Annotated in this window: 58 protein-coding genes (1 of these 58 running past the window's edge); 27 read left to right on the top strand and 31 right to left on the bottom strand. The window is 60.7% G+C overall.

The annotated features are described in order from the left end of the window. From QRN46_RS08900 to relB (QRN46_RS08840), 13 genes are all read left to right on the top strand, one after another. Positions 1-174 carry the 3' end of a hypothetical protein gene (locus QRN46_RS08900; protein ID WP_285354548.1) on the top strand. 630 nt of this gene lie to the left of the window's left edge, so the window shows 174 of its 804 coding nt (coding positions 631-804); its start codon lies off the left edge, out of view; the stop codon is at positions 172-174. Between the two features lies 1 nt (position 175). Beyond that, positions 176-721: a PilN domain-containing protein gene (locus QRN46_RS08895; protein ID WP_007956129.1), complete on the top strand. Its 546-nt coding sequence runs from the start codon at positions 176-178 to the stop codon at positions 719-721. Then, positions 708-1,256 carry a GspMb/PilO family protein gene (locus tag QRN46_RS08890; RefSeq protein WP_011333432.1) on the top strand — a complete coding sequence of 183 codons (549 nt, stop codon included), beginning with the start codon at positions 708-710 and terminating at the stop codon, positions 1,254-1,256. Before QRN46_RS08895 ends, QRN46_RS08890 begins: the two co-directional genes overlap by 14 nt. Then, positions 1,256-1,774, top strand: coding sequence for a hypothetical protein (locus QRN46_RS08885; RefSeq protein ID WP_007956134.1), 519 nt, complete (start codon positions 1,256-1,258; stop codon positions 1,772-1,774). The genes QRN46_RS08890 and QRN46_RS08885 overlap by 1 nt, the downstream gene beginning before the upstream one ends. Beyond that, positions 1,771-3,618: a secretin GspD/PilQ domain-containing protein gene (locus QRN46_RS08880; RefSeq protein WP_221615683.1), complete on the top strand. Its 1,848-nt coding sequence runs from the start codon at positions 1,771-1,773 to the stop codon at positions 3,616-3,618. Before QRN46_RS08885 ends, QRN46_RS08880 begins: the two co-directional genes overlap by 4 nt. Positions 3,619-3,620: 2 nt before the next feature. Next, positions 3,621-4,094 carry a type II secretion system protein gene (locus tag QRN46_RS08875; RefSeq protein WP_064378909.1) on the top strand — a complete coding sequence of 158 codons (474 nt, stop codon included), beginning with the start codon at positions 3,621-3,623 and terminating at the stop codon, positions 4,092-4,094. 5 nt (positions 4,095-4,099) lie between these two features. Beyond that, on the top strand, positions 4,100-4,474 hold the full coding sequence (locus QRN46_RS08870) for a type II secretion system protein (RefSeq protein ID WP_011333435.1): 375 nt from the start codon (positions 4,100-4,102) through the stop codon (positions 4,472-4,474). Next, complete coding sequence (locus QRN46_RS08865; protein WP_201817625.1) at positions 4,449-4,988, top strand: type II secretion system protein; 540 nt, start codon at positions 4,449-4,451, stop codon at positions 4,986-4,988. The genes QRN46_RS08870 and QRN46_RS08865 overlap by 26 nt, the downstream gene beginning before the upstream one ends. Further along, on the top strand, positions 4,985-5,377 hold the full coding sequence (gene csgE, locus QRN46_RS08860; RefSeq protein WP_039769043.1) for a curli production assembly/transport protein CsgE: 393 nt from the start codon (positions 4,985-4,987) through the stop codon (positions 5,375-5,377). Before QRN46_RS08865 ends, csgE begins: the two co-directional genes overlap by 4 nt. Continuing rightward, complete coding sequence (locus QRN46_RS08855) at positions 5,374-5,805, top strand: curli assembly protein CsgF (protein ID WP_007956141.1); 432 nt, start codon at positions 5,374-5,376, stop codon at positions 5,803-5,805. Before csgE ends, QRN46_RS08855 begins: the two co-directional genes overlap by 4 nt. A gap of 29 nt (positions 5,806-5,834) precedes the next feature. Further along, the gene (locus QRN46_RS08850; protein WP_221615685.1) at positions 5,835-6,695 is read left to right on the top strand and encodes a CsgG/HfaB family protein; all 861 of its coding nucleotides are present in this window, start codon (positions 5,835-5,837) and stop codon (positions 6,693-6,695) included. A gap of 883 nt (positions 6,696-7,578) precedes the next feature. Next, the gene (locus tag QRN46_RS08845) at positions 7,579-7,959 is read left to right on the top strand and encodes a DUF6124 family protein (protein ID WP_108560862.1); all 381 of its coding nucleotides are present in this window, start codon (positions 7,579-7,581) and stop codon (positions 7,957-7,959) included. Positions 7,960-8,031: 72 nt separating this feature from the next. Then, positions 8,032-8,223 carry a type II toxin-antitoxin system RelB family antitoxin gene (gene relB / locus QRN46_RS08840; RefSeq protein WP_085748461.1) on the top strand — a complete coding sequence of 64 codons (192 nt, stop codon included), beginning with the start codon at positions 8,032-8,034 and terminating at the stop codon, positions 8,221-8,223. Between the two features lie 80 nt (positions 8,224-8,303). Here relB (QRN46_RS08840) and QRN46_RS08835 read toward each other — a convergent pair whose 3' ends face one another. The 6 genes from QRN46_RS08835 to QRN46_RS08810 all read right to left on the bottom strand — a co-directional run bounded on the left by QRN46_RS08835 (position 8,304) and on the right by QRN46_RS08810 (position 14,681). After that, positions 8,304-8,549 carry a type II toxin-antitoxin system RelE/ParE family toxin gene (locus tag QRN46_RS08835; protein ID WP_442962196.1) on the bottom strand — a complete coding sequence of 82 codons (246 nt, stop codon included), beginning with the start codon at positions 8,547-8,549 and terminating at the stop codon, positions 8,304-8,306. A gap of 28 nt (positions 8,550-8,577) precedes the next feature. Continuing rightward, positions 8,578-8,784, bottom strand: coding sequence for a type II toxin-antitoxin system RelB family antitoxin (gene relB, locus QRN46_RS08830; protein ID WP_085712084.1), 207 nt, complete (start codon positions 8,782-8,784; stop codon positions 8,578-8,580). A gap of 267 nt (positions 8,785-9,051) precedes the next feature. Continuing rightward, positions 9,052-10,503 carry a curlin gene (locus QRN46_RS08825; RefSeq protein ID WP_011333441.1) on the bottom strand — a complete coding sequence of 484 codons (1,452 nt, stop codon included), beginning with the start codon at positions 10,501-10,503 and terminating at the stop codon, positions 9,052-9,054. Positions 10,504-10,529: 26 nt separating this feature from the next. Then, entirely contained in the window at positions 10,530-10,994 is a 465-nt protein-coding gene (locus tag QRN46_RS08820) for a curlin (protein ID WP_011333442.1), read from the bottom strand. Between the two features lie 70 nt (positions 10,995-11,064). Continuing rightward, on the bottom strand, positions 11,065-13,299 hold the full coding sequence (locus QRN46_RS08815) for an Ig-like domain-containing protein (RefSeq protein ID WP_201817620.1): 2,235 nt from the start codon (positions 13,297-13,299) through the stop codon (positions 11,065-11,067). A gap of 35 nt (positions 13,300-13,334) precedes the next feature. Next, positions 13,335-14,681 carry a hypothetical protein gene (locus tag QRN46_RS08810; RefSeq protein WP_011333444.1) on the bottom strand — a complete coding sequence of 449 codons (1,347 nt, stop codon included), beginning with the start codon at positions 14,679-14,681 and terminating at the stop codon, positions 13,335-13,337. A 318-nt stretch (positions 14,682-14,999) separates the two neighbouring features. Between QRN46_RS08810 and QRN46_RS08805 the strand changes: the two genes are divergently transcribed. The 5 genes from QRN46_RS08805 to QRN46_RS08785 all read left to right on the top strand — a co-directional run bounded on the left by QRN46_RS08805 (position 15,000) and on the right by QRN46_RS08785 (position 23,508). Next, positions 15,000-16,448: a sensor histidine kinase gene (locus QRN46_RS08805; protein ID WP_285354547.1), complete on the top strand. Its 1,449-nt coding sequence runs from the start codon at positions 15,000-15,002 to the stop codon at positions 16,446-16,448. 159 nt (positions 16,449-16,607) lie between these two features. After that, positions 16,608-19,415: a multicopper oxidase domain-containing protein gene (locus tag QRN46_RS08800; protein WP_285354571.1), complete on the top strand. Its 2,808-nt coding sequence runs from the start codon at positions 16,608-16,610 to the stop codon at positions 19,413-19,415. 17 nt (positions 19,416-19,432) lie between these two features. Further along, complete coding sequence (locus tag QRN46_RS08795; protein WP_285354546.1) at positions 19,433-20,503, top strand: SCO family protein; 1,071 nt, start codon at positions 19,433-19,435, stop codon at positions 20,501-20,503. Positions 20,504-20,609: 106 nt separating this feature from the next. Next, entirely contained in the window at positions 20,610-22,103 is a 1,494-nt protein-coding gene (locus tag QRN46_RS08790; protein ID WP_285354545.1) for a sensor histidine kinase, read from the top strand. Further along, positions 22,072-23,508: a sigma-54-dependent transcriptional regulator gene (locus tag QRN46_RS08785; protein ID WP_285354544.1), complete on the top strand. Its 1,437-nt coding sequence runs from the start codon at positions 22,072-22,074 to the stop codon at positions 23,506-23,508. Before QRN46_RS08790 ends, QRN46_RS08785 begins: the two co-directional genes overlap by 32 nt. On the opposite strand, the gene QRN46_RS08780 is transcribed toward QRN46_RS08785, so the two are convergent. After that, positions 23,499-23,867 (bottom strand): hypothetical protein, encoded by a 369-nt coding sequence (locus tag QRN46_RS08780; RefSeq protein WP_221615693.1) that lies wholly within the window; start codon positions 23,865-23,867, stop codon positions 23,499-23,501. The genes QRN46_RS08785 and QRN46_RS08780 overlap by 10 nt on opposite strands. Before the next feature lie 163 nt (positions 23,868-24,030). Here QRN46_RS08780 and QRN46_RS08775 point away from each other — a divergent pair, with 163 nt between their 5' ends. Continuing rightward, complete coding sequence (locus tag QRN46_RS08775) at positions 24,031-24,837, top strand: class I SAM-dependent methyltransferase (RefSeq protein WP_285354543.1); 807 nt, start codon at positions 24,031-24,033, stop codon at positions 24,835-24,837. A 12-nt stretch (positions 24,838-24,849) separates the two neighbouring features. Here QRN46_RS08775 and QRN46_RS08770 read toward each other — a convergent pair whose 3' ends face one another. The 18 genes from QRN46_RS08770 to QRN46_RS08685 all read right to left on the bottom strand — a co-directional run bounded on the left by QRN46_RS08770 (position 24,850) and on the right by QRN46_RS08685 (position 43,386). Continuing rightward, positions 24,850-25,158 carry an addiction module antidote protein gene (locus QRN46_RS08770; protein ID WP_011333452.1) on the bottom strand — a complete coding sequence of 103 codons (309 nt, stop codon included), beginning with the start codon at positions 25,156-25,158 and terminating at the stop codon, positions 24,850-24,852. A gap of 2 nt (positions 25,159-25,160) precedes the next feature. Then, entirely contained in the window at positions 25,161-25,454 is a 294-nt protein-coding gene (locus tag QRN46_RS08765; protein WP_011333453.1) for a type II toxin-antitoxin system RelE/ParE family toxin, read from the bottom strand. 148 nt (positions 25,455-25,602) lie between these two features. Next, positions 25,603-26,295, bottom strand: a complete 693-nt coding sequence (locus QRN46_RS08760; protein ID WP_085648957.1) for a GNAT family N-acetyltransferase — start codon at positions 26,293-26,295, stop codon at positions 25,603-25,605. A 117-nt stretch (positions 26,296-26,412) separates the two neighbouring features. After that, positions 26,413-27,201 (bottom strand): ChbG/HpnK family deacetylase, encoded by a 789-nt coding sequence (locus tag QRN46_RS08755; protein ID WP_041475200.1) that lies wholly within the window; start codon positions 27,199-27,201, stop codon positions 26,413-26,415. Next, positions 27,173-28,360, bottom strand: coding sequence for a GNAT family N-acetyltransferase (locus QRN46_RS08750; protein ID WP_201817610.1), 1,188 nt, complete (start codon positions 28,358-28,360; stop codon positions 27,173-27,175). The genes QRN46_RS08755 and QRN46_RS08750 overlap by 29 nt, the downstream gene beginning before the upstream one ends. A 4-nt stretch (positions 28,361-28,364) precedes the next feature. Then, entirely contained in the window at positions 28,365-29,054 is a 690-nt protein-coding gene (locus tag QRN46_RS08745; protein ID WP_011333457.1) for a GNAT family N-acetyltransferase, read from the bottom strand. 67 nt (positions 29,055-29,121) lie between these two features. Next, entirely contained in the window at positions 29,122-31,041 is a 1,920-nt protein-coding gene (locus QRN46_RS08740) for a hypothetical protein (RefSeq protein WP_285354542.1), read from the bottom strand. Then, on the bottom strand, positions 31,038-32,357 hold the full coding sequence (locus QRN46_RS08735) for a lipopolysaccharide biosynthesis protein (RefSeq protein WP_011333459.1): 1,320 nt from the start codon (positions 32,355-32,357) through the stop codon (positions 31,038-31,040). The genes QRN46_RS08740 and QRN46_RS08735 overlap by 4 nt, the downstream gene beginning before the upstream one ends. After that, positions 32,354-33,355 carry a polysaccharide deacetylase family protein gene (locus QRN46_RS08730; protein ID WP_011333460.1) on the bottom strand — a complete coding sequence of 334 codons (1,002 nt, stop codon included), beginning with the start codon at positions 33,353-33,355 and terminating at the stop codon, positions 32,354-32,356. Before QRN46_RS08730 ends, QRN46_RS08735 begins: the two co-directional genes overlap by 4 nt. Before the next feature lie 13 nt (positions 33,356-33,368). Continuing rightward, the gene (locus QRN46_RS08725; RefSeq protein ID WP_201817602.1) at positions 33,369-34,505 is read right to left on the bottom strand and encodes a glycosyltransferase; all 1,137 of its coding nucleotides are present in this window, start codon (positions 34,503-34,505) and stop codon (positions 33,369-33,371) included. Further along, positions 34,498-35,466 carry a glycosyltransferase gene (locus QRN46_RS08720; protein WP_011333462.1) on the bottom strand — a complete coding sequence of 323 codons (969 nt, stop codon included), beginning with the start codon at positions 35,464-35,466 and terminating at the stop codon, positions 34,498-34,500. Before QRN46_RS08720 ends, QRN46_RS08725 begins: the two co-directional genes overlap by 8 nt. Next, entirely contained in the window at positions 35,463-36,833 is a 1,371-nt protein-coding gene (locus tag QRN46_RS08715) for an O-antigen ligase family protein (RefSeq protein ID WP_011333463.1), read from the bottom strand. The genes QRN46_RS08720 and QRN46_RS08715 overlap by 4 nt, the downstream gene beginning before the upstream one ends. Then, positions 36,830-37,882 (bottom strand): glycosyltransferase family 4 protein, encoded by a 1,053-nt coding sequence (locus tag QRN46_RS08710; protein ID WP_373423143.1) that lies wholly within the window; start codon positions 37,880-37,882, stop codon positions 36,830-36,832. Before QRN46_RS08710 ends, QRN46_RS08715 begins: the two co-directional genes overlap by 4 nt. Positions 37,883-37,917: 35 nt before the next feature. Continuing rightward, positions 37,918-39,510, bottom strand: a complete 1,593-nt coding sequence (locus QRN46_RS08705) for a GumC family protein (RefSeq protein WP_011333465.1) — start codon at positions 39,508-39,510, stop codon at positions 37,918-37,920. Positions 39,511-39,527: 17 nt separating this feature from the next. Continuing rightward, positions 39,528-40,553 carry a polysaccharide biosynthesis/export family protein gene (locus QRN46_RS08700; protein WP_221615697.1) on the bottom strand — a complete coding sequence of 342 codons (1,026 nt, stop codon included), beginning with the start codon at positions 40,551-40,553 and terminating at the stop codon, positions 39,528-39,530. A 21-nt stretch (positions 40,554-40,574) separates the two neighbouring features. Beyond that, positions 40,575-41,222: a CpsD/CapB family tyrosine-protein kinase gene (locus QRN46_RS08695; RefSeq protein WP_011333467.1), complete on the bottom strand. Its 648-nt coding sequence runs from the start codon at positions 41,220-41,222 to the stop codon at positions 40,575-40,577. Further along, positions 41,222-41,968 (bottom strand): sugar transferase, encoded by a 747-nt coding sequence (locus QRN46_RS08690; protein ID WP_011333468.1) that lies wholly within the window; start codon positions 41,966-41,968, stop codon positions 41,222-41,224. Before QRN46_RS08690 ends, QRN46_RS08695 begins: the two co-directional genes overlap by 1 nt. 65 nt (positions 41,969-42,033) lie before the next feature. Next, complete coding sequence (locus QRN46_RS08685) at positions 42,034-43,386, bottom strand: UDP-glucose dehydrogenase family protein (protein ID WP_221615698.1); 1,353 nt, start codon at positions 43,384-43,386, stop codon at positions 42,034-42,036. A gap of 390 nt (positions 43,387-43,776) precedes the next feature. On the opposite strand from QRN46_RS08685, the gene QRN46_RS08680 reads away from it, so the two are divergent. From QRN46_RS08680 to QRN46_RS08650, 7 genes are all read left to right on the top strand, one after another. Then, positions 43,777-45,474, top strand: a complete 1,698-nt coding sequence (locus QRN46_RS08680) for a sulfatase-like hydrolase/transferase (protein ID WP_285354541.1) — start codon at positions 43,777-43,779, stop codon at positions 45,472-45,474. Positions 45,475-45,524: 50 nt separating this feature from the next. Continuing rightward, on the top strand, positions 45,525-46,178 hold the full coding sequence (locus QRN46_RS08675) for an ABC transporter ATP-binding protein (protein ID WP_011333471.1): 654 nt from the start codon (positions 45,525-45,527) through the stop codon (positions 46,176-46,178). Beyond that, complete coding sequence (locus QRN46_RS08670; RefSeq protein WP_285354540.1) at positions 46,175-48,646, top strand: FtsX-like permease family protein; 2,472 nt, start codon at positions 46,175-46,177, stop codon at positions 48,644-48,646. Before QRN46_RS08675 ends, QRN46_RS08670 begins: the two co-directional genes overlap by 4 nt. Beyond that, on the top strand, positions 48,636-49,703 hold the full coding sequence (locus tag QRN46_RS08665) for a lipocalin-like domain-containing protein (protein WP_285354539.1): 1,068 nt from the start codon (positions 48,636-48,638) through the stop codon (positions 49,701-49,703). Before QRN46_RS08670 ends, QRN46_RS08665 begins: the two co-directional genes overlap by 11 nt. 87 nt (positions 49,704-49,790) lie before the next feature. Then, positions 49,791-50,033 (top strand): hypothetical protein, encoded by a 243-nt coding sequence (locus QRN46_RS08660; protein WP_041475203.1) that lies wholly within the window; start codon positions 49,791-49,793, stop codon positions 50,031-50,033. Between the two features lie 11 nt (positions 50,034-50,044). Further along, complete coding sequence (locus QRN46_RS08655) at positions 50,045-50,224, top strand: hypothetical protein (protein ID WP_064378946.1); 180 nt, start codon at positions 50,045-50,047, stop codon at positions 50,222-50,224. Between the two features lie 83 nt (positions 50,225-50,307). Then, entirely contained in the window at positions 50,308-50,892 is a 585-nt protein-coding gene (locus tag QRN46_RS08650) for a hypothetical protein (RefSeq protein WP_108560944.1), read from the top strand. A gap of 327 nt (positions 50,893-51,219) precedes the next feature. Here the strand turns inward: QRN46_RS08650 and QRN46_RS08645 are convergent, their stop codons facing one another. Further along, positions 51,220-52,041 carry a glycosyltransferase family 2 protein gene (locus QRN46_RS08645; RefSeq protein ID WP_285354538.1) on the bottom strand — a complete coding sequence of 274 codons (822 nt, stop codon included), beginning with the start codon at positions 52,039-52,041 and terminating at the stop codon, positions 51,220-51,222. 244 nt (positions 52,042-52,285) lie between these two features. Here QRN46_RS08645 and QRN46_RS08640 point away from each other — a divergent pair, with 244 nt between their 5' ends. Next, on the top strand, positions 52,286-53,104 hold the full coding sequence (locus QRN46_RS08640) for a VanW family protein (RefSeq protein WP_285354570.1): 819 nt from the start codon (positions 52,286-52,288) through the stop codon (positions 53,102-53,104). Positions 53,105-53,161: 57 nt separating this feature from the next. Here QRN46_RS08640 and QRN46_RS08635 read toward each other — a convergent pair whose 3' ends face one another. The 5 genes from QRN46_RS08635 to QRN46_RS08615 all read right to left on the bottom strand — a co-directional run. Next, positions 53,162-53,467: a hypothetical protein gene (locus QRN46_RS08635; protein ID WP_285354537.1), complete on the bottom strand. Its 306-nt coding sequence runs from the start codon at positions 53,465-53,467 to the stop codon at positions 53,162-53,164. Between the two features lie 43 nt (positions 53,468-53,510). Beyond that, on the bottom strand, positions 53,511-53,903 hold the full coding sequence (locus QRN46_RS08630) for a hypothetical protein (RefSeq protein ID WP_285354536.1): 393 nt from the start codon (positions 53,901-53,903) through the stop codon (positions 53,511-53,513). A 472-nt stretch (positions 53,904-54,375) separates the two neighbouring features. Next, a complete protein-coding gene (locus tag QRN46_RS08625) occupies positions 54,376-54,717 on the bottom strand; it encodes a barstar family protein (protein WP_285354535.1) in 342 nt (113 codons plus the stop codon). Positions 54,718-55,101: 384 nt separating this feature from the next. After that, positions 55,102-55,488 (bottom strand): hypothetical protein, encoded by a 387-nt coding sequence (locus QRN46_RS08620; RefSeq protein ID WP_285354534.1) that lies wholly within the window; start codon positions 55,486-55,488, stop codon positions 55,102-55,104. 220 nt (positions 55,489-55,708) lie between these two features. Beyond that, positions 55,709-56,156: hypothetical protein (locus tag QRN46_RS08615; RefSeq protein WP_285354533.1), on the bottom strand; the 448-nt coding region annotated here is incomplete at its 5' end.

The following is a 56,156-nucleotide window of genomic DNA, read 5'->3' as shown; positions in this document are numbered from 1 at the left end:
CGTGAACGGCAACTGCAAGCCTCCACCAGCGAACGCGCCTTCAACGTTTATCTGCACGCCCCGGCGCGCCTCGATGCGCAACCGGATGTGGCGGGGGTGCACCTGCGCACCCTCGAAGACGACTCGATGACCGTGCGTGACGCCTTGTACGTCATGTCCCGGGCGGTGGCCTGACATGCGCGCCTTGAACCTCGACTTCCAGCCTCGTCCGCGTTCCGGCCCGTTGGGCTGGAGCCTGCTCGGCGGCGGTGTATTGCTCGCGCTGGTGTGCTTCGGCGTGCAGCAGCACCTCGGCGATCAGGCCGAACAACAGCAAGGTCACTTGCAGCACACCCAGCGCCAGCTCACCGGCGACAGCGGCAGCAAGACAACGCTGAGCCCGGCGGAAACCCGCGAGCAGGCGCAGAACCTTGCTGAAATGCGCAAGGTCTCGCAGCAACTGCGCCGCCCCTGGGAACGCCTGTTCGCCATGCTCGAAGCCATGCCGCGCGACGACATCGCCTTGCTGACCCTGACCCCGGATGCGCGCAAGGGCCAGGTGCGGATCAGCGCCGAAGCCCGCGATCTGCAAGCGATGCTGGATTTCCACAAACGGCTGGAGGCCAGTGACGAGCTGTCCGACGTGTCGCTGCTGAGCCACGAAATCGTCGTCAAATCGCCGGAGCAACCGGTGCAATTCAACCTGTCGGCGACCTGGGAGATAGGCGATGCGAATCCCTAGACTGATCGTTCACGAATACCTGCAAGGCCTCGGCGTACCGGGCCTGGCCGGTCTCGCGCTGCTGCTGGTCACGCTGGCCTGGGCACTCGGCGGTTTGCTGCCGGGCTGGCAATCGCTGCAACAGCTCAGCCAGCAGACCCAGGAAGCCACCGAGTACCTGGCCAAGGTCGAAGACGGCAGCATCGCCCCGCCCGTGGTGCCGCAACGTCAGCTGGATGATTTCCGTAACAAGCTGCCGGCCCAGCCGCAAGCCACCGTCGCCATCGACCGCATCTACGCGTTGGCCGCGCAGGAGCACATCACCCTGGCGCGCGGTGAATACGCCCTCGGCGTCGATCCCAAGACCCATCTGGCGCGCTACCAGATCCTGTTGCCGGTGCGCGGCAGCTATCCGCAGCTGCGCCGTTTCCTGCACGCCTTGCTCGGCCAGTTGCCGGCGGTGGTGGTGGAAGACGTCGAGTTTCAACGCAAGAAGATTGCCGACACCGACCTCAGCGGCCGGATCCGTATGACCCTCTACCTGTCGAGGTCGTGATGGACACCAAACGCATAACCGGCTGGGTGGCGTTCTTCGGCGTGGCGGCGGCGCTGGCCTGGTTGCCGGAATATTTCTCGCCGAGCGACGAGGCGGATTCGACCGAAGTCGCCGTGGCCAGCCCGGCGAAAGCCAGCGCCCGTGGCGCCTTGCCCGCCAGCAGCGCCAAGGCGAATGCGGCGCCGATCAAGGACCTGAGCCCGGCCGGCGACCTGTTTGCGAGCAAATCCTGGAAGGCCGCGCCGACTCTGGCGACGGTCACCGAACAAGCGATCAACCCGACCCCGGTGGTGCAAGCCCCGAGCCTGCCACCGGTGCCGTTTCAGTTCGTCGGCAGGCTGCATGACCGCAGCGACCTGCAGGTGTTCTTGCAGGACGGCGAGAAAATCTACGTCGTGCGCAGCGGGGATGTGATCGACGACACCTGGAAGATTGCGGCGATTTCCGATGTGGAACTGAGCCTGGTCTACCTGCCTTTGCATTTGTCGCAGACCTTGTCTGTGGGGAGTACGCAATGAACAGATCCCGTTTGCTGATGAGCCTCGGCCTGTGTGCCGGGCTGGCCGCGTGCAGTTCCGCGCAGGTCGCCAACAAGGAAGCCGCCGACCTGATCGATCAGGGGCAGTACGAGGCGGGCCTGGCCCGGATCGAGGAAGGCTTGCGGGAAAATCCGCGCGACACCGAGCTGCACCTGCTGCTCAACAGCGGCCGGGCCAAGGCGATCACCGCGCTGCTGACCTCCGGCGACACCGACCGCGCCCGCCGCGACTTCGCCTCGGCCCGCACCGCCTACAGCCGGGTGCTGACCATCGAGCCGAACAACCGCCGCGCCCAGGATGCCCTGCGCCAGCTCGACTACCTGCGCAGCATGGATGAGAAACTTGAGCTGGCCCGTGGCGACCTGCGCCGGGGCGACATCTACGGCGCCGACCGTCAGGTCAAACAGATCCTTGAACTCGACCCGAAAAACGACGGCGCGCTGGAGCTGCAAGGCAACATCCGTCTGGTGCAGAGCCGCAACGTGATCCAGTACCCGCAACTGCGCACCCGGCTTGATCGCCCGGTGACCCTGGAATTTCGCGACGCCAACCTCAAGACCATTTTCGAAGTGCTGTCGCAGGTTGCCGGCCTGAATTTCATCTTCGACAAGGACCTGCGTCCGGACATGAAAGCCACGATCTTCGTGCGTGACGTGCGCATCGAAGACGCCGTGCAACTGCTGCTGCAACAGAACCAGCTGCACCAGAAAGTGGTGAACGAAAACACCTTGCTGATCTTTCCGGACTCGCCGCAGAAGCTCAAGGATTACCAAGAGCTGGTGATGCGCACCTTCTATCTGACCAGCATCGACGCCAACACCGCGCTGAACATGATCAAGACCATGCTCAAGACCCGTGACGTGTTCGTCGACGAACGCCTGAACACCCTGACCATGCGCGACACCGAAGACGCCGTGCGCATGGCCGAGAAACTCCTGCAATCGCAAGACCAGTCCAACCCCGAAGTGGTGCTGGAAGTGGAAGTGATGGAAGTGGCCACTCAGCGCATTCTCGATCTGGGTCTGCAATGGCCAAACACCTTCGGCGTGGTCAACAGTGACGGTTCGGCGGTGAGCATTCTTGATCAGCTCAAAGGCATCAACTCCAGCCGCATCTCAATCGCGCCTTCGCCGCAAGCCAAGATCAACGCCCAGGACAACGACATCAACACCCTGGCCAGCCCGGTGATCCGCGTCAGCAACCGCGAACAGGCGCGCATCCATATCGGTCAGCGCGTACCGATCATCAGCGCCACCTCAGTGCCATCCACTCAAGGCCCGGTGATCACTGAAAGCGTGACCTACCTCGACGTCGGTCTGAAGCTCGAAGTGCAGCCGACCGTGCACCTGAACAACGAAGTGGCGATCAAGATCGCTCTGGAAGTGAGTAACGCCACGCCGCTGGAACCGACCCGCCAGGGGACGATTCCGGTGCAGGTCGACACCCGCAACGCCCAGACTTCGCTGCGTCTGCATGACGGCGAAACCCAGATCCTCGCCGGCCTGATGCGCAACGACCACGGCGCCACCGGCAACAAGATTCCGGGCCTCGGCGACATTCCGGGTCTGGGTCGGTTGTTCGGCAGCAACAAGGACACCATCGGCAAATCGGAACTGGTGCTCTCGATCACCCCACGGATCGTGCGCAACCTGCCGTACCAGAGCCCGTCGGACATGGAATTCCCCACCGGCACCGAAACCAGCATGCACATCCAGGCGCCGGACCGTTCGCAGAGTTACTCGATGCCGACGCCTGCCGCGCAGCCTCGTGCAGTCGGTGAAGCGGCCGTGGCCACCACCCGTGTAACCGTCGAGAAGCCTTGATCATGAACGCCTCCCAACGCGGTTTTACCTTGATCGAAGTCGTGGTGACGCTGGCCCTGATCGGCCTGCTGGCCGGCATGGCCGCGCCGCTGACCGAGACCCTGGTACGGCGTGGCAAGGAGCAGGAACTGCGCACCGCGCTGTATCAGATTCGCGATGGCATCGACGCCTACAAGCGTGCCTTCGATGCCGGCTACATCGAGAAATCCCTGAACAGCAGCGGCTATCCGCCGAACCTGAAAGTGCTGGTCGAAGGCGTGCGCGACGTGCGCAGTGCCAAGGGGGCGAAGTTCTACTTTCTGCGCCGGATACCGCGGGATCCGCTGGTGCCGGCCAAACGTGACGACAACGGCGGTTGGGGCCTGCGGGCCTACAACAGTTCGGCCCAGAACCCGCGCGATGGCGAGGACGTGTTCGACGTCTACTCCCTCGCCAGGGGCCGTGGCCTCAACGGCATCGCGTACCGCGAGTGGTGACTCTCATGCGCCGGGAAAAGGGGTTTACCTTGCTCGAGCTGATGGTGGTGATGGCGATCATCGCGACCCTGATGACCATCGCCTTGCCACGCTACTTCAACAGCCTCGAGGCCTCGAAAGAGACCACGTTGCACCAGAGCCTGTCGGCCATGCGCGAGGCGCTCGATCACTACTACGGCGACACCGGGCGCTATCCCGACTCCATCGAGCAACTGGTGGAGATGCGTTACCTGCGCAACGCGCCGCTGGACCCGATCACCGAACGCAATGACCAATGGGTGCTGATCGCACCACCGGACGGTGTGGCGGGCGGCGTCGCCGACATCAAGAGCGGAGCTACCGGGAGGGCGCGTGATGGCAGCCAGTATTCCGAGTGGTAAGCACGCGGAGCAGGGTGGGTTCACCTACCTGGGCGTGCTGTTCCTGATCGTGATCATGGGCATGGGCCTGGCCAGTGCCGGCGAGTTGTGGTCGACCGCGTCGCGCCGCGATCGCGAGAAGCAATTGCTGTGGGTCGGCACCCAGTACGCCCAGGCGCTGCGCAGCTACTACCGTAGTTCGCCGGGCCTGGCGCAGTACCCGAAAGAGCTGGTCGACCTGTTGCAGGACGAACGTTTTCCGGAAGCCCGCCACCATTTGCGTCAGCTGTATCCGGACCCGATCGGCGGCGGCGAATGGGCACTGCAACGGGGTTTCGACGGACGCATCACCGGCATCAACAGTGCCTCCACCGAGGTGCCGTTGAAGCAGGCGGACTTCCCGTCGCAGTGGTCGGATTTCGAAGGCATGCAGCGTTATTCGGACTGGCAGTTCGTGGCTGAAAAAGCCTTTCTCGATGGCACCAACGGCCCGGCGAAGGGCCAGTCGGCATTGCCACAGGCGTTGCAGCCATGAGCCGCCATGTGTGGTGCGCGTTGATCCTCGCGGCCGTGGCGTCTTTCGCCAGTGCCAGCGAAGAAGACGAAATGATGGGCTTCATCGTCGACGACACGATCTCGCACATCGGCCACGACTTTTACTACTCGTTCAGCGAGCGCCTGCGCGACACCAGCCGCATGGATTTCAACCTGGTGGTGCGCGAGCGCCCCGACGCGCGCTGGGGGAGCCTTGTGACCGTCGAGTATCAACAACGCCTGGTGTATCGGCGCTTCCTGCCGCCGAACACCGTGGAACTGAAGGACGAGGCCTACGAGGCCGCCGACTCGGTTCGACTGGAGGTCGTCCGGCGCAAGCTGGAAGCCTTGTTGCAGGACACCACCGACCTTGAGAAGGACGAACTATGAACACGACAACGTTCTCACGGCGCAGCGGATTCTGGATCTCGGGGTTGTTGATCGGGCTTGCCAGCGCCGCTGCCGTCCAGGCCACCGAACTGGTCTACACGCCGGTCAACCCGTCGTTCGGCGGCAACCCGCTCAACGGCACCTGGTTGCTCAACAACGCCCAGGCACAAAACGACCACGACGATCCGGATCTCAAGAAACGCTCGACGGTGGCCGGTACTTCGGCGCTCGAACGTTTCACCAGCCAATTGCAGTCACGGTTGCTGGGGCAACTGCTGGACAACATCTCCACCGGCAACACGGGGAGCCTGTCCACCGACGCTTTTATCGTCAACGTCGTTGATGACTCGGGGGCCCTCACGATCGAGGTGACCGACCGAGCGAGCGGCGAAGTTTCCGAAATTCAGGTGAACGGCCTCAACCCATGACGGGATGACGGTTCCGGGGAGAGATGGACATGAAAAAAATAATTGCGCTAGGGCTGATGTTGGCAGCATTACAAGGGTGCAGTCTGCGCGAGCCGATGCCGGCCGAGCAGGACACCGATACCCCGACCCTGACCCCCAGGGCCTCGACCTACTACGACTTGCTGAAAATGCCGCGACCCAAGGGCCGGCTGATGGCGGTGGTGTACGGCTTCCGTGACCAGACCGGGCAGTACAAACCGACCCCGGCCAGTTCGTTTTCCACCAGCGTCACCCAGGGCGCGGCGTCGATGTTGATGGACGCCATGCAGGCCAGCGGCTGGTTTGTGGTGCTGGAACGTGAAGGGCTGCAGAACCTGCTGACTGAACGCAAGATCATTCGCGCTTCGCAGAAGAAACCGAATACGCCGGTGAACATCCAGGGTGAGCTGCCACCGTTGCAGGCGGCGAACATGATGCTAGAGGGCGGGATCATCGCTTACGACACCAACGTGCGCAGCGGTGGGGAAGGGGCGCGGTATCTGGGGATTGATCTGTCCCGTGAGTACCGGGTGGATCAGGTGACGGTGAATTTGCGTGCGGTGGATGTGCGTAGCGGGCAGGTGTTGGCGAATGTGATGACCAGCAAGACGATTTATTCGGTGGCGCGCAGTGCGGGGATTTTCAAGTTTATCGAGTTCAAGAAGTTGCTTGAGGCTGAGGTCGGGTATACGACCAATGAGCCGGCGCAGTTGTGTGTGCTTTCGGCAATTGAGGCGGCGGTGGGGCATATGGTGGCGCAGGGGATTGAGCGGCGGTTGTGGCAGGTGGCGGGGGATGCTTCTACCCCTGGGCAGGATGATGTTTTGAATCGGTACCTGACTCAGAACAAGATTGATCCGGAGGCTGAGTGAACTTGGCGGCCTTTGGGCCGACCAGGTTCTTTGGTTGTTTTGGGTACATATCCGTTGCTGCGGTAACGGCTTCTTATGGTTTCGCCCTTACGGCGACTCCCTTTGGCAAACGCCCCAAAGGAAGCAAAGGTCTGGGCCCCGGCGTTCGGCCCCTCGCTGGGGCTCGGGGTTCCTTCGCTCCGGGATTCATCCGGGGGCATCGCCTCCGGTTTGCTTCGCTGCACCTCCTCTCGATGCATGCGGCTGCGCCGCACTGTCGCTTCGCTCCCACCCCCGGATGAATCCCTCCACTCAGCCTTCCGATGGGGCCGGCACGTCAAGAGCGGTACTCGAGCTAACGCTCATTGTTTGGTTTGGTGTGGGCGCAGATTGTGTAGGTGGGGTTCGTTGTTTGGTTTGGTGGGGGCGCAAGAATGTGTAGATGGGTTTGGTTTTGATTTTTTGTTTTGAAAGCTTGAGTTCAACTCGATGGTTCAGGTCGATGTAACTCGAATGAACAACTCGGTCGGCTCCCTCTCCCCCCGGGAGAGGGCTGGGGTGAGGGCCAGCGTCCTGAAGTCTGTTTAAAAACGTGTCTGAATACACCGAACCTTCCCACAAGGTTTTCAGGTTGTACGTCGGAAGCGCGGGCTCTAGCCTGTTTCGGTCGCTGCCAATTCAGCGATCGGGCATGGAAACCCGCGTAACAACAGAGCGCACAAGCGCCATTCATAACGTATCCTGCGCACCCTCATGGTGTGCACTTTGTTATGGCGGCTGTGCGTAGGAGACCTCGTGTCTGCCGGGTTGCTCTGTCCCGGGTTTCCAGCCTGCGTACAGCTGCCACCTATTCGCTTGGAAACCGAATAGGGCCAGCTATAACCGTCATACAGGGTAAAAAATCATGAAGAAACCAACACCCAACCCACCCGAAACCCAAGCCAACCCCGAAACCGACCCAACCTCCCCATACACCTCCACCACCTCCAGAAAACTCCACGAAGCCGCCGAACGCGCGCTCGATCATTACCTCTGCCCCGGCGCCCACATCATGGGCAGCGTCAACGAACCCGCGCGGATGTACCTCGCCAACCCGGCCTACAACACCGAATCCCTGCTCGCCAACGCCAGCGAATCCCTGGGCTCTGCCAGCGAAATGCTAAACAACTTCGCCGCCACCCTCGACCCGGCCCACCGCAAGACCGCCCTGGGCATTGCACAGATCCTCATGCTGGGTGAACTGGCCGTGAATCAGGCCTTGGATCACGTCGAACTGAAGGGCTGATCCAGCACATCCCCAATAAAAAAACGCGGCCCAGTAATGGGTCGCGTTTTTCACATTCGAACTGGAGTCACCATGGATCCCCTGATCTCCCCAATCATTTCAGACTTCGAAAGCGAAGAGCAGGCCGCCAGCTACGACCGCTGGTTGATTGCCAAAATACAGGCTTCAATCGATGACCCACGACCCAGCATTCCGAATGAGCAGGTGATGGCTGATATGTCGGCCCTGATGGAGGACAAACGAAGAAAGCATGAGGCGGGGTGAGGCTCTCGCAGCGGCAATACGAAAAAACCGCGATCCCTGACAGGAGCGCGGTTTTTGTTTGGAACGGAGCGAGCAACGTACTAGAAAAAACGACGTCGCGGGTACTCCTGACGCGTGTGCAGTACGTTCACGATTTCTATTCGATCAGTTACCCGATAGATGATCAGATAACTCGAATGTACAACAGCTTCTCGAGTGCTCGGGATCCGACCGGTTCGATAGAGGCGAGGATGTTCCAGAAGGTTGGATGCAGCTTTTCCAATCGCCCTGACGAGCTCTCTGGCTGCTCTCGGATGTCTTTCTGTTATGAAGTCGATAATTAGCATCAGCTTGGCCCGTGCTTCGGGCCTCCACTCAATCGACCTCGAAACCATTGTCTTTTGCCTTGAGCAAGGCATGTATCTCAGCCATCACCTGGTCATGCGAAATATTCGGACGCGGATCATCGAGAGAAGCCTGTACTTCGGCCCGAAACCAACGGTCATAACTCGCAGCCTGCTCCTCAGGACCAAGATCCGAAACAACCGGGCACAGTGGGTCGATCAAAGACGGGTCGATCATGGAACCTCCGGGTTTGGTGCCTGGAAGTCTATTCGGTAACGGAATCGCTGTCGTCGCTGTCTGGATGAATTGCATGTGGGCCAAGCTCCATGGGGATCAAGTTGTCCCGGCAAATCCTAGAGCCTGCACTTCCGACGGCCAACCGCCAGAATTCGTCAGAAAACTCCCCGAATTTCTGAAAACGTTCCGTTTTCCGTAGGACGCCACTCAAGCGTCAGCGCAAAAAAAACCGCGACCTCAAGATCGCGGTTTTCCAACACCCAACACTTACTGCTGCAAAACCGTCGCCTGGTTAGCCGACCCGAACTGCTGAATATTCGCGGTCTGCGTCATCCCGCTCTGATCCACATTGGCAATGTTCCCGGTGCCGCCCTGGGTTACATACGCCACGTTCATGGTGTCAGCCTGTTTGACGGTGATCATGTTGTCGCTGCCATACAGCTGCGCGGTGTAAGCCTGGTTGCCGGTGCCGGATTGATCGAATTCGGCGCTGTTGCCCGAGCCGTTCGATGAGCCCTGCACCAGGTTGGTGGTGCCGCGTTGGTCGGCGATGAGGATGTTGTCGCTGCCGTTCTGATCGAAGTACAGCTCGTTGTAGGAATCCGCCTGGCTGACCGTGGTTTTGTTGCCAGTGCCGGTCTGATTGGTGGTCATGATCTGGCCGATGCCGTCCTGGGTGAAGCTGGCGATGTTGCCGTTGCCGGTCTGATTGACCGTGGCGCGCTGGTTGCTGCCGAACTGGCCGCCATGTTGCGGGCCTTTCCAGTTGCTGGCGTAGACCTTGTTGTCGTTGCCCACCGAGGTGGCGTTGAGGGTGTGGCTGTCGCCGTTCTGGTAGGTGAAGTGCACGTTGCCGTTGCCGACTTGATACAGGGCCAGGGTCGAGTTGACCGATTCGAACTGGTCGGCATAGATGGCGTTGGTGTTGCCGACCTGGGTGACGGCGGCGGTGTTGTTTTCGCCGAAGCTCTGGTCGACCACGGTTTCGTTGCTGTCGCCGTACTGGTTGACGGTGGCCTGGCTGGCCAGTTGCGAGTCTTGCCAGATTTCGGTGCCGTTGAGGTTGCCGAACTGGTTGATGGTGATGGTGCCGCCGGTGCCGTTGCGCTGGTCGCCGTAGGCGTAGTTGCCTTCGCCGGCCTGGTTGATGCCGATCTGGCCGCCGTTGTGCAGCACTTGTTCGGCGGTGCCGTAGTTGGCGGTGCCGTACTGGGTGATCACCGAGCTGTTGCCGGTGCCTTCGTACAGTTGCTCGATGTTGGCTTCGTTGCTGTCGCCGAACTGGAAGGTCTTGCCTTCGCTGCCGTTCTGCGAGTCCTGGTAGACGAACGAGAAGTTGCCGGTGCCTTGCTGTTGTTGCAGGGCCTGGTTGCCGGCGCCGAAGCCGAGGGACTGGCTGGCGTGGGCGGTGTTGAAGGCACCGGTCTGTTGTTGGGTGATGGTGCTGTTGTCTTCGAAAAGCTGCTCGGCGTAACCGGCGTTGTAATCGCCGACCGCGTCCTGGGTGATGACGCTGGTGGCGGTGTCCTGCACGGCGGCGGCGTTGTTGCCCTGGCCCAGTTGGGTCTGGGTCGCGGTGCTGAACGGGGCCTGGGTCTGCTTCACATCAGCGATGTTGGCCGTACCGAACTGGCTCTGGGTGGAAAGGCTGTCGTCGGCCATGGCCTGGGCACTGATCATGACCAGGATGGCGGCGGTGAGGGGCGTCAGTTTGAACATGATGAACTCTCCGATGATTGCAGTGCTTAGCGATATTGCTTGACCGAAACGCTCATGCCGTTGCCCGACTGGCTCACGGCGCTTTGCAGCCCCGTGCCGGCCTGCTCGATGCTGGCGTCGTTGTTGTTGCCGTTTTGCGAAATCTGCGCACGGTTGTGGCTGCCGGTTTGCGTGATGGACGCGGCGTTGCCGGAGCCGTTTTGCGTGATCAAGGCCATCAGGTCGCTGCCTTGTTGCAGGATGTACGCCTCCTGATTGCTGCCCGACTGCACGATCTTGCCCAGCAGCGACTGACCGTTCTGCGAGAGCAGGGCGAGGTTGACCTGGCCGTTCTGGTCGATCAGGGCTTGCTGGCCCACGGGGGGCGGCAGTTCGCCGAGATCGGCGCTGTTGGGCGCCAGGTCGTCGTTTTCCATCAGGTCGTCGGCGCGCACGCCCGCACTGACGCACAGGGCGAGCAGGCAAAGCAGGGCGGCGGTCGGCGTGTTCATGGCAAATATCCTCTCGGGCGTTAACCGTTGAGCGTTGCCCCGCCTGCCCGAAAGCAGGCGGGGCACTGGCTCAGAGCGTGGTCACCGACACCGTTCGCACGGTGCCCTGGGACGAGCGGATCGTGGCGGTCGGGTTGGCTGATGGCACGACCAGCGTGTTGTTCAGCGTCAGCCGCCAGCGTCCGGTCACCGGTACCGTGGTGGTGCCCAGCGTTACCAGCCCGGTCGGGGTGGTGACCTGCACGGTGATGGTGTTGCCGGTGGTCACCGACGAGGTACCGGCGAAGTCCCAGTTGAAGCGGCCGCCGGAACGGGCCTGCACGGTCGAAGTGGTGATCGTGAAGGTTTCCGCCGCTGGCCGTGGCGACACTTGCACCGTGACGGTCGCCGGCGTCGACTGGGCGCCGAAGCTGTCCCGGGCGATGTAGGTGAAGGTCGTGGTGAAGGCCGTGGTCACGGTGGCCGGTGGGGTGTAGGTGATCACCGTGCCGTCCGTGCTTACCGTGCCGCGTCCTGCCGGCGGTTGGGTCAGGCTGGCGACGCCCAGCGGCACATTGCCCTCCGGATCGGTGTCGTTGGCCAGGACGTTGATCGGGATCGCGACACCGAGGGTGGCGACACTGTCGGCAACGGCGGTCGGTGGCCGGTTCGGCGCGACGCTGATCGTTACCGTGGCCGGGTTCACCGAGGCCAGGCCTTTGTTGTCCTGGGCCTTGTAGGTGAAGGTGGTGGTCAGCGGAGTATTGACCACGGCTGGCGGGGTGTAGACCACCGACGTGGTGCCGTTCAGGGCCACGGTGCCTTGGCCGGCTGCCGGTTGAGTCAGGGCAGTGATGCTCAGCGGCACATTGCCGTCGGGGTCACTGTCGTTGGTCAACAGGCTGAGGGTGATCGGCACGCCGAAGCTGGTGCTGCCGGTGTCGGCGACGGACAGTGGCGCCTGGTTCTCACCGGTGTCCGGTGCTGCACCGACCACTACGACTGGCTCGGTGTCGCTGCCGCCGGCGGCGGATTTCACCGTGACGGTGGCGGGTGGCTGGGTCAGGTCGGCCACGGTGATTTTTTGCAGCGTGCCGGTTTTCGACAGGCGTCCGTAGCCCTGCGCAACCATGTCCGGCACCGCAACTTCATCGGTCGAGGTGGCTTCGATCAGCAGGCTGTGGCTGGCCCAACTGTAGCGGGCGGTCTGGATTTTCACCACGTCGGTGAGTTTGGCCGAGACGGCAGTCGGACGGGTCGTGCCGGCCGGGTTGGTGGCGGTCACGACCACCACCGACGGCAAGGTGCCGGTGCCCAGGCGCTGGCCGAAGAACAGCCCGTTGTTGTCACCCAGCAGACTGGTCTCGCAAGGCGTCGGCGGCGGGCCGGGCAGCAGCGCTACCGTTTCGCGGAAGCACAGGGTCGAGCTGCTGTCGGCCTTGGCAAACACTTCGGCGCGCACACCGGCCGAGGTACGGCGATAGGTGGCGCGGTCGACGGCGACGTGGGTTTGCTGACGATTGTCGAGGACCTTGCCGGCGACGGTGAACAGGTTGGTCTGAATCGAGCCAACACCCGACGGACCGTCGATCCGCAGGAAGTTGGTGTTGAACGGGCTGCCGGTCACCGCTTCGGTGAGGTTCGGGTCGCCGACGAAAGTTTCGATGCCGCCGGTGTCCGGGTTCACTTCGGTGTACGGGCCGTTGATGCTGCGCAGGAACGGTCCGATGGCACCGTTGAGCGCGCCACTGAAGTTGCCCGGCGCACCGATGCCGATGTCTTTGGTGATGTTGATCGCCCGCCGGCCAGGGGTGGTGACGTTGACGGTTTCAACGCCGTACGGGTGGGTGATGGTGTAGGTGCCGGCCACCGGGACGTTCACCCGGATGCGGATCCGCGCGAAGCTTTGCTGATCGCCATCCACCGGATTCCCCGAGGCGAACGCCGCTTCGATCCCCGCCACGTAGGCATCCACGCCGAAACCGGCGCCGTTGTTGGGGATCGCGGTTTCCGCCAGGAACCAGAAAGCTTCCGGCGGCCAGTTGTCCGGGAACACCATCGGCAGGGTGTCATCGAACACGCCCGGTTCCGGCAGCAGGGTGCACATGTACGCCGGCGGGGTGCTGACCGGCACCCGCGAACTGGCGGCGCGCGACTGGCAGAGCTCCATCGACAGTTGATTGTTGTCCTGATACCACATCGGGAATTTCCCGGTGGCGAAGGTGTAGGGGCCGGGATCGACGGCGGCCAGTTGCGCGAACGCACTGCCGGTCAGCGAGATTGTCAGCCCGAGCGCGTTGAGCGCGAAGCGTGGCCACTTGTTCATGATGCCTCCTGATGCGGATCTGGGCATGTGAGCGTTCATTGCACGATGACCACTTCTTCGGTATCGCTGCCGCCGTTGGACGACGTCACCCGAACCTTGGCCGGTGGTATCGGCGTGATCCCGGTGGCCAGGGTTTTCTCCGCACCGTCGCCACCCAGCGCACCGATAGCGGCGCCGGTGTCGGAGGTGGCGGTGAGCACCGGTGGCGAGGTTTCGTCACTGGTCGTGGCCACCACGGTCAATTGCCCGGAACTGAGGCTGTACTCGGCGCGCTGGATCACCACCAGGTCGGTCAGGGTCATGGGCAGGGTGGTCGGCGAGCTGGTGGCGATCGCCAGGTGGTTGTCGGCGGTCACTTGCAACACGGCCGGCAAAGTCGGGTTGACCGCCGATTGCGCATACCAGCTGCCGGTGCTGTCGGCTTCTTTCATGTTCACCACGGGCGTGCTGCTGGTGATGGCCGCGGTGCCCGGTGCCGGCGGGGCTTTGACGAACACGTCTTGTTGGGCCACTGGTGCGCTTTCACCGGGCTTGCGCGAGTAGGTGCTGCGCTCAGTGATCAAAGGCGTTGGCCGCACCACTGTCGACAACTTGCCGGACACGGCGAAAGTCGTGCTGCGCAGGTCGATGCCACCGGGGCCTTCGATGCGTACGAAGTTGGTGTTGAACGGGCTGCCGGTTACGGCCTCATTGAGGTTCGGATCGCCCACGAACTGCTCGGCCGCACCGGTCAACGGGTTGGTCTCGGTGTACGGCCCGTTGACGCTGCGCAGGAACGGGCCGATGTCACCCTTGAGCGCGCCGTCGTAGGTTTGCGGGGTGCCGATGCCGATGTCGCGGGTCATGTTGATCGCGCGCCGGCCGGGGGTGTCGACGGTGAACACATCGACGCCGTAGGGGTGGGTGATGACGTAGGTGCCGGCGGTGGGCACATCGACCCGGATGCGGATCCGCGCGAAGCTGATCTGGTCGCCCTCCACCGGATCACCGGCGGCAAAGGCAGCTTCGACGGCGCTGACGTAAGTCAGATTGATGCCGCGTGCCGCATCGACGATGGAGGTATCGCCAGTGAACCAGAAGGCTTCATCGGGGAAGTTGGTGGGGAATACGAGCGGTTGCGTGTCATCGAACACGCCGGGGGTCGGCAGCAGCGAGCACATGTAAGACGGGGCGCCCGGGGTGCTCGGCACGCGTGAGCTGAGTGCTTTGGACAGGCACAGATCCAGGGTGCGACCGTGGGTGTCCTGATACCAGCTGGCGAAACCGCCATTGGCCGGTGTGTAGGGACCCGGGTCGACGGCGAACAGAGCGGCCTGGGCAATGCCCTGGGCCAAGGCGCTCACGACCAGGACGGTCGCGGTTTTGGACAGTAAAGGGTGCATGAGTTAATCCCTCTATCAAAGTACCTGCCCCTTGGGGATGGGTCAGTTGCAGAGGGCTTTACAACTTCCATACCAACGACCGGCCAACCGACCGCAAAGGCCCGTGGCGCAAGGGCTGGAAGCTGGACACGCGGGAAGAGGGCGAACGTCCGGATAGGGCGACTGTCCCCAGCATTGGGGATTGTGGGGGCATGAACGCCTGGCGGTTTTCGCCTGACCGGGAAATCGGCTGAGTGTGGGGCCGTTCACCCCCCGCATCCGGGCAAACACCCAACCGTGGGCTATAACCCTATAGGGACGTATCGGGAAGTCGCCGCCATGAACATGCAGTCACAATCGCTACCGGTCGAGGAGGGCAGCCAGCGGCTGAACTCGCGCAAGCAGCCGTTCAACCTGTTGCGCTGGTTTTCATTGATCAGCATGGCGGTGATCGGCACCGTGGCGGTGGCGCTCGGGGCGGTGTCGACACGGTTCGTGATCGAAGAAAGCGTGCAGCGCGATGCCTTGCTGACCGCGCAGTTCATTCAGGCCATCGCGTCGGCGGAAGTGCGCCACGTCTCGATTCCCAATATCCGCACCATGGGCGAGTTGCTCGACCCTCGTCAGGACAACGATTTTCCCGATGTCGACCCGCAGGCCCGGGCCAGCGCCAGAGGTGAGTTTCTTGATCACATCGAGCATTTGCCGGATGTGATTCTCGCCAACGTTTATGCGCCGGATCGTACCGTGATCTGGTCGACCAACCCGGCGCTGGTCAACACCCGCATTCATGCCGACGAAGATCTTGACCGGGCGTTCGAGCAAAGGATCCCGGTGTCGGCGAGTTACCACAACGTAGACAAGGGCCGTGAAGAACAGAAGTTCGTGGTGCCGCCGGAATACATCTTCATTGAAAACTACATTCCACTGTTCGACGCCGAGGGCAAGAACGTCACGGCGATGGTCGAGATCTATAAGGAGCCCAAGGACCTGATCGCCCGCATGGAGCGCGGTCTGGCGCTGATCTGGCTGGCCACCGCGCTGGGCGGCGGGCTGATTTATCTGGGGTTGTACTGGATCGTGCGCCGGGCGGCGATTCTGCTGGCGGCCCAGCAAAAACAACTGATCGCCAACGAAACCTTTGTTGCGCTGGGCGAGATGTCTTCGGCGGTGGCCCACAGTCTGCGCAACCCGCTGGCGACCATTCGCTCGAGCGCCGAGCTGGCCCTGGAATTCGACGCCGGGCCGGCACAGAAGAACATCAAGGACATCATCGGCCAGGTGGATCGCATGTCGAAGTGGGTGCGCGAACTGCTGCAATCGCTGCGACCGCTCAATGACGACCCGGAACCGGTGAACCTGGTGGCGGCGCTGCACGACAGCCTGATGGCTTTCGAGCAGCAGATTGCCAACGCTGGCGTGCACGTGGTGTTTCAACCTCAGCAGACGCCGATGGTGCTGAGCCATCCGGTGCAGCTCACACAAATCCTCAACAGCCTGCTGGCCAACGCGCTGGAAGCGATGGACAAGGGCGGCACACTGACCATCACCCTCGAACCGAGCGACAGCCGTGGCGTGAGCGTCATGCTCAGCGACACCGGCAAAGGCATGAGCGAAGAGCAGCGCAGCATGGCGTTCCGGCCGTTCTTCACCACCAAACAGGGCGGCCTCGGCGTGGGGCTGGTGCTGGTCAAACGGATCATGGAGCGCTTCGGCGGAGGCGTAAGCCTCGACAGCCGGGAAGGCAAGGGCACCACCGTTCGTCTGGCGTTTCAACTCATTCAGTAAATTGGGGTGAACTTCTCCCCAGCAGTGGGTGTCAGGCCCCAGTCACCGGGGAGTGGGGCATGCAACAGCACTCGCAAGCCCCTGTAACAACTGGAAATGATTTTTTGGCGAGTTAATTGCAAAACACCATCACCCCTTCCTTAGATGAGGCGGCTGATGATGGACAAAGCAATGCGTGACCCCAAAAAGCTGTTCCTGTTGACGCCACTGAGCGTCTTCCTGATGTTGGCCCTTGGCCAGATGACCGGGGTCCGAGCGAGCCCGATCGACGACGAGAATCAGCCGGAAGCGTCCGACCCGTCGGCCTATTACGACGAGCCCGAAGACCGCGCTGGCGCGCTCAATGCAATCCTGACGATGCCCGAGGCCAACTTAGACTCCTTCGATCTGCCTGACGGGGTCAAAGGCACGCGCAACACGACGCGCATGGAAAACATCCTGCCGCCCACCGTCCAGACCAGTTTCAATTACCCCACCAACGGCAAGCCAAGCCCGCTGTACGGTGCCCAGCCGTTCACTCAGCAACTGGTGCTGTTCGAAGAGTTCGGCCCGGAAAAACTCGACCCGACCACACCGGCCGCGCCGTTGAGTTTCCCGCCGGCCGCCATCGGCCCGGCGCCGGCGCAAGACCCGAACAACATCGCCCGCAGCGCGCCTCCCGGCACGGCGCTGGATGCGTTTTTGCGTCAACCGGGGCTCACGCCATTTCCGAGCCAGTATGCCAACACGGTTGACCGCAACCCTTGGCAGGCGCAGATCGAACTGTTTCTCAACCGTCACATCGGTTCCTCCGCCGAAGGCCGGCCACCGGGAAAAGGCTGGGCTCATCAGCGCTGGAACGAGTTCTACCCGCAAGTCGCCTACAAGACCGTGCAGACCGGTGCGCGGCTGAACGGTGGTCTGCGTGACAGTCGGCAGATGCACGGTTACGCGGTCGGCGAATTCGGCCCCGGCGGTCTGTACCACAACGTCGCGGGCGTGCCGGCGACCGATGGCACGGCCAAGGGTGTCGACCCACGGTTCCACCCGGCGATGCCGGTGCAGGACCACAACTCGGTGTGGACCTTCGACGGCACGCTGCCGCCGAAACTGTTGATGGTGCGCTACGGCCAACCGGTGCTGATGCGGCACTACAACGGTTTGCCGATCGACCCGTCGGCCAACCGCGGTTTCGGTCTGCACACCATCACCACCCACGAGCACAACGGCCATGCGCCAGCAGAAAGCGACGGTTATGCCAACGCGTTCTTCTTCCCCGGCCAGTTTTACGACTATCGCTGGCCGATCCAGCTCGCCGGCTACGACAGCATCAACACCAAGGCCGAAGATCCACGCGCCGCATTCCCCTGCGCACCGGGGGAAACCCTGTGGGTCAACGACCTGCAACCTGCGAAAAAGACCTGCGACCACGGAACCATCAGGATTCGTGGCGACTGGCGCGAAACCATGAGCACCCACTGGTTCCACGACCACATGCTCGATTTCACCGCGCAGAACGTCTACAAGGGCAACGCGGCGATGATGAACTACTACAGCGCCTTGGACCGTGGCAACGAATCGGTGAACGACGGCGTCAACCTGCGTTTCCCCAGCGGCAGCGCCTTGCCGTGGGGCAACCGCGACTACGACGTCAATCTGGTGTTCGCCGACAAGGCCTGGGATCAGCAGGGCCAGTTGTGGTTCAACCCGTTCAACACCGACGGCTTCATCGGCGATCAGGTGCTGGTCAACTGGCAATGGAAACCGACCCTCGACGTGCGGGCGCGCAGTTATCGCTTCCGCCTCCTCAATGGTTCGGTGTCGCGCTACTTCAAGCTCGCGCTGGTGCGTGAAGTCAAAGGCACCAGTGGTGAGTTCCAGGGGCCGAGAAACTCCGGTGTGTCGTACAGCCGGGTGCCGTTCCACATGATCGCCAACGACGGCAACATCATGGAACACAGCGTACCGTTCGACGGCACGATGGACCTGGATGCCGACGGCGACAAGCAGAACCACAACGCGATTCTGCCGACCCAGGGCATCGCCGAGCGGTTCGACATCATCGTCAACTTTGCGAAAAACGGCATCAAACCGGGCGACAAGCTGTTCTTCGTCAACCTGCAAGCCCAGGACGACGGCAAGGGCCCGAAAGAAGTGATCCCGCTGGCCGACGTGCTGTCGGAGAAATACCTGGCAGTCATCAAACAGACCAGCAAGGGTCCGCAATGGGATCGGGGTGACCCGGTGGTAGGCAAGGTCCTGCAACTCAACGTCAAGGCTTATACCGGCCAGGATCTGTCGATGAACCCGGCAGCCTACGAACCGGCCAAACCGGGCAAGGCCGAAGGCATGGTGATGATTCCGCTGAAGATCCACCGCGACAACGCTGCCGACAAGGCATTGCTGGCCAAGGCGCTGCACCGGACCTTCACCTTCGGTCGCGCCGACGGCACCGATGAAGCGCCGTGGACGATCAAGACCGATAGCGGTTTCGGCTTCCACATGGACCCACGCCGGTTGAATGCCTCGACCAAACTGGCCAGCGGCCCGACCGACGCCGGAGTCAGCGGCATCGGCACCCTGGAAGTGTGGAACATCAAGGCCGGCGGCACGGGCTGGAGCCATCCGGTACACGTGCACTTCGAGGAGGGGATCATCCTCAGCCGTGGCGGCAAGGCCCCGCCTGAGTGGGAAAAATGGGCGCGCAAGGACGTCTACCGGATCGGTTCGGAGGCCGACGGGCTGGACAACGTCGAGATGGCGATCAACTTCCGCGAGTTTGCTGGGACCTACATGGAGCACTGTCACAACACCCAGCATGAGGACAACTCGATGCTGCTGCGTTGGGACCTCGAGAAACCCGGGCAACTGCAGTTGATGCCGACACCGCTGCCTAGCTGGGATGGCGTGCGCTACGTCAACTCCGCCGCGCTGCCAACCTTCCGCACCGGCGACGGCTTCGGCCCGCAAGTGACCGTGAAACCATGAAACGGGAGGGAGCCGACATGAACCTGCCAACGCCGCGCTCCCGCGCCCTGGGCATGCACCTGATTCTGGTGCTGGTCACCTGCCTGCTCGGCAGCCAGGTGCTCATCGCCCATCAGGCGCAGCCCGAAGGCGCCAGTGAATCCGCCACCCCGTGGGGTGGCGACTATTTCCCCAACACCCTGCTGACCGACCAGGACGGTCGGCAGGTGCGTTTTTTCGATGACCTGATCAAAGACAAGGTGGTGGTGATCAATTTCATCTTCACCTCGTGCAGCGACTCCTGCCCACTGGAAACCGCGCGCCTGCGCCAGGTGCAGAAACTGCTGGGGGACCGGGTCGGGAAAGACATCTTTTTCTACTCGATCACCATCGATCCGCTGAGCGACACCCCCGCAGTGCTCAAAGCTTATGCGCAACGCTTCAAGGTCGGCCCCGGCTGGAAATTTCTCACCGGCGAGTTCGAAGACGTCACCGAGCTGCGCAAGAAGCTCGGGCTGTTTATCGAAGGCGTCGACAACGGCCGCACCAAGGATCACAACCTGAGCCTGATCGTCGGTAACCAGAGCACCGGGCGCTGGATGAAAGCCTCGCCGTTCGAGAACCCGTGGATCCTCGCCGACCAACTCGCCAACACGCTGCAGAACTGGAAGCAGGCCAGCAGCGAAGAAAGCTATGCCGATGCCCCGCAGATTCGTCCGCCGAGCAATGGCGAAGAGCTGTTCCGCACCCGCTGCGCTTCCTGTCACAGCCTCGGCCCGCAGGATGGCGAAGGCATCGGCATGCGCAACATCGGCCCGGACCTGATCGGTGTGACCCGTCAGCGCGACGCGGCCTGGCTCAATCGCTGGATCCGCGAACCGGATCGTGTGCTGGCGGAGAAAGACCCGATCGCAGTGCAACTGTATGAGCAATACGAGCGTATCCCGATGCCCAATCTGCGCCTGGACGAGGCCTCGGCGCAGTCGATCATCGACTTTCTGAGTGCCGAAACCGAGCGTCAGCATCCGTCCGTGCAGCCCTTGGCCGACGGGGCATTGACGCCAGTAAAACCGGCTTCTGCCAGCGAAACGGTGAGTCGAATGCAGTAGCGGCTAAATAGCATCATTGAACCGTGTGTCACGGTCATTGCCACCTACACTCATTCGAGAGAGGGCGGCTGTAACCGGCTCGATACCAGAACGCCAGGGCATCCCCATGCAACGACTGGAAGAACAGAAAACATCGGCACCGAACCTCGCGCTGGCGGCCATCAAGAGCTGGGGCGGGCAGTTCAATCTGCTGCGCTGGTTTTCGCTGGCCAGTTTTTTCATCATCGCGGCCGTGGCGCTGGGGCTGGGGTATATCTCCACGCGCTTCGTGGTCACCGAAAGCGTGGAGCGCGATGCGCTGCTCACCGCGCAATTCGTGCAGGCCATCGGCGATGCGGAAATGCGCCATGCCAACATCACGCCGCAACGGACCATGGGCGAGATGCTCGACTCGCGCCAGGACGGGAACTACCCCGACGTCGATCCGCTGTCCCATGCAATGGCCCGTGCCGAGTTTCTCGATCATGTCGAACACTTGCCGGATGTTCTGCTGGCCACGGTGTACGCCCTGGACCGCACGGTCATCTGGTCGACCAACCCCGAACTGATCAACGTCAAGTTCGAAGACGACGACGAGCTGGATGAGTCGTTCGAGATGAAAGTCCCGGTGTCTTCCAGTTATCACAAGATCGACGATGAAAAACCCGAGCAGCGGCTGTCTCGCGAACCCAAATACCTGTTCATCGAAAACTACATTCCGATGTTCAACGCCGACAAAAGCAAAGTGGTCGCCATGGTCGAGATCTACAAGGAACCGGCGGATCTGGTCGACCGTATCGACCGAGGGTTCGCCTCGATCTGGGCTGCGACGATCCTCGGCGGCGCGGCGATTTACCTCGGCTTGTTCTGGATCGTGCGGCGCGCCTCGACGCTGCTGCAGAGCCAGCAGCAGCAACTGATCAGCAATGAAACCTTTGTCGCTCTGGGCGAGATGTCTTCGGCGGTGGCCCACAGCCTGCGCAACCCGCTGGCGACCATTCGTTCCAGCGCCGAACTGGCCCAGGAAATTGCCAGCCCGGGCGCACAGCGCAACATCGGCGACATCATCAGCCAGGTCGACCGCATGTCGCGCTGGGTTCGCGAACTGCTGGTGTCGTTGCGCCCGATGAGTGACGACGGCGAGGCGGTGGACCTGCTGGCGGCGGTCGAGGACACCCTGGGGGCGTTTGACGCGTTGATCCGGCGCAATGGCGTCGAAGTGCGATTCGCACCACAAGATTGCCCGCCGGTGGTCAGTCAACAGGTGCTGCTCACGCAAATTCTCAATAGCCTGTTTGCCAATGCCCTGGAAGCGATGCCCAGAGGCGGCGTACTCAGTGTCGAGATTGAAACGGCGCAGACCGGTCAGGTGCGCATGACCCTGAGCGACACCGGCAAAGGCATGAGCGCGCAGCAGCAACAACTGGTGTTCAAACCGTTTTTCACCACCAAGCAGGGCGGCCTCGGGGTCGGCCTCGCGCTGGTCAAGCGAATCATGGAGCGGTTTCAGGGTTCGGTCGTCCTGACCAGCCGGGAGCAGGAAGGAACCCGCGTCAGTCTCAACTTTAGAGTGGCATCGGGAGGGGAATATGGAACACAGCATTCTGCTGGTCGAGGATGACGAACTGCTGGCCGAGAATATTCAGACCTACCTGGAGCGCAAGGACTTCGAGGTGACGGTCTGCCACTCGGCCGAGGACGCGCTGGGGCAACTGGAAAGCTTCATGCCGGACATCGTCCTGACCGACAACTCGCTGCCGGGCATGAGCGGTCACGATCTGATCCAGAAGCTGCGCATCAGCGCGCCGGACCTGAAAGTGATCATGATGACCGGTTACGGCAACGTCGAAGACGCGGTGGTCGCGATGAAGGAGGGCGCCTTTCATTACGTCACCAAACCGGTCGCGCTGCCGGAACTCAAACTGCTGCTGGACAAGGCCCTGGCCACCGAACGGATGGAGCGCACGCTGTCGTTCTATCAGGAGCGTGAGGCGCAGAAATCCGGAGTACAGGCGCTGATCGGCGAATCGGCGCCGATGCTGCATTTGAAGAACACCATCGGTCAGTTGCTCGAAGCCGAGCGGCGCATGACCAACGGTGATCTGCCGCCGGTGCTGGTGGAGGGCGAAACCGGTACCGGCAAGGAACTGGTCGCCCGTGCGCTGCATTTCGACGGCGCGCGCAGCAAAGGCCCGTTCATTGAATTCAACTGCGCGTCGATTCCGGCCAACCTGGTGGAGTCGGAGCTGTTCGGTCACGAGAAAGGCGCGTTCACCGATGCCAAGGACCGCCGGGTCGGGCTGGTGGAAGCCGCTGATGGCGGCACGCTGTTTCTCGATGAAATCGGTGAAATGGATCTGGTGCTCCAGGCCAAGCTGCTGAAATTGCTGGAGGATCGCACCATTCGGCGGGTCGGTTCGGTGAAGGAGCGCAAGGTCAACCTGCGGGTGATCAGCGCCACCAATTGCAACCTTGAGCAAATGGTCCAGCAGGGCAAGTTCCGCCGCGATCTGTTTTTCCGGCTGCGGATCATCTCGATCAAGGTCCCGCGCTTGTACGCCCGTGGCGAAGACATCCTGCTGCTGGCCCGGCACTTCCTCGCCAGTCACGGCAAGCGTTACGGCAAACCGAACCTGCATTTCAGCGATCAGGCCGAAGAGCTGCTGCTCAGTTACACCTGGCCGGGCAACGTGCGGGAGTTGCGCAACATGCTTGAACAGACCGTGCTGCTGGCGCCAAACGACACCATCGCCGCTCATCAACTGAACGTGTGCATGAGCCTGTGCGATGAGCTGCCACCGCAACATCAGCACGAGGTGCCGCACACGCACTTCGAACCGCGCCCGGCGAGCAACACCGAATCGATGAACCTGCCGGAAGTCGAACGCGACATGGTGCGCAAGATGCTCGACAAGACCGACTGGAACGTCACCAAATCGGCGCGCCTGCTGGGCCTGAGCCGCGACATGCTGCGCTACCGCATCGAAAAGCTCGGCCTGGCGCGCCCGGACAAGCGTCAGTGGTAAACGGCGGTGCTGCGTGGATTCGGCGAGCCGAGGCATTCCAGCACGCACGTCGGGTCCAGCACCTCGTCGTTGACGTAAATGCCGCGCTCGGCATCGTAGGTGCGGATAAACACCCGTACCGTCGCATCGGCCACGGTCGGCAGTTGCGAGTCCTGGAATACATGGCGATCCGGGATAACGATGAAATCCTGCGGCGGCGTGTCATCGAACGGCCGGGGCGGCTGGGCCGACAGCGACGGTGGAGCAGGGTGGGCAAAGGGCTGGTCCGCCCCGTAGTAGTTGAAATTGCTGTCCAGCGCCTGCGCCTGGGCGGCGGCGAGCAGACAGGCGGACAACAGCAGTCGATTGAACATTCCCATGGCAGCACCTGTGGAAGCGGATTTCCCCAAGGCTATTAACTATAGCTGCCCGCGTTGCAGGCGTTGGTGCAGGCGCTGTCGGCTTACAAGTTCGCAACAACCTGTTGCGCGAGGCTGAACTAGACTCGGACCGCTCAATCGTGAGCATCGCCCGGAGTGCGCCATGGAAGTGCCAAACCATAGAAATGCCGTCGAGAGCAATCGACAGGCGTGGAATGATTCCGCCCGTCATCACCAGGACTCTGCCGAGTGGCAGGCCTTGCTGACCGAAGTTGCGCAGGCCGATTTTTCCTTCCTCGACGACACCCTTCGCGGCTTGCTCGAGCAGGTCGGTGTCGATGGTAAAGACGTTGTGCAGCTGTGTTGCAACAACGGTCGCGAAAGCCTGTCACTGTTCGCCCTCGGCGCACGGAGCGTGATCGGCATCGATCAGTCGAGCGCGTTTCTCGAACAGGCCCGCGAACTGAACAAGCGTTCGCCGCACAACGCCGAGTTCATCGAAGCCGATATTCATCATTTGCCCGAATCGCTGCGCGCCCGTTTCGACGTCGCGCTGATCACCATCGGCGTCTTTGGCTGGATGCCCGACATCGGCGAATTCTTCCGCCACGTCGCCTCGACCCTCAAACCGGGCGGACAACTTGTGATCTACGAGACCCACCCGTTCCTGGAAATGGTCGACCCCGAGGCCGAAGACCCGTTTCGCCTCGCCAGCTCGTATTTCCGCGAAGAACCGTTCGTGCAGGAGGACCCGATCGTCTACGTCGGCAAGGTCGAACAGCCGGCGGCGAAGTCCTACTGGTTCGTGCACACCCTCGGCGCAATCTTCACCGCCGCCCTCGAGGCCGGCCTGAACATCTCGCACTTCAAGGAATACCCGCACTCGAACCGGGAAGAAGTCTATGACCAGTACCAGAACCGCGAGGCGCAGATGCCGATGTGTTTTACGTGGGTGGGGGTGAAGCGCTGAGTAGCGCAGGTTTCAGGACGTGGAGTGATTCAGCACATGTCCCGGTTGCGCGCACAGATCGATGCCAAGGGCATGAATGACTTTAAGTACCGTGTCGAAGCGAGGCTTGGCTCCTGGTGCGAAAGCCTTGTACAGACTTTCGCGACCCATGCCCGAATCCTTCGCGACCTGCGTCATGCCCCGCGCCTTGACGACATAACCGATCGCACGAAGAAACTCCTCGTTGTCTCCGTCGGCCAACACTTGGGATAGGTATTCACTGATGGCTTCATCACTGTCCAGCAGAGCTGCCATATCAAAAGCTGTCAAAGTCTGGCTCATGGTTAAACCTCCTTTGCCATGTTTTTTGCACGTCTGATGTCCGCGCTTTGTGAGGATTTGTCGCCGCCGGCCAGCAAAACGATAACTACACCGTTACGCATCGTGAAGTAGACCCGATACCCGGCGCCGACATCAACGCGCATTTCCGACACACCATCACCTACGGGTTTAATGTCGCCTAGATTACCTGCTGATGCACGATCTATGCGACGGGCAATAGCAACCTTGGCACGGAGATCTCGAATAGAGGCATGCCAGGTCTCGAACACGGATGTTTGTTGCACGAAATAGTTCATGGCTCGACTGTATCCATTTGGATACGGCCGAGCAGTCAGCCGGTTCTGGTATCGGCCTTGGATGTGTCGTCTGCATGTGTAGGCAAGTAGTCTCAGATTACGTAGGAGCTATCGTCTCCGATAGCTCCCACAGTGCTGCGGTGAACCTTTAAGCCTGCGCAGCCGCCGTCACCACCGGCCGTCCCGGTTTGCGCAGCGGGTCAAGGCGTGAGCCTTCGTAGCGGGTTTCACGGAAGAACCGCCATTTGCCGAACAGGCAATAGACGTGGGTGACGCGGCCCTGTTCGTGATAGCCCATGCGGATGTGCAGTTTCAGCGCCGGGATGTTGTGGGTTTCGCACACGTCGACCACCTTGTTGCAGCCCTGGGCGGCCATGGCTTCCCAGAGGGCGACCTGCACGTCCACCGACAGGCTGCTGCCGAAGTAGGCGCGAATCATTTCACCGCCGAACTCGAAGAACTCGCCGGGTTTGACCGGGAAGGTGCAGCCGTAATAGTGGCGGTCGTGGTAGTCACGAGTGCTGCCCCAGATGAACCCGACCGCATGGCCGTCGGCGTCCAGGTACATGTGCCCGGTGTGGCCCTCGTCGGCCAGTTCGGCCATGGTCTGCACCCGGTCACCGAAGTGTTTGGCAAACGCGCCGGCATTCTGTGCGGTGATGTCGACTTTGCGTAGACCGTCGTAGGGGCGCAGCTTGTGCGGCGGTACCGGGCTGACCAGGTCGCGCTCCATCCACAACAGTTCCCAATGGAAGAACACGTAGCGTTTCCACAACGTGCCGAAGGTGCGGCCCAGGCCTTTTTGCTTGATACGTTCACGCAGCTTTTCAATGACGCTCATGATGCCCTCCGAGGCCGGAGCCCGGGTGTTGTGGATGACGCTTTTGTGGGTATAGATCAGCCCTGCAAGTTCATGTCAAAGCGCCAGCTTTGAATGTATTGCAAGTTGTGTAACGGTTCAGAGTGCCTCGGCACCGCGTAGAAATTCCTTGTTCAGATCGGCATAGGAAACCCGTGGAACCCCCGCCAGCCGCAGCTCTAGCACGCGGCTCAGGGACTCTCCGGGTTGCAGATAGGCATCACCGAAATCCGCCCCGAGCTGGTTCGGATGGGCGACGATTTCCAGCACGCCGTCGGTCGGCGCGGGGGCGTTGCGCAGGTCCACCGGGGTGCAGACGTAATCGGCAGTGACCCCGGCCAGTCCCTGTAAACGACGGTTGAGCAAGCCTTTGAACACACGTTTGGGCAGGCTGAGGTTTTGCCCCAGGTTGCGCGCCAGGCGCACGGGCACGCCTTGGTGGGCAGCGAAGCGCGCGACGATCTCGCCGATCGGCCAGATGTTGTGCACGTGCTGATGCGAATCGAGGTGGCTGGGACGCACGCCGTGATCGACGCAGCGCTGCCACTGCGCCTGCAATTCTTCCTGCACCGCCTCGCGGTCTTCCCGGCCCAGCCACAAGCTGTGGCGAGGCAGGTTGAGGTCGAACACGCCGTGGCTGTCGCAGAAGGTGCGACGCTGGAGAATGGCCCGGCTCAAGGGCCGACCGTAGGTCAGGTTGAAGTGCAGGCCGATCCGGCCTTCCAGCAGCGGCAGCCGGGCCATGGCGCAGGCCGCTTCGAACGCCGGCATGTTGGCCATGGCGGTGGCGGAGCTGATGACCCCGGCCTGGAACGCGCCGAGGATCACCGCGTTTTCGTTCGGACTGAGGCCGAAATCGTCAGCGTTGACTATGACTTGGCGAGGCATGTTCGCCCTCCTTGGTGGGGTTGATCACAGGTGTCGCAATGACCGCCGCTCTGGCCGCCGCACGCTTCGCCCGCCATTGTTGCAACCCAGGCTTGAGCCGGTGCCAGACGCGCAGCCCCAGTCCCAGCAGCAGCCCGCTCAGGCGCCAGGAGTAGAAGCTCCAGCGCCAGTGTTCCAGTTGCCCGGTCATGCGTTCGTGCAGTTGATGGCTGGAGTTTTCCAGGCTGACCCGCGAGGCATCGATCCAGCGCCAGTTGTCGTCCAGTCCCCAGCGAATCCATTCCTCCAGCAACACCCGGCCGCTGCCAAGGTCGGCGTATTGCGGCAGGAAGGCGAGGTTGTAATCGTAGAGCCGGCCCTGTTCGAACAGGCCGAGCCGATAGCTGATGCAACGCCCGTCCAGTTCCAGCATCACCACGCGCACCCGATCCGAAGCGGCGAGGGCGGTGAAAGCGTTTTCCATGCAACGGCGGCTGCGCTCGCTGGCAAAGATCCCGACGCCTTCGTCACCTTTCCAACTCACCGCTTCGACTTCGCTGATGACCTGCAGCAACGGGCCCATGCTGGTCGCGTCGGGCGTGATCCGCCGGAGTTCGGCGCCGCACGCGGCAATACGCTTGCGCGCCCGGCGCAGTTTGTAGCGCGGGTCGCCCGAGACTTCCTGGCGGTCGGCGTCGCTGATCAGGTGGACCGGCACCCGGCAGCTCAAGCGACGTTCGCCGGTGGAGCTGTGGGCCATCCATTCGGTGAGCATGCTTTCGGCACCGACCGGCTCGGTGATTTCATTGAGTTGCAGCAGGGCGTGGGGCACTCGCTGGCGAATCAGCCGCAGGGCTTGGCGCATGTCGTTGGCGTTCAGCTGTGATAACAACGCCAGGCGATCGGCCAGCGGATAACCCAGGTGATGCATCACCCGAAATGGCAATCCGAAAAACCGTTCACGGCTTGTCACCAGCGGCAGGCACAGGCGCAATTCGTCCGCTTCCCAACCCAGCAAAATGTGCAGGCGGTCGTGCGTGTCGAGCGTCTGCTCTGCCGCACCCAGCCAGTCGAGGCTGTTGAACGGCGTGTGATCCGTCACCCGCAGGCGCAGCGCTTCATAGGCCGCCGCCGGGAAGTCGGGTGCGCACAACGAGGTGCGCCATTCGAATTGCGCCATAGGCTCAGGTCGCCGTTGCTGTGACAGGTGGACGGGAAGGTTTGCGCAACGCGTCCAGGCGCGAGCCGCTGTAGCGGGTTTCGCGATAGAAGCGCCAGCGACCGAACAACTCATACACATTCATGATCCGGCCCTGTTCGGTATAGCCCATGCGCAGATGCAGCTTGAGCGCCGGGATGTTGTGGAACTCACAGACGTCGACGACCTTGTCGCAGCCTTGGGCGGCCATGGCTTTCCACAGTTCCAGTTGCAGGTCCACCGACAGTTCGGTGCCCCAGTAGGCACGGGTCAGTTCGCCGCCGAATTCGAAGAACTCACCGGGTTTCACCGGGAACAGGCAGCCGTAGTAGTGCCGGTCGAAATAGTCTTGAGCGGTGCCCCAGATGAAGGCCACCGCATGGCCCTGATCGTCCAGGTGCATGTGCCCGGTGTGATGTTCCCGGGCAAGCTCCGCCATGGTGCCGACGCGGTCGCCGAAGTGGCGGGCGAAGGCGCTGACGTTGTCCGGGGTGATCTTCACCACCCGCAGTGGCGGGTAGGGCTTGAGGCTGTGGGGTGGCACCGGACTGACAAGGTCGCGCTCCATCCACAGCAGTTCCTGATGAGAAAAGACGTAGTGCTTCCACACCTTGGCCAAGGTGGCCCGCAGGCCTTTGTGTTTGATGTGATCGCGGATTTTTTGCAAAACATTCATGGTCGTGGCTCCTGATGACGAGTCATCGCGCGGCACAGGCCAGCGCGGCCGGACATCAACGGGGCGGTCATGAGGCGCTCCAGCGCAGGGCAAACAGGGTCTGTCCCGGCAGTTCGAATCGCACGCGGCCGTCCTGACAGCGAAAAGGCGCGTCGCGGCTGCGGTTGTCGGCGCCGAAATAGCGCAGTGCGCCGCCGCTTAGCGGGCATTTGGCTCCCGCCAGATCGACATGCTGCAAGCGCGTGCCCTTGTTCACGCCGAGCAGCCCGCGCTGATCGTCGCCGGCCATCGCCAGCACATCGACTTCGAACGCATCGTTCTCCAGCCACAACACCTTGTGCAGCCAGTGCTGCTGGATGAACTGCTGAGCCAGGCCCACCGGTTTCAACTCGAAGCGGTCATCGCCCAGCACCCGCAACATGCCTTTGGGGTACTGCGGCTCGTCGGCGGCCTGAAACCAGTTGAGCATGGTCAACAAACCGTCCTGGGAGGCGTTGATCACCACCGAGGCCCACCACAGCGAAGTGAAATGGGTTTCCTGATCGTAGGGGCTCAGGCTCGAGCCGCTGGACAGGTTGGTCTGGTCCAGCAGCAAGGCTTTGCGCGGTTGACCCTTGGCGTCGAGACCGACCAGATCCGCCGCCCGACGCACGCTGTCGCGGTATACGCGAGTGGCGAGCAGGTCGCGAATCATCCATTCGTGCCAGGCCAGCGCATCGACCTGATCGGCGGCTTCACCGAGCAGGCGTCGGGCCCAGTCGATGCCACGCTTGTTCGCGGCGTTGTCGGCGAACGGGCCGTTGACCAATCGCGAACTGGCCGGCATCGCGATACGCACGCCGGCCTTGGCATTGGCCGGGTCGCTGCGCACTTGCCGGGCCATGCTGGTGAAGATCGAACGGTATTGCTCGTAGCTTGAATAATTCAGGTTGGGCTCGTCGGCAAACCCGATGTAATGCGTGCCTTTGCCGCCCAGCGCACGGGTGCTGGCGAGCCATGCGTCGAGGCCGTTGTTGCTTTGCACGTCGGCGCGCAGATCGGCCTGACGCTGACTGCCGGCGAGCAAGGTGATGTCCTGGCGAATGCCGAAGCGATCCTGATAGACCTGGCGAAACGCATCTTCGAAGTGCGGTTGTCTCGCCGTCACGTCGACAAAACTGTAGTAACTGGCGGCCGTCGGTTTCAGCGCATCGAGCAGCGGATGACTGGCAGGCGGCGGCATCACGTAGGGCAGGGCGATGCCCAGATCCGGGGTGCGGCCGAGGACTTTGTCGTGCAGGGTCAGGCGCGTCTGGCCGTCGTCTTCACGCAGCGGTTTGAGCTGTTGCGGGGTCTGTGCAAACAGATTGGCCGTGCCGTCGAGCCAGAACGCCGCTTTGCCGCTGCCTTGCAGACGCAGGCGCCAGACCTGCTCGCGTTCGTTGACCGGCAACGCCACCTGATCGAACTGCCAATAGGCGCGATAGGGTTTCAGCGCCAGTGTCAGGGGCTGCCCGTCACCGACCCGCTGCGCTTGCAGGGCGCTGACCCCGCCGTGAAACTTGCCCGCCAAGATCGCGTGCTCACCGGCGGCGACCTTGAAATACAGTTCATCGCCGTTATGGGTTTCCGCACTGAAATGCACCTTGGCCGGGGCGAACAGGGCCACGGTGTTTTCGTCGTGTTCGACCCGGTAACTGCGGAAGCTGTAGCCGGGGATTTCCAGCTGATAACTCGCGGCCCCCGGCGCCAATGGCCAGCTCTGACCGCCACGGGTTTCACTGGCCTTGATGAAGCGCTCGCCCTGCAGTTGGCCCCGGCCGTCGAGCAGGAAAATGTGCTCTTCGTTGGCCTCCGCCTGCCACGCCGGCGCCCAGCGCACGGTCACCGTGTCGGGGCGATCTGCTTGCAGGTACAGGCTGCCGTCGCGAATGTCGCCCCAGCGCATCGACGCCGCGAAGGCGTCCAGCGACAGGCCGAGACCGAACAGCAGGGCCAGGCCTTTCATGCTGACTTCCGTTGTAAAAAACGACGCTGCAACATCAGCCACATCGGCGTGAGGTCGCTGGGCAGAATGATCAGGGTTTGCCAGAACGCCACGCCGCTCAATCGGCAGTACAACACCAGCATCGCCACGGTCACCGCCAGATAGGCAATCGACGACGCTGCCGCTGCACCGACGATGCCGTAGGCCGGAATCAGCAGCAGGTTCAGCGCAAGATTGAGCAGCGCACCGAGCCCCATCAGCAGCGACACCGTGCCGGGGCGGTTCTTGCCGATCAGGTCCAGGCGCAGGATGCTGGCATAACACAGGCCCAGCAGCCCCGGCAGCAACGCCAGCAGCGCCGGATACGCCGGTTGGTAGGCGACGCCGAACAGGGTGACGATCAGCCATTCGCCGATCACGGCCATGGTCAGGCAGGCGCCGAGCATCACCGTGGCGGTCAGGCGCAGGGCCAGCGGGGTGACCTTGTCCATGCCTTCGTCCTGTTGCAGCAGGCGTTTCATCAGCGGCGTGGTCACCGCTTCCGGGACGATCAGCAGCAGCTCGGCGGCGGCGCTGGCCATCGCGTAATGCCCCAGGGCTGTGCTGCCGAGCAGGGCGCCAATGAACAGGTAATCGGAACGCAGGATCACTTGCTGGAACAGCAGATCCGGATGGCTGCGCGCACTGAAGCGCAGCAGTTCGTTCTGGCTGGCGCGATCCCATTGCAGCTGCAACGGCTGCGCGCGTTTGAGCCACAGCCAGCCGACCAATACCACCAGACTGATGCCGGCCAGCCAACTGATCAGCGCCGCTTCAAGGGCCGCTTCTTTCCACATCCAGAACAACGCGAGAAACAGCAACAGCGGCGCCAGGGATTCCACCAGCCGCAAGGCATTGAACGCGACCACACCGCCGGACGCATTGTGCAAGGTCAGCAGACCGCTTTTGAGCACGGTCAACGGCACCGCCAGCAGCAACAGCCACGCCAGCAGACCGAGTTGCATCGTCACATCCAATTTACTGCCGAACTCGCGCACCAGCGCCACCACGAGCAAGGTCAGCAGCCCCGCCAGCAAACAGCCGAACACCAGCACTTGCGCGAGCAACAAGCCCATCGGCCGTTGCTTGGCCGCCTGATAACCGACCGCCGAATTAAGGCCGCCGCTGGTGGCTGCGCTGATCAGGTCCGGCAGGGTGCTGAGCAGGGCGAACAGGCCCCGTTCGCTGGGGCCGAGAATTCGCGCCAGCAGCACATTCCTCAGCAGGCGCAGGGCGATCATCGCCAATTTGGTGCCCATGCTCAGCGCCAGGTGCTTGAGGTAACTGCCTCGGCTCATGGCCGCGCTCCACGGTAGATCCGCCACGACAGCAGTTGCGGATTGCGCGCTGTGCGCTGGCTGACACCGAAGCGCGGCAGGTTCAGCGGATCGCCTGTGCCGCGATAGAGGCCGGTGCCGGTGCCGAGGGCGAACGGGTAATCGTGATTGGCAACCTGTTCGCGCACACGCTCATCGTTGTCCCCGTTGGGATAGCAATACACCGGCAACGGCCGGTTGCAGCCGTTGTTCAGGGCATCGCTGCTGCGGCTGATTTCTTCGCTCAGGCGCACGTCGTCCAGGCCGGTGAGGATCGCGTGACTGGCGCCGTGGGGGCCGAAACGCACCAGACCGGAAGACTCCATCGCCCGCACCTGATGCCAGTCGAGTGCCTGGGGTTGCGACTCTTGCGGGCACTCGTCGGTCAGGCGTTCGAGTATCTTCGGATCGAGCGCCTTGAGGCTTTGCAGATAATGCAACAGGGTCAGACTGCGGCGATCCACATCGATGTCGTCCAGCAGCACTGGCAACGGCTGGCCGGCGGCACGCAGGCATTCGATCAGGTGCGTGCGGGCTTTTTCACCATGACTGCCCCACAGGGTTTCGCCGATGCTTTCCCACCAGAAACGCTGCCGGCTGCCGATGAAATCGGTGGAAAGAAAAATGCTCGCCGGCACCTGATGTTTCTGCAGCAGCGGAAAAGCGTTGGCGGCGTTGTCGCGCCAGCCGTCGTCGAAGGTCAGCGCCACCTGCGGACGCTCGGTGCGCAAGGCATTGGGTTGCAGGATCTCCATCAGCGGCACGCAATCGAAATGCTTGCGCAGCCACACCAGCAAGTGTTCGAAGGCCTTGGGCCCGACGCACAGTTCGTTGCGGTGCGGCAGGTCGGCGGCGCGATCATTGGACAACACGCGGTGCAACATCAGGATCACACCTGCGCCTTGCAACTGGTTGCGTCCCACGGACGAGTTTAGATAGAGCCAGCCGCTGGTGCGTTTAATCAGTTGTTTGATCGCCATGGCTCGATCCCTCTCAACGGTTTTGGTCAGGGTTCCACTGGGCATAACGCTGGCCGCGCAGGAACTGCCACAGGCCGATGCTCATGCCCGCCAGTGTCACCAGCAGGAACGCCGCGAGGCGGAACGGCTTGGGCAAGCGGTGCTGCGAATCCAGCAGACCGGCAATCGCAATGGCGTAGCCGATCAGTTGCGCGATCAGGCTCAGGCGATAGAAACCGTGGTCTTCCCACAGCCAGAAATTGCTCAGCAGCAGCGGCAGCAACAGGATCGGCGCCAGACGGCGGATCAGCTTGTGGCTGATCAACGCAATCGAATACAGCCCATGCTTGAACGGATTAAGCAGTTCACTGCGTTGCGCCAGGCTTTGCAGGCCGCCGACCGTGACCCGCTGGCGCCGGCGGAATTGCTTGTCCGCTTCGTCGACGCCGTGGTCGATCACTTGCGCTTCGGGCACGTAGACGATGCGTTTGAATTTCACTGGCGCGCAGGTGCTGATGAAAAAGTCGTCATTGACCTCGGCCGGCACGTTCTCGAACAGTTCGCGGCGCAGGGCGAGCAGGGCGCCGTCGGCGGAGACCATGCAGCCGGTACGGTTCTCGACCCGGCGCAACCAGCCCTCGTAGTGCCGATAAAGGCTGTCGCCGATGCTCAGTCCGCCACCGGTGACCGGAATCACCATGTGCCCGGCGCAGGCGCCGACCTGCGGATCGCTCAGCGGCGCCAGCAGGTAGCCGAGGGTTTCCCGCGACCATTGGTTATCAGCGTCGGTGAACACCAGAATGTCGCCCGTGGCCAGGGCCGCGCCGGCATTCAGCGTGGCGGCTTTGCCCTGGCGGGGCAGGTCGAGCACGGTGATTCGCGGGTCGACGACCTTGTGTGCGCAGGCCACGGTGGCGTCGGTGGAACCGTCGCTGGCCAGAATGATTTGCAGGGTCGCCGGCTGATAATCCTGGGACAGCAGCGAGCGCAGCTTGTGTTCGATGTGCCGTGCTTCATTGTGGGCGGCAATGACGATGCTGACGTTCAGCGGCGGGGCCGGGCTGTGGCGCCACGCCGGAAACAGTGGCGCCAGCAGCGTCAGCAGTAGTGGATAGCCGACATAGGCGTACGCCGGCAGCAGCAGGCACATCCAGAAAATGAATTCAGCCACGGGCAGGCCTCCTGGCGTTCCAATGACACAGACTGAGAATGAACGCCGCGCCCGCCAGGTGCAGGCGCACCCAGTGCAGACCCCACAGTTGCAGGGTCAGGCAGACGTTGCGGTGCTTGGCGCTCTGACGCACGCTGAGCACCAGCCCCGGCACCAGCGTGAGCATCACCATGATCGCGGCGTGATGGGGGAAACCGTCGAGCAGGGCGGATATCGCCAGGAAATCGAGAATCCAGACGAAGATCGACAGCATCGGAAACCGCAACAGGCGCAGGCTGAAACCATGGCTGCGCAGCAGTTGCAGGTGACTGCCCTGGCGCCACAGTTCCTTGCCCATCCACTCGCGCCAGTTCATTTCGTAGCCCCAGTGCAGAGCCACGCTTTCATTGATCGAGAGCAGTCGCGCGCCGTGCTCGCGCAGGCGCAAGGTGAACTCCTTGTCCTCGCCCGTGCGCAGGGTTTCGTTGAAACCGCCGACCTTGTCGAACCAGCGCCGGCGCATCAGCAGGTTGGCGCTGGGCAGCCAGTCGACGACATGGCTGGTGTGGGTGGTCGGGCGCAAGGTCCGGTGCTGCCAGGCAGCGGCGTACCACGGCGCGGCGGCGGGGGTGTGCAGATCGAGACCGAAGACGTCGGCCTGGCCGCTGGCTTCGATGTCGAACAATGGACGCAACCAGTCTTCCGGCATTTCGATGTCGGCATCGATGAACGCCAGCCATTCCCCGGTGGCAATGGCTGTGCCGCGATTGCGCAGCGCACCGATCAGCAGGCCTGGCATCACCAGCACATGGGCGCCGAACTGCCGGGCAATCTGCGGTCCTTCGTCACTCGATCCGTTGTCCACTACGATCAGTTCACACTCGACATCCGCCGCGTGCGCCGCTTTTTGCGCGGCCAGCAAGGTGCGGCCAATGTGCCGGGCCTCGTTGTACATCGGGATGACGATGCTGATCCGGCTCATGTCCTGCTCTCCGTCAGCGGTGCCTGCTCGGCTTTCAGGCGCAAGACGCTGGTCATGGCGAGCATGATCCACAGGTATTTCTGGTTCGGCGCGCTGAGGAACATCAGGAACAGCGTCAGCGACAGAAAACTCACCCCCAGGTGGGTCATCAGATCTGCCTGTTGCCAGTTGCGCCGCAGCATCCATTCCTTGCGTGCGCGCATCAGGTTGTACAGGCCCAGCGCGAGCATGCCGACGAACATCAGGCCGGCAGGAACCCCCAGCTCACTGAAGATTTCCAGGTAGGTGTTATGCGCCCGGCGATACAGGTCGCCGATCTTGCGGTTGGCGGAAAACGCTTTGGCGTAACCGGTGGTGGCGTAGTGCAGCGGGAAGGTGCCGGGGCCGGAGCCGAGCAGCGGGTTCTCGCGGATCATCTGGCCGCCGACCACGATGTACGAAGCGCGGCGGCCGAGGGATTCGTCGTTGTGCCCCTTGGCGCCGGCGCTCAATACGCTGAGCGACTGGATACGGGCGATGTAACCGGCAGGCATCGCATAGATCGCCAGCGGAATCACGATCGCCGCGCCGAGCATGGCAAAGCCCAGATGACGCGGACGAATCCGTGCCAGTTGCGCACGGTAGTGCCAGCAACCGATCACCAGACTCAAGGCCAGCACCACGAGCCCGGAGCGCGATTCGGTCTTGGTCATGCCGCCGAGCAACAGCAGGCAGCAACCGCCCCAGAACAGCCGATGCAACAGGTTCGGGCTGCGGATCACCAGCAGCAGCCCCAGCGGAATGGCGAACGCGATGAGCAGGGCGAAAGCGTTGGGGTCTTCGAGCAGGCCGGCGGCGCGGCCCTGATCCTGGAATTTGGTGGAGAACATGGCCATGGCGCAGGTCGTGCTGACCGCCAGGGTCACCAGCCGGGCGAACAGGTCGAGGTTCAGCTCGCGGCCGATCAGCAGCGTGATGACGAACAGAATCAGGCCGACGCTGATTTCCCGCAGATGACCGAGCGACATGCCCATGTCATCGGTGTTCAATAGACTCAGAAAGTACAGAACCATGAAGGCGATCAGAAAGCGCCAGATATTGCTGCGCAGGCGATCCGAAGGGATCTGGTGCATCGCCAGTTGCAGCATCAGGATCAGGGCCAGCGAAGCACCGATCAGTTTGCTGCCGGACAGCGAACTGTCCTTGAAGAAACCCTCGAACGGTACCAGGGCGGCAATGCCGAGCAGGCCCCAGGTCGGTTTGCGGTACAACACCGCGAACCCCACCAGACCGAGCACTGCACCCGGCGCGAGGTAGGGCCAGGGACTGGCCAGCAGAGCAATGCAGGCCAGCCCCAGCAGACTGACGATCGAGAGCGGGAAAATCATGCGCGTGCCTCCCGTGCCGTGCGGATGTACAGCTGCGACCAGCGTTCGGCCAGGGCCTTGAGGTCGTAGCGGTCCTGTTGCGTGCGTTTTGCGTTATCGCGCAGTTGCCGTGCCAGTCCGGGCTCGGACAGCAAGGTGTCGAGCTGACGGGCGAGGGCGGCGCTGTCGGTCGGGGCAGCGAGCAAGCCGTTGTGGCGGTTCTCCAGTACATCAGGAATTCCGCCGACGCCGAATGCCACCACCGGCACCCCGGCCTGCATCGCTTCCAGCAGAATCATCGGTGTGCCTTCGGTGCGCGAGCTGATCACCAGCGCATCCAGTTGCTGCCACCAGTGCCGCATGTCGGTCTGGTAACCCGGCAAGCGGATGCGCTGCTGCAAACCGGCGGCGTCGATCCGTGCCTGCAAGTCTTCGCGTTCCGGGCCGTCGCCGAGCATTACCGCGTCGAGTTGCGGGTGCTGGTGACACAGCGGGATCAGCGCGTCGAGAAACAGATCCGGGCCTTTCTCACTGCTCAGGCGCCCGACGTAGCCGGCGAGCCAGCGTTGTCTTGGCGCATCGGAAAGCAGCGCGGCGGCTGCCGGCAATCCGTTGGGGATCACCTGCAACTTTTCCGCACGTACGCTGGCCTGACGGTGCAACACCGCGATGCTCTCGGCGACGCACACCACTCGATCCACCGACGCCGTGCGGCACAGTTGCAGACTCAGCCAGGTGTAGAACTTCTGCTTGCGGCTGCGCGGGGTGAAACCGTGTTGAGTGATCACCAGCGGCAGGCGCAACAGCGTGGCGCCGACCCAGCCGAACAACAGGCCTTTGAAATTGTGGGTGTTGATCAACGGCTGTTCACCGCGCCGCTGACGCAAGTGCCGCAGCAGGGCAGCGAGCCCTGCGCAGCCTTGTGCGTCGACGCCGGCCTCGCGAAAGCGCGCGATCAGTTCCGGCGGCGCATCGAGGAACAGCACCTGGTGCTGCCCCGGCGTCGCCAGGCAATGATCGAGCAACATGCGCTCGGCCCCGTAGAAGCCACCGCTGCTGAGCAAATGCATGATCGGCAGGGCGGCGTTCGGGGCGGACGGCGTGTTCAATTGCGCACCCAGTGTACGAAGCTCGGCACGGTCCAGTTCTTGTGCGGGTTGCTCGGCTGCGCGTTCTGGTCGTTGATCACCAGCAGCACCGGCAGGCCCAGCTCGTGGCTGATTTGCGCCGGGTGTTTGAAGCGGTGGTCGAAGAACTCACGCACGTAGACCAGTGCAATTGCCAGCAGCAGACCGGTGAACAACCCGAACGGAATGATCAGCATCGGTTTGGGGAACGCCGCTTCGGTCGGCTCGAACGGCGGGCTCAACACCCGGGCGTTGGACAGGTCATCGCTCAGCGAGCGGGTGGTGCTGCTTTCCGCAAAACGCTGGGCGTAGGTCGAGAACGCGGCGTGCAGGGCATCGATTTCGGTGTCCATCTGCCGCAGCTTGCTCTGGGTTTGCTGCAACTCGTGGATGCGGTTCTTGAACTCGGCGATGCGCGCGGTTTTCTGATCGATCACCTGCTGGACCACCGCCAGATCGTTAGTGCGTTCCTGGATGCGGTTGCTCACCACCTTGAGGAACTGCTGACGGGTGCGGGCAATCTGCTCGCGGGTCAGCAGCATCGGTTCACTGCCGGGCTGGAACACCGCCAGATCGTTCATGTAGCGGCTGACCTGGGTGGTCAGTTGCTCGCCCATCTGTTTGATTTCCCGATCCTCGAACGCCACGTTGTCGACGGTGGTGGTGAAGGTGTAGGGGAAGGTGTAGTCGTTGAGTTTGCTGTTACTGGCAGCGGCCAGCGCGGTCTTGAGGTATTCGAGCCAGCGCTGGCTCTGCAGCAGGCGGTCACGATACAGGTTCAGCGCCTGCTCTTCGGTGTTGATCGCGTTGAGGCGGAAGGTGATTTCCTCCTTCGGATCCGACGCGCCGACGCTTTCCAGCAGCGCCTGACGATTGCCTTCCAGTCCATCGAGGCGCACCTGATAGAGATGCTTCTTGGTTTCGTAGAAGGACTGCGGCAAATCGATCGATTGCAGCGCCTGACGGCTCACCAGGTAGTTCTGCAACAGGGCAGCGACGAAAGTCGTGCCTTGATGCGGGTCGGGGAAGCTGTAGACGATCGAGATCACGTTGGAGCCGGGCAGGGTCTCGATTTTCAGGCTGTCGATGGCTTGCTGGGTCAGCGCATCGAGCGCGGTGTCACGCACCGGATCGGTCTCAAGCCCCAGGGCGTTACGCACCGGGTTGATCACGTACTGGCGCAGCGGCGAGCTGATGTAGCGCTTGAACGGCTCGCTCACCAGTTTGTTGAACATCCCGGGCGACGGGGTGTATTCGCCCTTGTCACGCAGTTCGCTGATGGTCTGCCGGATCAGCGCCGGCGAACGCAGGATATTGCTCTCGGTCTCCATGTCCGCCAGCGACGGCGGAATGAAGGTGGCGTTGTCCACGGTGAGCGACGTGGTGGCGTCGCCCTGCGACAGTTTTTTCGACTGCACGATCACCTGAGCGGTGATATCGAAGCTCTGTTTGAGCAGCAGCGGCAGCACCAGCGCGATCACCGCAAAGATCAGGAACACTCGCTTCACCAGTTGCTTGTTGGCGAAGAAGATCCTGAAGAACTCATGCAGGTAGTTTTCCTTTGGATTCATGATCGGTCACCTGAGAGTCAGTTGTTGTTGCTGTCTTTGTTGTCGACGCGGTAGCCGAAGCTGAAGCCCACGCCCTGGAACAGCACCACGTCGGCCAGTTGCCGGGCGAGTTCGCCAGCGCTGGCCAGCTTGGTTTTCGGCACGTACAGCATGTCGTCCGGTTGCAGATAGGCGATTTGCGGCGCCTCGCCCGACAATGCTTTCTCGACGTCGTAGCGCACGGCCTGCACCTGATTGCCGTTTCGGCGCATGATCACCACCGAATCGAGCCGCGCCTTGACGTTGGTGCCGCGCGCCAGGGTCAGCGCCTCCAGCACCGACACCGGCCGGCGGATCGGGTAGGAACCCGGCTGGCCGACCTCGCCCAGCACGTAGATTTCATTGCCGGCGGTGGATTTGAGCAGCACGTCCACGGTCATCCTTCCTGGCAGTTGCGCGTACTTCTTGTTGAGGAACGCTTCGAGCTGGTTGACGGTCATGCCTTGCAGCGGCACCGCGCCGATTTCCGGGAAGCTGGCGTAGCCGTCGGTGCCGACCGTGATTTCGCGGCTCATGCCGGTGGCCGGGTGGTTGAGGGCGCTTTTCAGGTTCTGCTCGTTGGTCAGCGGGCTGATGATCTGCACCGTCAACTGATTGCGGTTGGGCTGGAACAGTTGTTTGCGCTGGTAGGCGCGCTGGATTTCCTGGCGTGCTTCTTCGCTGGTCAGCCCGGCGATTTTCACCGAGGTGTTGGCGCCCGGCAGTTCGATGGTGCCGTCCGGCAGCACCAACTGGTTGCCGTTGAGCTGGCTGGCGGCGGTGAAGTTCAGCCCGATCTGGTCACCCGACTGCACGCGGTAAGCGTCCGAGCCGCTGGTGCTGATGTGGAAGATCACGTCCAGCACATCCTGCGGGCGCAAGGTCTGCTCGATCTTCGGCATGTCGGTGGCCTGAGCGTTGGCCGGGGTGGCGGTGAGAATGTTCACCGGCATGTTCTGGGTTTCGGAAGTGCTCGAGCAACCTGCAAGCGGCAGCATCAGCAGAACCAGTATCTTGGCGTTCATGGCGTCATCCCTCGCGTTTGCTTACAGGTTTTTGTAGAGCCATTTGGGCATGTAGTACTTGCGCCGGTTGAACACGCTGCCGACCACTTTGGCTCCGGCCTGGGTCAACCGTTGCACGGCTGCTTGCGCGACTTCCCAGCGGGTGTCTTCGGCGCGTACCACGAACACCACGCCGTCGACCTGGGTGCTGATGACCAGCGTGTCGGCGGCCGAATACACCGCGTCGCCGTCGATCACCACAAAGCGGTACTGAGCGCCCAGTTGATCCAGCAGCGGGCTCAGACGCTCGGCAGTCAGGTGTTCTGTAGTGCGGATCGGACGACCATTGGGCAGCACATGAAACGGCAGGCTCGACACCTGCACCACGCAGTCCTGCAGCAGCGGCGGGTTGTCCGGGTTGAACAGCAGGTCGCGCAGGCCGCGCTCCTTGCTCAGGTTCAGTTGCTGGGTGAGGTTGCTCGCCGACTGGCTGGCGTCGACGTACAGCACCTGGCCGCTGCTCATTTGCGCCAGTTGACTGGCCAGCGCCAGGGCGCTGGTGGTGGTGCCGGCGCCGGGGTTGGCGGCGGTCAGGAACAGGATCCGCAGATCCAGGTCCAGCACGGTCGAGGTCAGGTTCGACTCGCTGGGGCTGGCGATGCTCAGGCTTTTGTTGGTTGAACCGTCCATTAGCTTGCTCCGTGGCCGCTGAATACTTTGAAGGGGGTTTTCAACAGAATCTTCAGATCAAGCAGAAGGCTCTGCTCGGCGATGTAGCTGAGGTCCAACTCAACGCGCTGGTCGAAGTCGATGTTGCTGCGTCCAGAGATCTGCCACAGCCCGGTCATGCCCGGGTAGATCGCCAGACGGGCGAGGTGACTGTCCTTGTAGCGGTAGGCGTTGAACGAAGTCGGGCGAGGGCCGACCAGGCGCATGTCGCCGGTCACCACGTTGATCAGGTTAGGCAATTCGTCGAGGCTGGTACGCCGCAAAAAACCGCCGATCCGGGTGATGCGCGGGTCCTGGTCGATCTTGAAGTCGATGGCGTCGGCACCGTGCTTGTTCAGGTGGCGCAGCGACTCCTTGAGCTCTTCGGCGTTGGCGACCATGGTCCGGAACTTGTACATGCCGAACTTGCGCCCGCGATAACCGGTGCGCTTCTGCACGAACATCACCGGGCCCTGGCTGGTGAATTTGATGACCAGCGCCAGACCGATCAGCAGCGGCGAAATCATCAGCAGAATCATGAGTGCGCCGAGACAGGCGACCACTCGATTGGTGCGCGACAGTTGCCACGGCCGACCGCCGTCGCGACCGGTCATCCAGCCCTGGCCCTGGCGATGGATTGCCGCGTCCAGGCGCATTCGCTGTTCCGGATCCATGCGTTTGTCACGCACCAATTGTTGGATCGGTACACCTTTCTCATGTCCAGTCATGGAGTCCTCCGCTGGTGGTCAGCCGCGAGCGGCGCGTGGGCGATAGGCAGTGGGTAACAGGAAGTTCATGGTCGCCCCTCGTCGGGCGCGATGTGGCGCAGACCGATACCGCTGTAATGCAGGCCGGCGGCCGCCACTTGTTCCGGGTTGTAAAGGTTGCGCCCGTCGACGATGACCTTCGCGCGCAGCTTCTCGGCGAGCAGTTCAAAGTCCACCACACGAAAGTTTTTCCACTCGGTGCAGATCACCAGTGCATCGGCATCTTCCAGGGTGTCGTCGCGGGTGGCACACAGGTGCAGGTCGTTGCGGTAACCGTAAATGCGCCGGCACTCGGACATCGCTTCCGGATCGTAGGCCTGCACGCTGGCGCCTTCGGCCCACAGTGCCTCCATCAGGTAACGACTCGGGGCTTCACGCATGTCATCGGTATTCGGCTTGAACGCCAGGCCCCAGATCGCGATGGACTTGCCGGCCAGGCCTTGAGGAAATTGCGCCCTGAGTTTGCTGAACAGGATGTGCCGTTGCGCGTCGTTGACGTCGGTGACGCTGCGCAGCAGTTTCAGCGGCATGCCGTTGTGTTCGGCGGTGTGCAGCAGGGCGCGCAGGTCCTTGGGAAAGCACGAGCCACCGAAGCCGCAGCCCGGGTAGATGAAGTGATAGCCGATGCGCGGATCGGAGCCGATGCCTTTGCGCACCGCTTCGATGTCGGCGCCGAGCAGTTCGGTGAGGTTGGCCAGCTCGTTCATGAAGCTGATGCGGGTGGCGAGCATCGCGTTGGCCGCGTACTTGGTCAGCTCGGCGCTGCGGTTGTCCATGAACATCAGTTTTTCGTGGTTGCGGCAGAACGGTGCGTACAGCTCGCTCATCTGCTCCCGGGCTTCAGGGTCCAGAGTGCCGACAATGATCCTGTCCGGACGCATGCAGTCGGCGAGGGCGCTGCCTTCCTTGAGAAACTCGGGGTTGGACACCACCCGCACCGCCAGACCGTTTTTGCCGCGCCGCTGCAGTTCTTCTTCAGCGGTGTGCAGCACCTGATCCGCCGTGCCGACCGGCACCGTGGATTTGATGATCAGCGTCCGATCGTCCTCCATGCAGCTTGCGATCTGCCGCGCCACGTTGAGCACATGGCTGAGGTCGGCGGAGCCGTCTTCCTCGGCCGGCGTGCCCACGGCGATGAAGATCAGCCCGGCATGTTCCACCGCATCGCTGGCCTGGGTGCTGAACAACAAACGCCCGGCCTTGATATTTTCTTCCAAAGTTGCCGAAAGACCCGGTTCGCTAATAGGCGGTACTGCCTGTTGCAGTTGTTTAATCTTGTTCGGGTCAATATCGACGCACAATACGCGATGTCCGACATCGGCAAGTGCGGCTGCTTGTATCAGGCCAACATAGCCCGTACCAAATACGCTCACGTCCATATTGGCGTGCCTCGTAAGACGGTGATGGAAGATCGAAAATGAACTGTCAAAAGGGGTATAGCGCAGCGTGGGGAAAGCGTGTCAGCAAAATGACATGTTGCAAGGGTATAACACCCCCATTTTTGGGGGCGAAAGGCCATCAAGTGCTTGCTGTAGATGGATTTGTCCCGTTCTTGACGGGTTTTTCACATTCCGAAGAAAACGATAAACGGTCGTAGGCCGCGAAATTCAAGGGTTTTAACGACTTGGGTGTGTCAGATTTGAGTCAACAGTTTTTTGACGCTTTTTGATTATGTCCGACATTTCTTGCGCTTTAATGGCCCGGTGCTAGTGTCAGGTTTTGACCGACAAACCCTTGACAATGCCTCGTCGGACACATCCGGAATCGCCATGTTTCGATATCTGAAAGAACTGCTTTTAATTATTTATCTATTGCTTTATTCCGAATATTACCTTGACCGCTTAAGTGCGATGGGTATTGGTCTGGCAGTACTTCTTTTTGGCGCGATGTTTTTGACGCTGACTTTCGCGTTATTACTAACGGCCTATATACGTCAGACTTTCATTCGGCATTTGTTCGCATTAACCCTGTTTGTTTCGGCGGTGTTCTTCGATGTTTATACGAGGGTGACCGCCGATTACCTGACCTATAGCAGTTTTGTCTCGCTGGTGTACTCCGGCGGTTTCATTCAGGAAGCGGCGTATCAGTATCGGGGGGCGATCATTCACGGGCTGCTCAACGGCCTGCTGCTGTTGTTCGGGATCGGTCTCAAGCCACGGCACGCGATCACTGTTCCCAATGCCTTGCGGATCGCTGCGCCGCTCTGCGGTGTGTTGCTGCTCAGCGCGGTGTTGTTCGTGCGGGCCGGCGAGGGCGCGCGCGGCCTGCCGATCATGTACACGCCGCTGGCCTATCTGAACCTGTTCGGCTACGAAGCGTTGCACAACACTGTCGGCCCGCGTGAGCCGGTGACCCTGGCGCGCAATGGCCCGGCGGTCGGCCACGACATCGTGCTGATCATCGACGAGAGCATTTCCGGCAATTACCTGGACATCAACGCGCCGTTCGGCGTGCACAGCAACCTCAAGCAGGCCCGCCCGGGCGTCGACATTTTCAATTACGGCTACGCGGCGTCCATCGCCAATTGCAGCGCCGACACCAACGTCACCCTGCGCTACGGTGGCACCCGCGCCGACTACATGCGTATCAACAGCACGCTGCCGTCGATCTGGCAGTACGCGAAAAAGGCCGGCCTGCGCACCGTGTACATCGACGCTCAGCGCACCGGCGGCAATCTGCAGAACCTGATGAACGATGCCGAGAAGAAGGACATCGACGAATTCGTGCAATTCGATCAGACCAGCGTGCGCGACCGCGACATGGCCGCCGCCGCCAAGCTGATCGAACTGCTCAACGACGGTAAACCGGAGCTGGTGCTGATCAACAAGGTCGGCGCACATTTCCCGGTGCACGACAAATACCCGGACGCCTTCATGGCCTACCGTCCGACCTTGCCCCGCGGGCAGTTCACGGAAGTCGCCGACACCGGTGAGCGTACCGGCTTCAACGGTCAGCCGGATGACTGGGTGCTGTATCGCAATGCCTACAAAAACACCGTGCTGTGGAATGTCGGCGAGTTCTTCGCGCGGGTGTTTGCCCAGGCCAATCTGAACAACGCGCTGCTGATCTACACCTCGGATCACGGCCAGGATCTGCACGAACGCGGTAATCCGGGACTGAACACCCACTGCGGCGGCGATCCGGTGGAAGAAGAAGGGCTGGTGCCGCTGGTGGTGATTCAGGGCGAGCAGTTGCAGACGCTCGACTGGTCGGCGCAACTGGCGGCGAACAAGGATCGCTCCAGTCACTACAACATTTTTCCGACCCTGTTGCAGTTGATGGGCTACGACCTGCCGGGAATCGAAGCGGTGTACGGCAAACCGCTGAGCGTGGCGACGACGGACGAATTCACCTTCAACTACCGCTTCAACGCGCGTCTGGGGGCCAAACCCGAATGGAAGCACATCGATCTGAACAGCATCGTCACACCGGGTGAGGCGCCGACGAGTGTGGCGGTGGGTCAGTAACGCGTCGGTATCCGCTATCCTTGGCCGACACGGATCGATCGGATGGCGGCATGCTCCAGGTTCAAAACGTCTTCAAAAGCTACCTCACCCCGCAAGGCCCGTTGCCGGTGCTGCAAGGCATCGACCTGACGCTCAGGCCCGGCAGCAGTCTGGCACTGATGGGCGAGTCGGGCAGCGGCAAGAGCACGCTGCTGCACCTGATCGCCGGGCTCGACAAAGTCGACAGCGGCAGCATCAGCAGCGGCGAACATCGGCTGGACCGGATGAACGAGGCGCAACTGGCCAACTGGCGGCGCACCGAAATCGGTCTGGTGTTCCAGCAGTACAACCTGATCGGCAGCCTGCGCATCGAAGACAATCTGTCGTTTCAGGCGCGTCTGGCCGGGCGGCATGACCCGCGCTGGCAGCATCATCTGGTGCAGCGTCTGGGGCTGAGCGAATTGCTCAAGCGCTATCCCGAACAACTTTCCGGCGGTCAGCAACAGCGGGTTGCGCTCGGTCGGGCGCTGGCCGCGCAACCGAAACTGCTGCTGGCCGACGAGCCCACCGGCAGCCTCGACGAAGCCACCAGCGACGAAGTGTTGCGACTGTTGCTGGAATTGCTCGACGACACACCCACCACCTTGCTGATGGTTACCCACAGTCAGCGCGTGGCGGCGCGGCTGGCGGAGCGCGTGGTGCTGTCCAGCGGTCGGTTGACGTGAAGGTTTTCCGCCACGCGCTGATGGCGCTGCTCAGTCACTGGCGGCGCCATCCGGTGCAGTTTTTCAGTGTGCTGACCGGGCTGTGGCTGGCCACCAGCCTGTTGACCGGGGTCGAAGCGCTCAACAGTCAGGCGCGGGACAGTTACGCCCGGGCCAGCCAGTTGATCGGCGGCGAACCCCAAGCCAGTCTGAGCACGCCGAACGGCGCGACGTTCCCGCAACAATGGTTCATCGACCTGCGGCGACAAGGCTGGCCGGTGTCGCCGATGCTGCAAGGGCGCTTGATACTCAAGGGCCACGAAAACCAGCGCCTGCAGTTGATGGGCATCGAACCGGTGTCTTTACCCGGTGACAGCGCGGTGGCCGGGCAGGCGATGCCGATCGAGCGGATTGTCGAGTTCTTCAGCCCGCCGGGCAGTACCTGGATTTCTCCCGAGACCCTGCGGGCGCTGAACCTCGCCGAGGGCGCGACCCCGGCCACCGAAACCGGCCAGACATTGCCGCCGCTGCGGGCGCAAACCGACATGGCCCCCGGCGTGCTGTTGGTGGACATTGGCGTCGCTCAGCGCGTGCTCGAACAGCCCGAGCAACTGTCACGCCTGCTGCTGCCGAAGGATTTTCACGCTGATATCCCGGCCGCGTTCAAAGGTCAGTTGCAGCTCAAGAGCAGTGGTGAGGAAAACAACCTTGCGCGACTGACCGAAAGCTTCCACCTCAACCTCGATGCCCTCGGGTTTCTCTCGTTCATTGTCGGTTTGTTTATCGTCCACGCGGCTATTGGTCTGGCGCTGGAGCAGCGTCGGGGATTGCTGCGCACTCTGAGGGCCTGTGGGGTCAGCGCGCGGATGCTGATCGCTTGCCTGATCGTCGAGCTCGGCGCGCTGGCGTTGATCGGCGGGTTGTTCGGCGTAGTCAGCGGTTACTGGCTGGCGAGCGTGCTGTTGCCGGATGTCGCCGCCAGCCTGCGCGGTCTGTACGGCGCGGAAGTGGCGGGGCAGTTGCGTCTGAGTCCGTGGTGGTGGTTCAGCGGCATCGGTTTGAGCCTGCTCGGCGCGTTGCTGGCCGGGGCCAACAGTCTGCTGCGGGCGGCGCGTCTGCCGTTGCTGGCGGTGGCGGATCCGCAGGCCTGGCATCAGCAACATGCGCGCTGGTTGCGGCGTCAGGGTTGGGTAGCCGGCGTGTGTGCAGTGATTGCGTTGGCGGCGCTGGTGTGGGGCAACAGCCTGGCCAGCGGTTTTGTGTTGATGGCGGGGCTGTTGCTCGGCGCCGCGCTGGCGCTGCCGGTGTTGCTCAGTGCGCTGCTCAACGGGTTGCTCGGGCGCAGCCGCTCGGTGCTCGGGCAATGGTTTCTCGCCGATTGCCGCCAGCAATTGCCGGCGTTGAGCCTGGCGTTGATGGCGCTGCTGCTGGCGATGGCGGCGAACATCGGCGCCGGCAGCATGACCGCCGGTTTCCGCCAGACCTTCAACGACTGGCTCGAACAACGGCTCACCGCCGAGCTTTATCTGAACCCGAGCAACCCGGCGCAGGCGCGAGAGCTGTCCACCTGGCTCAAACAGCAACCGAGCGTCACCGCGATCATGCCCAACTGGCAGGTTTCGGTGACGCTGCAAGGCTGGCCAGCGGACGTGTTCGGGATCATCGATCATCCGCACTATCGCCAGCACTGGCCGTTGCTCGAATCTCGAGGAGACGACCCGTGGGCGGCGCTGGCCAAGGACGATGCGGTGATGCTCAGTGAACAACTGGCGCGTCGCTTGAAAGTGACGTCGGGCGATCACCTGACAATCCCCACGCCGGGCGGGTCGTGGTCGCCGCGCATCGTCGGCATCTACGCCGATTACGGCAATCCCAAGGGCCATGTGCTGGTCAACAGCAATCACCTGTTGCGCGGCTGGCCACAGCTGACGCCAAACCGCTTCAACCTGCGCATCGACCCGCCGAACATCCCGGCGTTGCTCACGGCCTTGCAGGCACGCTTCCAGCTCGATGACAGCCGGACCGTCGATCAGGCGCGGCTCAAGGGCTGGTCGGTGCAAGTCTTCGAACGCACCTTCGCCGCGACCGCCGCGCTGAATAGCCTGACGTTGGCCGTCGCCGGCGTGGCGCTGTTCATCAGCCTGCTGACCCAGAGTCAGAGCCGTCTCGGTCAGCTCGCACCGTTGTGGGCTTTGGGCGTGACGCGACGACAATTGATGCTGCTCAACCTCGGCCAAACCTGGCTGTTGGCGCTGCTGACGCTGGTGCTGGCCTTGCCGTTGGGCATCGGCCTGGCGTGGTGCCTGGACGCTGTGATCAACGTGCAGGCTTTTGGCTGGCGTCTGCCGCTGCGGGTGTTTCCATGGCAGTTGCTGCAACTGATGGGGCTGGCGCTGCTGGCGACGTTGCTGGCCTCGGCGTGGCCGCTGTATTCGCTGTACCGCACGCAACCGGCGGACTTGCTGAGGACGTTTGCCCATGAGGACTAGGTTTGCGCTGGTGTTTTTGGCGTTGTTGCTCGGTGGTTGCGACAACCCCACAGCGGAGCAGAAGGGTTTCGCCGGCATGGGCGCTCAGGCACAGGCGTTTACGCCGGTGGTGCCGGGGCGGGTGTTCAGCTTCCCGGCGGATCACGGCGCCCATGACGGTTTTCGCATCGAATGGTGGTACGTGACAGCCAATCTCGAGGATGCGCAGGGCAACGATTTCGGCGTGCAGTGGACGTTGTTTCGCAGCGCCCTGAACGCCTCGCCGCCGCAGCCGGGCTGGGCCAACCAGACGATCTGGCTCGGGCACGCGGCAGTGACCTCGGCCAGCGTCCACCATGCCGCCGAGCGTTACGCCCGTGGCGGCGTCGGGCAGGCCGGGGTGCGTGCGGCGCCGTTCGAGGCGTGGATCGATGACTGGCGTTTCGTCAGTCAGGCGAGCGATCCGCTGGCCGACCTGCAACTCAGCGCCCGGGACAAGAACTTCAGCTACCAGCTGCGCCTGACCTCCAGCCGCCCGTTGGTGCTGCAGGGCGACAAGGGCTTCAGTCAGAAATCCGAACAGGGCCAGGCGTCGTATTACTACAGCCAGCCGTTTATCCAGGCCAGCGGCACCCTGCAGATCGACGGCCAGACCTACACCGTCAACGGCCCGGCCTGGCTCGACCGCGAATGGAGCAGTCAGCCGCTGACCGCCAACCAGACAGGGTGGGACTGGTTCTCACTGCATCTGGACAACGGTGAACACGTGATGCTGTACCGCATGCGCCAGAAGGAAGGGGCGCCGTACCTGACCGGCACGTGGATTGCCGCCGATGGCCAGACCGAAACCCTGCACGCCGAGCAGATCAAGCTGACCCCGCAAGGCACTGCGAAGGTCGCCGGCCGTTCGATGCCGGTGCGCTGGTCGATCGAGATTCCGCAAAAAAATCTGCAGATCACCCTCGATGCAATCAACCCCGATGCCTGGATGAACCTGCGCATTCCGTATTGGGAAGGGCCGGTGCGCCTGAGCGGCAATCGGGGCGGGCAGGGCTATCTGGAGATGACCGGGTACTGATTTCGCGCGCCATGCGTGCGAATGGATCGATTGGAACTCTGTCGAGGATGCTCCCTCTACCGAGAAACATGGCCGAGGATCCGATCCATGAGCGAGGAACTGAAATCTCCAGACCTGACGACCTGGCAGCAGATGTTTGACGATCAGACGTACTGGCAACAATCCCCGGATGCCCATTACTTCGATCTGCAGCGCATTGCTGACGATTTGCTCGGCCAAGGTGCCATCGATCTTGAGCAGTGGCAGATCCTCAGAGCCAAGGCCGATGACCTGCACAAGGACGCACCCGCCGTGAACGTTGCGCGGGAACTCGACGACCCTGAAGCCTGAGGAGGCCCGGCATGAACACTGTCCCTGATAGCGAACACCCTGACGAACCTCGTCCGCCGGGTGAAACCGAGCGCGACAACGACGCGCTACGTCCCACCGATCCCAAACAGCGGCAGAGCTCCGGGAAAGGCACCGCCAGTGGCGAGTCCACGGCGCAGGACACTGCGCAACGATCGCGGAACAAACCCTGAAGGGCGTCTATGCTCACTGGCACATCCGTCGCTGACCACGTTGGCGATGGGTGCTGCCATCCATCACAGGGAACGTATCGCTTATGAAGCTCCAAGCACTGACGCACGCCATAGCACTTGCTACCGTCCTTTCTGCTGCCAGCCTTTCGGCGACGGCCGCCGATATCCCGCTGTCCGCCGCTGTCGAGGCCGACCGTGTCACCACCAAAGTGCTGGCGGTTGACCCGGCCAATCATCAAGTGGTCCTTGAAGGCGCGGAAGGTCGCCAAGTGCACATTCAGCTCAGCGACAAGGCGAAAAACCTCGGTAATTTGAAAGTGGGCGATCTGGTTCAGATCGAAGTAACCCGCTCTGTGGCCGCTTATCTGGATACCGACGTGGATAAAGGTCTGCCTGGCTCCACCGAGCGTACTGGCGAGCTGCGCAACGCCGTGGGCAGCAGCAACCCCGGTGGCGAGGCATTCCGCCAGGTTCAGGTCCAGTTGAAAATCACCAAAATTGATTTGGCGACAAACCAGGTCACCCTGGAAAACCCTTCAGGCCAGTCGAAAACCCTCAACGTAGAAAAGCCTGAGATTCAGGCCAAACTGAAAGATTTGAAAGTCGGGCAAAGCGTCGTGGTCACTTACACCGATGTATTAAAAGTGACCAGTCAGCATGAAAGTTGAGTATTGACTCTACAGAATGGCTGTTCTTGTACAAGTAATTGTATGAGAACAGTCATATGAAGTATTCGGGCGGGTGAGTTCAGAAAGTTTGTCGGGAAAAATCGGTAAGCAACGTCCTTTAACTTTTCAGTACATAAATTTCATCTTCAATTAGCACGACATATCCGCCAACTTCCATTAAAATCCCTCCCGTTCGCCCAGTGTCAGGGCTCTTTACCGGTGCATGGATTGCCAGGCCATTACACTGGGCGAACACCTCCTCGGAGTGGAAACCAAAGAATTCAGAAGCAAAAAAGGGCGACTTTGAAGTCGCCCTTTTTTATTGTCTTACGATTTGGCGGGTCGCATGCCCTGTTGTAACTGAAGGCGCTTGAGCGTTTCCTGATACATGGTGGTGCGGCGGTGCTGTTTGCCGTATCCACCGATCGCGGCCACGGTGCCGGCTTGAATGTGATCCAGGTAGCGGAAAATCGTCCGCGGCGAGAGGCATTTGATGCCGTAGCCAAGGCTGCTTAAACGATCCTGCAGCGTGTATCCCGGGACTCGGTCGTCCATCGAAAAATGCAGCCCGTGAGCCTTGATCAGCCGTGCATTCCACAAGGTGCAGAAGCTTTTCAGGTGTGTTTCCCGGTAGGGTTTTGGATCTCGGGAGGGCAACCCCAAGTGCTGTTTTGCCCGGCGGAAATAGTGTTTGAAATAACGCGAAGACAAACGCCATGTGTCTCTAAGGACGCCGCGATCCAATTGCTCGACGCAACCGACCGCCGCTGTATCCACAGATTGCATGCACTCATTCATCATCATCGAAAAGACAGTACTGTCAAAAACGAAAGTATCGGTGTGCAGCAAAAACAGGTAATCGGTTTCAACTTTCGCAAGTGCCAGATCAAGTGCCTTGCCATGAGCAATATGCCCTGCTTCCTTGCCGGGTGAAGGGCGCTCGATCAAGTTGATCCAGTCCAGAGACCGCAAGTAAATCAGGCTTTCATCGGCAGAATCGTTGTCCACCACCCACACCGGAATTTGATGATCCTTGACGTATTGCTGGAGAAACTCCAGGCACATCCGGGTTATTTCCGGCGTCTTGTAATTGACCAATACAAGACTGAAGGCGGGCAGTTGTTTAGAGGTGGAATCGATCGCACTCATGGTCCGGGCTCACTTCAAGTTGAAGGGTTCTGCTGACGGCAATCAGCCCACAGAACCGCTGCTTTGTGGCCCGGATGGTAGGGACGTAACCTTAGTTCAAGCTTAATTTCCGAGCGCCCGGGCCGGGCGACTTGTTACCGCTTGCGACATCGGCGAGGCGCTTGGCGACCCAGCGCGGTTACACGGTAAGATGCGCCGCCCTTTCAAGCTCAAGGAAGACAACGGCCCGCGCCGTTCGCCACGGATGAAACCACTTTCCCTCTACCACCCGGCCCTCTACTGGCTACGCGTGTGGCAAAAAAGACTGTTCCGCCACATTGCCTGGCACTGCTCGAGCAAACGCTACGCACGGACGGCCACGACGTCCGAGCGCTTGCCTTACCGCTATCTCAAACACACCTCAAAACTGATCCGCAAACTCGGCGAATCCGACCTCGCGCTGCAACACAACAAAGTCATCAACCTCAAACTCGCCGTCGCCGCCATCGATGGCGTCACCATCGCCCCCGGCGAATATTTCTCCTTCTGCCGCCTCGTCGGCCGCCCGACCCGCCAACGCGGCTACGTCGAAGGCATGGAACTCTCATTCGGCGAAGCCCGCACCGGCATCGGCGGCGGCATCTGCCAACTCAGCAACCTCATCCACTGGATGGCCATTCACTCACCCCTGGTCGTCATCGAACGCGCCAACCACAGCTTCGACCCCTTCCCGGACGACGGCCGCGTCCTGCCATTCGGTTCCGGCGCGGCAATCTTCTACAACTACATCGACCTGGTACTGCACAACCCGACGGATCGCAGCTTTCAGCTGAAGTTGAAGGTCGGGGAGACGCAGTTGGAGGGGGAATTGTTGTGTGATCGGGAGCGGGCTTATCGGTATCACGTGTTTGAAGTGGGGCATCGGTTTGTGCGGGAGGGGGAGCGGGTGTATCGCGAGAATGAGATTTGGCGGGAGGTGAGGGAGAAGGGGCAGGTGGGGGCGTTGGTGGAGAGGGAGCGGTTGTATGGGAATCGGGTGGTGGTTAAGTATGAGGTTTTGGAGGGGATGATTGAGGGGGGATAGCGGTGATGTTGTTTTGGTCAGTTGGTTTATTCCATATATCGGAAGCGTTTGTCGATTCTAGCTTTCCAGGTTTTTTAATATGTTCTCTAGCGCGATTTTCAGTTCTGCCCAGTTTTTGGCTTTTTCACAATGAGTAGGATTTTGCCAGTCTTGATTGCGGATTAGAGAGATTACAAAGGAACCGTATGTGCTGAATTCTGGGTACCATCCGATATCGAGTATTTGGCCGCATGGGAAGGTTGCTTGAAAAAGGTCTTCCTTCAAGTTTTCTATTTCGAGCGAGATGTCGAGTGTTTGATCAAGCTGAGAAATGTCATCGAGAGTTATTTTGGCTCCGAGAGTGACGATTTTGCTTGTGTTCATTTAGTGATCTCCAAGGGGGGCGGATGTGCTTTTTGAACATTGCTCAGGTGTTGTTTGGGTAAAGGGTGATTTGAATAGCTGAGATCTCAACAAAACTCGGAAAAATAAGATCTTTATTTTCGTTTTTTAGTGAGATGAGGATGATGGAATTGCCAAATTTTAGCGACCCGCATCCATCTTCGGTAATAGAGATAAGCTCTGCTGTTATATAGGTTTTTTCGGCTTCATGGCGAGTTGAGGGTGTGTTGCTCATCGAGGTGAAGATGTTTTTACCCCAATAAAAATCATCATCAATATTTATTTCGACGTCATAGGAACGGTGTTCTATTGCCTCTAGAGTGAATAAGCTTGAAAGACCTTCTCCGTAAGGGGTGGAGAATTCAACAAGGGTCTTTTCTGTGTGGATTTTAACGATGCGCGATATTGTGATTTTCATGAGTTTGTTAGTGGGAGGGTTTTTGATGAGGTTTTTCTTTGAATTAAAAATCTAAAAAAATGCCCAATGGCTTTTAGAGTTAATCCCGAATTATTGGAATAGCAGAGAAAGGTTGTCTAAGGCTTCCAAAATTGGATTCCTTCCATATGACGCTCAATATCGTCCATGTCATCCTCTTCGAGGGTTGAATCAAATTTTGTAGAGATGATTTTTCTCACCTTCGCAAGTCTTTGAGTCACCTTCTCGTTGTCAATAAAATCGGTAGTCGCTTTTTGATAATCGTTGACAGGCATGTCGCAATAGTAGCTTCCAATTTTGTGCAGCGAAATCAAGATAAATTCAATTTCCGCTAGAACCTCAAGAGGCGTCCTCTCCATTAATTTCTATTGTTTTATTGTTTTCTAACATTGATTTTTCCGTAAGTGAGACGATTTTTTTGTCATTAAAAATTGACTGGTGAAAAAGGGTAGGTTTATTTTCTTCGATGAAGAATAAATTTGTCAATTTTGGTCGTTTGCTTTTGCTTTCTAGTTAGATAGTAGTTAAATTTTTCCTCCAGTCCAAGGTTCACATCCTGTTGCTTTGTGCGTTCAAAAATTTTAATTATTTTGCTGAACAAATCTCCCATGTCTTTTTGAGAGGATTCAGAATCTTTCCATATTAAATCTATTGGGCGCTCCACGCCGGCGCTGAGTAGGTCCCATAAAGCATTGAGGTTGTTTCCATAAGAATCCGTCACTGAAAAAGCAATGGCTATTTTTTCATGAAACTCTTGCTCTGATGAAATGGTTAAGCCGTCAAGTACTATCATCATCTTTAAAGCTCACTTCCACGTTTCAAAGGATTAACGGAGTCGTAAGGGTTGCTAGTTGTGAAAAGTGAGCACTACCAGTCTGGCCGTCTCACCCATATATGTATAAAAGGTCGTTGATCAGTTTCAGTTCTTCATGCGTGCACTGAGAATTATTGTATCGTCGAATGTTTTCCAGCACTCCCCTGACCGGGACCTGACGCGTTGGATCTTGGACTATTTCGATCAAGCGGTCGTAATCGGGATCTCTTCCTTTTAAATATTTTTCGATCAATTCTTTGAGTGCTATGCGAGACTCTAAGTCTGTTAGCAATATTTCTACTCTTGCATTGGTGGCTTCATCAGTTTTAACGACAGTGGGAAACCCCTCTGATTGCAGTTTGGCTACTAGAGCGGATATTGACAACGCCATGGCGTGGTGAACAGTTCTGGGTCTATGTTGAGGTTTGCAAGAAGGGCGTTGATTTCCGCTTCAGAGTTCATGGTTTCTATTTTTACGATACTAATGTCTCGGTCGTCCACTCCATCGCTTGTTTCAAGTGTTTCGGTGGGGATTGTAAATATTACTAATGCATATCGGAAATTTTTTGATTGGTGGATAAATTTGTAATATTGATGCGGATCATTGGTAAAGTGGTATTTGTAGATGGCGTATAATGAAATCCATTTTCTTAGTGAATGGTTTTCGGACTCTAGCTCTTGCGCAATGTTGTTGTAGCCTGTTCCGTCGATCCCGTTCCATACACTTCTTGGAATACATTTATGTCCTGTCATTTTTTCCTCGAGCGGATTTTGAAAAGGGGATGGATTTATTTCCTTTAACGAAAAAATAAATCTGTGTCCTCTGGTTTTAATATTCTAGAAAGGGAAATCATTTTTTATTAAGCTGTATGTGAAAAGGGGAAGGTGGTGGGATTGTCTTCAAGAACGTAATGTATAAAAGGGGTTGAAAGGGGGGCGGATTTATTTTTTTCAGCGAAGAATAAATTTTGGTTTATGCTTCAAGCATAAAATCTTCGATTTTTTTAATAAATTCGATCTTGTTTTTTGTTTTGAATTCCCCTAGGAATGTCTCAGAATTTTTTAAAGGGTTCCCTTTGTTGTCGTACTTGACCGTTAGGAATTCAATTACAAACTCTCCCGATGGATCTCCTTCTGGTTCAACTCTGGAGTCAAAGCAGTGTCCCGTAGTTTGTCGTGCACCACCTAGTAAAACTGAGCTACTAAACCATTCTGCAGTTTCGGGGGTGAGGTCAACCTCGTAAAGGTTGTTGATTGTGATTGTCCATCCATTTGGTACTCGGAGGGGTTGGAGTTCGTGTTTAAGTTTTGTTCTCATATTAATTGATTTTTTTCCATGTATAAAAGGGAAGATGTATAAAAAGGGGGTGGTATTATTTTTTTGAACGAGAAATAGATCTGTCCCCTTTGACTTTGTCCCC

The organism is Pseudomonas sp. lyk4-R2A-10 (genome assembly GCF_030209075.1).
In the GTDB taxonomy this organism is placed as follows: domain Bacteria; phylum Pseudomonadota; class Gammaproteobacteria; order Pseudomonadales; family Pseudomonadaceae; genus Aquipseudomonas; species Aquipseudomonas glycinae.
The sequence above is the reverse complement of the archived record's forward strand: the minus strand, read 5'-3'. Positions and strand labels throughout refer to the sequence as shown.

Coding starts and splice junctions, on each gene's coding strand:
- QRN46_RS08895 (WP_007956129.1), top strand. CDS start 176: ATGCGCGCCTTGAACCTCGACTTCCAGCCTCGTCCGCGTTCCGGCCCG.
- QRN46_RS08890 (WP_011333432.1), top strand. CDS start 708: ATGCGAATCCCTAGACTGATCGTTCACGAATACCTGCAAGGCCTCGGC.
- QRN46_RS08885 (WP_007956134.1), top strand. CDS start 1,256: ATGGACACCAAACGCATAACCGGCTGGGTGGCGTTCTTCGGCGTGGCG.
- QRN46_RS08880 (WP_221615683.1), top strand. CDS start 1,771: ATGAACAGATCCCGTTTGCTGATGAGCCTCGGCCTGTGTGCCGGGCTG.
- QRN46_RS08875 (WP_064378909.1), top strand. CDS start 3,621: ATGAACGCCTCCCAACGCGGTTTTACCTTGATCGAAGTCGTGGTGACG.
- QRN46_RS08870 (WP_011333435.1), top strand. CDS start 4,100: ATGCGCCGGGAAAAGGGGTTTACCTTGCTCGAGCTGATGGTGGTGATG.
- QRN46_RS08865 (WP_201817625.1), top strand. CDS start 4,449: ATGGCAGCCAGTATTCCGAGTGGTAAGCACGCGGAGCAGGGTGGGTTC.
- csgE (WP_039769043.1), top strand. CDS start 4,985: ATGAGCCGCCATGTGTGGTGCGCGTTGATCCTCGCGGCCGTGGCGTCT.
- QRN46_RS08855 (WP_007956141.1), top strand. CDS start 5,374: ATGAACACGACAACGTTCTCACGGCGCAGCGGATTCTGGATCTCGGGG.
- QRN46_RS08850 (WP_221615685.1), top strand. CDS start 5,835: ATGAAAAAAATAATTGCGCTAGGGCTGATGTTGGCAGCATTACAAGGG.
- QRN46_RS08845 (WP_108560862.1), top strand. CDS start 7,579: ATGAAGAAACCAACACCCAACCCACCCGAAACCCAAGCCAACCCCGAA.
- relB (WP_085748461.1), top strand. CDS start 8,032: ATGGATCCCCTGATCTCCCCAATCATTTCAGACTTCGAAAGCGAAGAG.
- QRN46_RS08835 (WP_442962196.1), bottom strand. CDS start 8,549: ATGCTAATTATCGACTTCATAACAGAAAGACATCCGAGAGCAGCCAGA.
- relB (WP_085712084.1), bottom strand. CDS start 8,784: ATGATCGACCCGTCTTTGATCGACCCACTGTGCCCGGTTGTTTCGGAT.
- QRN46_RS08825 (WP_011333441.1), bottom strand. CDS start 10,503: ATGTTCAAACTGACGCCCCTCACCGCCGCCATCCTGGTCATGATCAGT.
- QRN46_RS08820 (WP_011333442.1), bottom strand. CDS start 10,994: ATGAACACGCCGACCGCCGCCCTGCTTTGCCTGCTCGCCCTGTGCGTC.
- QRN46_RS08815 (WP_201817620.1), bottom strand. CDS start 13,299: ATGAACAAGTGGCCACGCTTCGCGCTCAACGCGCTCGGGCTGACAATC.
- QRN46_RS08810 (WP_011333444.1), bottom strand. CDS start 14,681: ATGCACCCTTTACTGTCCAAAACCGCGACCGTCCTGGTCGTGAGCGCC.
- QRN46_RS08805 (WP_285354547.1), top strand. CDS start 15,000: ATGAACATGCAGTCACAATCGCTACCGGTCGAGGAGGGCAGCCAGCGG.
- QRN46_RS08800 (WP_285354571.1), top strand. CDS start 16,608: ATGGACAAAGCAATGCGTGACCCCAAAAAGCTGTTCCTGTTGACGCCA.
- QRN46_RS08795 (WP_285354546.1), top strand. CDS start 19,433: ATGAACCTGCCAACGCCGCGCTCCCGCGCCCTGGGCATGCACCTGATT.
- QRN46_RS08790 (WP_285354545.1), top strand. CDS start 20,610: ATGCAACGACTGGAAGAACAGAAAACATCGGCACCGAACCTCGCGCTG.
- QRN46_RS08785 (WP_285354544.1), top strand. CDS start 22,072: ATGGAACACAGCATTCTGCTGGTCGAGGATGACGAACTGCTGGCCGAG.
- QRN46_RS08780 (WP_221615693.1), bottom strand. CDS start 23,867: ATGGGAATGTTCAATCGACTGCTGTTGTCCGCCTGTCTGCTCGCCGCC.
- QRN46_RS08775 (WP_285354543.1), top strand. CDS start 24,031: ATGGAAGTGCCAAACCATAGAAATGCCGTCGAGAGCAATCGACAGGCG.
- QRN46_RS08770 (WP_011333452.1), bottom strand. CDS start 25,158: ATGAGCCAGACTTTGACAGCTTTTGATATGGCAGCTCTGCTGGACAGT.
- QRN46_RS08765 (WP_011333453.1), bottom strand. CDS start 25,454: ATGAACTATTTCGTGCAACAAACATCCGTGTTCGAGACCTGGCATGCC.
- QRN46_RS08760 (WP_085648957.1), bottom strand. CDS start 26,295: ATGAGCGTCATTGAAAAGCTGCGTGAACGTATCAAGCAAAAAGGCCTG.
- QRN46_RS08755 (WP_041475200.1), bottom strand. CDS start 27,201: ATGCCTCGCCAAGTCATAGTCAACGCTGACGATTTCGGCCTCAGTCCG.
- QRN46_RS08750 (WP_201817610.1), bottom strand. CDS start 28,360: ATGGCGCAATTCGAATGGCGCACCTCGTTGTGCGCACCCGACTTCCCG.
- QRN46_RS08745 (WP_011333457.1), bottom strand. CDS start 29,054: ATGAATGTTTTGCAAAAAATCCGCGATCACATCAAACACAAAGGCCTG.
- QRN46_RS08740 (WP_285354542.1), bottom strand. CDS start 31,041: ATGAAAGGCCTGGCCCTGCTGTTCGGTCTCGGCCTGTCGCTGGACGCC.
- QRN46_RS08735 (WP_011333459.1), bottom strand. CDS start 32,357: ATGAGCCGAGGCAGTTACCTCAAGCACCTGGCGCTGAGCATGGGCACC.
- QRN46_RS08730 (WP_011333460.1), bottom strand. CDS start 33,355: ATGGCGATCAAACAACTGATTAAACGCACCAGCGGCTGGCTCTATCTA.
- QRN46_RS08720 (WP_011333462.1), bottom strand. CDS start 35,466: ATGAGCCGGATCAGCATCGTCATCCCGATGTACAACGAGGCCCGGCAC.
- QRN46_RS08715 (WP_011333463.1), bottom strand. CDS start 36,833: ATGATTTTCCCGCTCTCGATCGTCAGTCTGCTGGGGCTGGCCTGCATT.
- QRN46_RS08710 (WP_373423143.1), bottom strand. CDS start 37,882: ATGCATTTGCTCAGCAGCGGTGGCTTCTACGGGGCCGAGCGCATGTTG.
- QRN46_RS08705 (WP_011333465.1), bottom strand. CDS start 39,510: ATGAATCCAAAGGAAAACTACCTGCATGAGTTCTTCAGGATCTTCTTC.
- QRN46_RS08700 (WP_221615697.1), bottom strand. CDS start 40,553: ATGAACGCCAAGATACTGGTTCTGCTGATGCTGCCGCTTGCAGGTTGC.
- QRN46_RS08695 (WP_011333467.1), bottom strand. CDS start 41,222: ATGGACGGTTCAACCAACAAAAGCCTGAGCATCGCCAGCCCCAGCGAG.
- QRN46_RS08690 (WP_011333468.1), bottom strand. CDS start 41,968: ATGACTGGACATGAGAAAGGTGTACCGATCCAACAATTGGTGCGTGAC.
- QRN46_RS08685 (WP_221615698.1), bottom strand. CDS start 43,386: ATGGACGTGAGCGTATTTGGTACGGGCTATGTTGGCCTGATACAAGCA.
- QRN46_RS08680 (WP_285354541.1), top strand. CDS start 43,777: ATGTTTCGATATCTGAAAGAACTGCTTTTAATTATTTATCTATTGCTT.
- QRN46_RS08675 (WP_011333471.1), top strand. CDS start 45,525: ATGCTCCAGGTTCAAAACGTCTTCAAAAGCTACCTCACCCCGCAAGGC.
- QRN46_RS08665 (WP_285354539.1), top strand. CDS start 48,636: ATGAGGACTAGGTTTGCGCTGGTGTTTTTGGCGTTGTTGCTCGGTGGT.
- QRN46_RS08660 (WP_041475203.1), top strand. CDS start 49,791: ATGAGCGAGGAACTGAAATCTCCAGACCTGACGACCTGGCAGCAGATG.
- QRN46_RS08655 (WP_064378946.1), top strand. CDS start 50,045: ATGAACACTGTCCCTGATAGCGAACACCCTGACGAACCTCGTCCGCCG.
- QRN46_RS08650 (WP_108560944.1), top strand. CDS start 50,308: ATGAAGCTCCAAGCACTGACGCACGCCATAGCACTTGCTACCGTCCTT.
- QRN46_RS08645 (WP_285354538.1), bottom strand. CDS start 52,041: ATGAGTGCGATCGATTCCACCTCTAAACAACTGCCCGCCTTCAGTCTT.
- QRN46_RS08640 (WP_285354570.1), top strand. CDS start 52,286: ATGAAACCACTTTCCCTCTACCACCCGGCCCTCTACTGGCTACGCGTG.
- QRN46_RS08635 (WP_285354537.1), bottom strand. CDS start 53,467: ATGAACACAAGCAAAATCGTCACTCTCGGAGCCAAAATAACTCTCGAT.
- QRN46_RS08630 (WP_285354536.1), bottom strand. CDS start 53,903: ATGAAAATCACAATATCGCGCATCGTTAAAATCCACACAGAAAAGACC.
- QRN46_RS08625 (WP_285354535.1), bottom strand. CDS start 54,717: ATGATGATAGTACTTGACGGCTTAACCATTTCATCAGAGCAAGAGTTT.
- QRN46_RS08620 (WP_285354534.1), bottom strand. CDS start 55,488: ATGACAGGACATAAATGTATTCCAAGAAGTGTATGGAACGGGATCGAC.